At 68.7% G+C, this 55,869-nt stretch carries 59 protein-coding genes and 2 tRNA genes (1 of these 61 only partly in view); 44 read left to right on the top strand and 17 right to left on the bottom strand.

The genetic code is table 11. The features are described from left to right. The first annotated feature begins 137 nt into the window (after positions 1–137). The 9 genes from C463_RS00415 (at position 138) to C463_RS00450 (ending at position 6,353) form a co-directional block, all read left to right on the top strand. On the top strand, positions 138–347 hold the full coding sequence (locus C463_RS00415; RefSeq protein ID WP_008440085.1) for a hypothetical protein: 210 nt from the start codon (positions 138–140) through the stop codon (positions 345–347). After that, complete coding sequence (locus C463_RS18295; RefSeq protein WP_008440086.1) at positions 347–571, top strand: hypothetical protein; 225 nt, start codon at positions 347–349, stop codon at positions 569–571. Before C463_RS00415 ends, C463_RS18295 begins: the two co-directional genes overlap by 1 nt. A 121-nt stretch (positions 572–692) precedes the next feature. Beyond that, positions 693–917, top strand: a complete 225-nt coding sequence (locus tag C463_RS17330; protein WP_080510747.1) for a hypothetical protein — start codon at positions 693–695, stop codon at positions 915–917. Positions 918–969: 52 nt separating this feature from the next. Continuing rightward, entirely contained in the window at positions 970–1,431 is a 462-nt protein-coding gene (locus tag C463_RS00420) for a hypothetical protein (RefSeq protein WP_008440087.1), read from the top strand. A 53-nt stretch (positions 1,432–1,484) separates the two neighbouring features. After that, positions 1,485–1,940, top strand: a complete 456-nt coding sequence (locus C463_RS00425; RefSeq protein ID WP_008440088.1) for a hypothetical protein — start codon at positions 1,485–1,487, stop codon at positions 1,938–1,940. A gap of 4 nt (positions 1,941–1,944) precedes the next feature. Beyond that, positions 1,945–3,036 carry a tyrosine-type recombinase/integrase gene (locus C463_RS00430; protein WP_008440089.1) on the top strand — a complete coding sequence of 364 codons (1,092 nt, stop codon included), beginning with the start codon at positions 1,945–1,947 and terminating at the stop codon, positions 3,034–3,036. Between the two features lie 300 nt (positions 3,037–3,336). Further along, positions 3,337–4,632: a hypothetical protein gene (locus C463_RS18300; protein ID WP_137695634.1), complete on the top strand. Its 1,296-nt coding sequence runs from the start codon at positions 3,337–3,339 to the stop codon at positions 4,630–4,632. Positions 4,633–4,843: 211 nt separating this feature from the next. Beyond that, positions 4,844–5,722 carry an NOP5/NOP56 family protein gene (locus tag C463_RS00445; protein WP_049905351.1) on the top strand — a complete coding sequence of 293 codons (879 nt, stop codon included), beginning with the start codon at positions 4,844–4,846 and terminating at the stop codon, positions 5,720–5,722. After that, a complete protein-coding gene (locus C463_RS00450) occupies positions 5,715–6,353 on the top strand; it encodes a fibrillarin-like rRNA/tRNA 2'-O-methyltransferase (RefSeq protein WP_008440094.1) in 639 nt (212 codons plus the stop codon). The genes C463_RS00445 and C463_RS00450 overlap by 8 nt, the downstream gene beginning before the upstream one ends. Before the next feature lie 38 nt (positions 6,354–6,391). On the opposite strand, the gene C463_RS00455 is transcribed toward C463_RS00450, so the two are convergent. From C463_RS00455 to C463_RS00465, 3 genes are all read right to left on the bottom strand, one after another. Continuing rightward, positions 6,392–6,586, bottom strand: a complete 195-nt coding sequence (locus C463_RS00455) for a helix-turn-helix transcriptional regulator (protein WP_008440095.1) — start codon at positions 6,584–6,586, stop codon at positions 6,392–6,394. Continuing rightward, complete coding sequence (locus tag C463_RS00460) at positions 6,583–6,999, bottom strand: DUF2178 domain-containing protein (protein ID WP_008440098.1); 417 nt, start codon at positions 6,997–6,999, stop codon at positions 6,583–6,585. Before C463_RS00460 ends, C463_RS00455 begins: the two co-directional genes overlap by 4 nt. A gap of 142 nt (positions 7,000–7,141) precedes the next feature. Continuing rightward, complete coding sequence (locus C463_RS00465; protein WP_008440104.1) at positions 7,142–7,450, bottom strand: transcription initiation factor TFB; 309 nt, start codon at positions 7,448–7,450, stop codon at positions 7,142–7,144. 123 nt (positions 7,451–7,573) lie between these two features. On the opposite strand from C463_RS00465, the gene C463_RS00470 reads away from it, so the two are divergent. The 3 genes from C463_RS00470 to C463_RS00485 all read left to right on the top strand — a co-directional run bounded on the left by C463_RS00470 (position 7,574) and on the right by C463_RS00485 (position 10,240). After that, positions 7,574–8,275: an endonuclease III domain-containing protein gene (locus C463_RS00470; protein WP_008440105.1), complete on the top strand. Its 702-nt coding sequence runs from the start codon at positions 7,574–7,576 to the stop codon at positions 8,273–8,275. A 286-nt stretch (positions 8,276–8,561) separates the two neighbouring features. Next, positions 8,562–8,646: transfer RNA gene (locus C463_RS00480), tRNA-Leu, on the top strand. 307 nt (positions 8,647–8,953) lie between these two features. Next, entirely contained in the window at positions 8,954–10,240 is a 1,287-nt protein-coding gene (locus C463_RS00485) for a sulfatase-like hydrolase/transferase (protein WP_008440107.1), read from the top strand. Between the two features lie 9 nt (positions 10,241–10,249). Here C463_RS00485 and C463_RS00490 read toward each other — a convergent pair whose 3' ends face one another. The 4 genes from C463_RS00490 to C463_RS00505 form a co-directional block, all read right to left on the bottom strand. Beyond that, positions 10,250–10,732 carry a metal-dependent hydrolase gene (locus tag C463_RS00490; protein ID WP_008440108.1) on the bottom strand — a complete coding sequence of 161 codons (483 nt, stop codon included), beginning with the start codon at positions 10,730–10,732 and terminating at the stop codon, positions 10,250–10,252. A 157-nt stretch (positions 10,733–10,889) separates the two neighbouring features. Beyond that, positions 10,890–11,912, bottom strand: coding sequence for an NADP-dependent oxidoreductase (locus tag C463_RS00495; protein ID WP_008440109.1), 1,023 nt, complete (start codon positions 11,910–11,912; stop codon positions 10,890–10,892). Between the two features lie 176 nt (positions 11,913–12,088). Next, positions 12,089–13,231 (bottom strand): CapA family protein, encoded by a 1,143-nt coding sequence (locus C463_RS00500; protein WP_008440110.1) that lies wholly within the window; start codon positions 13,229–13,231, stop codon positions 12,089–12,091. A gap of 77 nt (positions 13,232–13,308) precedes the next feature. Next, the gene (locus tag C463_RS00505) at positions 13,309–13,509 is read right to left on the bottom strand and encodes a VNG_1110C family protein (protein WP_008440117.1); all 201 of its coding nucleotides are present in this window, start codon (positions 13,507–13,509) and stop codon (positions 13,309–13,311) included. Between the two features lie 179 nt (positions 13,510–13,688). Here C463_RS00505 and C463_RS00510 point away from each other — a divergent pair, with 179 nt between their 5' ends. Then, positions 13,689–14,798 carry an OBG GTPase family GTP-binding protein gene (locus C463_RS00510; RefSeq protein WP_008440118.1) on the top strand — a complete coding sequence of 370 codons (1,110 nt, stop codon included), beginning with the start codon at positions 13,689–13,691 and terminating at the stop codon, positions 14,796–14,798. A gap of 785 nt (positions 14,799–15,583) precedes the next feature. Next, complete coding sequence (locus tag C463_RS20045) at positions 15,584–15,949, top strand: hypothetical protein (protein WP_343122399.1); 366 nt, start codon at positions 15,584–15,586, stop codon at positions 15,947–15,949. A gap of 67 nt (positions 15,950–16,016) precedes the next feature. Here C463_RS20045 and C463_RS19090 read toward each other — a convergent pair whose 3' ends face one another. Beyond that, positions 16,017–16,232, bottom strand: a complete 216-nt coding sequence (locus C463_RS19090; protein ID WP_167539441.1) for a hypothetical protein — start codon at positions 16,230–16,232, stop codon at positions 16,017–16,019. 322 nt (positions 16,233–16,554) lie between these two features. On the opposite strand from C463_RS19090, the gene C463_RS00520 reads away from it, so the two are divergent. Next, positions 16,555–17,742 (top strand): redox-regulated ATPase YchF, encoded by a 1,188-nt coding sequence (locus tag C463_RS00520; RefSeq protein WP_008440119.1) that lies wholly within the window; start codon positions 16,555–16,557, stop codon positions 17,740–17,742. Positions 17,743–17,785: 43 nt separating this feature from the next. Here the strand turns inward: C463_RS00520 and C463_RS00525 are convergent, their stop codons facing one another. Next, positions 17,786–18,253, bottom strand: coding sequence for a GNAT family N-acetyltransferase (locus tag C463_RS00525; protein ID WP_049905367.1), 468 nt, complete (start codon positions 18,251–18,253; stop codon positions 17,786–17,788). A 170-nt stretch (positions 18,254–18,423) separates the two neighbouring features. Between C463_RS00525 and C463_RS00530 the strand changes: the two genes are divergently transcribed. The 10 genes from C463_RS00530 to C463_RS19095 all read left to right on the top strand — a co-directional run bounded on the left by C463_RS00530 (position 18,424) and on the right by C463_RS19095 (position 26,377). Further along, the gene (locus C463_RS00530) at positions 18,424–19,254 is read left to right on the top strand and encodes an amidohydrolase family protein (RefSeq protein WP_008440121.1); all 831 of its coding nucleotides are present in this window, start codon (positions 18,424–18,426) and stop codon (positions 19,252–19,254) included. Positions 19,255–19,311: 57 nt separating this feature from the next. Next, positions 19,312–19,773 (top strand): DUF371 domain-containing protein, encoded by a 462-nt coding sequence (locus tag C463_RS00535; protein WP_008440122.1) that lies wholly within the window; start codon positions 19,312–19,314, stop codon positions 19,771–19,773. 79 nt (positions 19,774–19,852) lie between these two features. After that, entirely contained in the window at positions 19,853–20,110 is a 258-nt protein-coding gene (locus tag C463_RS00540; RefSeq protein WP_008440123.1) for an MTH865 family protein, read from the top strand. Between the two features lie 105 nt (positions 20,111–20,215). Further along, a complete protein-coding gene (locus C463_RS00545; protein WP_008440125.1) occupies positions 20,216–20,983 on the top strand; it encodes a J domain-containing protein in 768 nt (255 codons plus the stop codon). Then, the gene (locus tag C463_RS00550; protein WP_008440127.1) at positions 20,980–21,771 is read left to right on the top strand and encodes a metallophosphoesterase; all 792 of its coding nucleotides are present in this window, start codon (positions 20,980–20,982) and stop codon (positions 21,769–21,771) included. Before C463_RS00545 ends, C463_RS00550 begins: the two co-directional genes overlap by 4 nt. Before the next feature lie 89 nt (positions 21,772–21,860). After that, complete coding sequence (locus C463_RS00555; protein ID WP_008440129.1) at positions 21,861–22,901, top strand: NAD(P)-dependent alcohol dehydrogenase; 1,041 nt, start codon at positions 21,861–21,863, stop codon at positions 22,899–22,901. Between the two features lie 71 nt (positions 22,902–22,972). Further along, positions 22,973–24,373 (top strand): hypothetical protein, encoded by a 1,401-nt coding sequence (locus C463_RS00560; RefSeq protein ID WP_008440136.1) that lies wholly within the window; start codon positions 22,973–22,975, stop codon positions 24,371–24,373. Between the two features lie 54 nt (positions 24,374–24,427). Beyond that, positions 24,428–24,910: a hypothetical protein gene (locus tag C463_RS00565; RefSeq protein WP_008440138.1), complete on the top strand. Its 483-nt coding sequence runs from the start codon at positions 24,428–24,430 to the stop codon at positions 24,908–24,910. A gap of 21 nt (positions 24,911–24,931) precedes the next feature. Then, complete coding sequence (locus tag C463_RS00570; RefSeq protein ID WP_008440140.1) at positions 24,932–26,116, top strand: thiamine pyrophosphate-dependent dehydrogenase E1 component subunit alpha; 1,185 nt, start codon at positions 24,932–24,934, stop codon at positions 26,114–26,116. A gap of 99 nt (positions 26,117–26,215) precedes the next feature. Beyond that, on the top strand, positions 26,216–26,377 hold the full coding sequence (locus C463_RS19095) for a hypothetical protein (protein WP_167539442.1): 162 nt from the start codon (positions 26,216–26,218) through the stop codon (positions 26,375–26,377). A gap of 46 nt (positions 26,378–26,423) precedes the next feature. On the opposite strand, the gene C463_RS00575 is transcribed toward C463_RS19095, so the two are convergent. After that, a complete protein-coding gene (locus tag C463_RS00575) occupies positions 26,424–27,746 on the bottom strand; it encodes an NAD(P)/FAD-dependent oxidoreductase (protein WP_008440142.1) in 1,323 nt (440 codons plus the stop codon). A gap of 323 nt (positions 27,747–28,069) precedes the next feature. Here C463_RS00575 and C463_RS00580 point away from each other — a divergent pair, with 323 nt between their 5' ends. Beyond that, positions 28,070–29,317, top strand: coding sequence for a pyridoxal-phosphate dependent enzyme (locus tag C463_RS00580; RefSeq protein ID WP_008440144.1), 1,248 nt, complete (start codon positions 28,070–28,072; stop codon positions 29,315–29,317). Between the two features lie 31 nt (positions 29,318–29,348). On the opposite strand, the gene C463_RS00585 is transcribed toward C463_RS00580, so the two are convergent. Next, positions 29,349–30,569 (bottom strand): PGF-CTERM-anchored ABC transporter substrate-binding protein, encoded by a 1,221-nt coding sequence (locus tag C463_RS00585; protein WP_008440145.1) that lies wholly within the window; start codon positions 30,567–30,569, stop codon positions 29,349–29,351. A 62-nt stretch (positions 30,570–30,631) separates the two neighbouring features. Between C463_RS00585 and btuC the strand changes: the two genes are divergently transcribed. The 7 genes from btuC to C463_RS18310 all read left to right on the top strand — a co-directional run bounded on the left by btuC (position 30,632) and on the right by C463_RS18310 (position 35,877). After that, complete coding sequence (btuC, locus tag C463_RS00590) at positions 30,632–31,798, top strand: vitamin B12 ABC transporter permease BtuC (RefSeq protein ID WP_008440146.1); 1,167 nt, start codon at positions 30,632–30,634, stop codon at positions 31,796–31,798. Between the two features lie 161 nt (positions 31,799–31,959). Then, complete coding sequence (locus C463_RS00595) at positions 31,960–33,180, top strand: ATP-binding cassette domain-containing protein (RefSeq protein WP_394295258.1); 1,221 nt, start codon at positions 31,960–31,962, stop codon at positions 33,178–33,180. Between the two features lie 64 nt (positions 33,181–33,244). Further along, a complete protein-coding gene (locus C463_RS00600) occupies positions 33,245–34,249 on the top strand; it encodes a class I SAM-dependent methyltransferase (protein ID WP_008440148.1) in 1,005 nt (334 codons plus the stop codon). A gap of 81 nt (positions 34,250–34,330) precedes the next feature. Further along, the gene (locus C463_RS00605) at positions 34,331–34,552 is read left to right on the top strand and encodes a hypothetical protein (RefSeq protein ID WP_008440149.1); all 222 of its coding nucleotides are present in this window, start codon (positions 34,331–34,333) and stop codon (positions 34,550–34,552) included. Further along, complete coding sequence (locus C463_RS00610; protein ID WP_008440150.1) at positions 34,539–34,928, top strand: hypothetical protein; 390 nt, start codon at positions 34,539–34,541, stop codon at positions 34,926–34,928. The genes C463_RS00605 and C463_RS00610 overlap by 14 nt, the downstream gene beginning before the upstream one ends. Before the next feature lie 574 nt (positions 34,929–35,502). Further along, positions 35,503–35,575, top strand: a tRNA-Thr gene (locus C463_RS00615). A 170-nt stretch (positions 35,576–35,745) separates the two neighbouring features. Continuing rightward, positions 35,746–35,877, top strand: coding sequence for a rubrerythrin-like domain-containing protein (locus C463_RS18310; protein WP_137695632.1), 132 nt, complete (start codon positions 35,746–35,748; stop codon positions 35,875–35,877). A 42-nt stretch (positions 35,878–35,919) separates the two neighbouring features. Here the strand turns inward: C463_RS18310 and C463_RS00620 are convergent, their stop codons facing one another. From C463_RS00620 to proS, 3 genes are all read right to left on the bottom strand, one after another. Then, positions 35,920–37,143 (bottom strand): helix-turn-helix transcriptional regulator, encoded by a 1,224-nt coding sequence (locus C463_RS00620; RefSeq protein ID WP_008440151.1) that lies wholly within the window; start codon positions 37,141–37,143, stop codon positions 35,920–35,922. 106 nt (positions 37,144–37,249) lie between these two features. Continuing rightward, complete coding sequence (locus tag C463_RS00625; protein WP_008440153.1) at positions 37,250–38,521, bottom strand: hypothetical protein; 1,272 nt, start codon at positions 38,519–38,521, stop codon at positions 37,250–37,252. A 151-nt stretch (positions 38,522–38,672) separates the two neighbouring features. Then, positions 38,673–40,148 (bottom strand): proline--tRNA ligase, encoded by a 1,476-nt coding sequence (gene proS / locus C463_RS00630; RefSeq protein WP_008440154.1) that lies wholly within the window; start codon positions 40,146–40,148, stop codon positions 38,673–38,675. A 157-nt stretch (positions 40,149–40,305) separates the two neighbouring features. Here proS and C463_RS00635 point away from each other — a divergent pair, with 157 nt between their 5' ends. Together C463_RS00635 and C463_RS00640 are read left to right on the top strand one after the other, a co-directional pair. After that, the gene (locus C463_RS00635; protein WP_008440155.1) at positions 40,306–40,905 is read left to right on the top strand and encodes an NUDIX hydrolase; all 600 of its coding nucleotides are present in this window, start codon (positions 40,306–40,308) and stop codon (positions 40,903–40,905) included. 589 nt (positions 40,906–41,494) lie between these two features. Beyond that, a complete protein-coding gene (locus C463_RS00640) occupies positions 41,495–42,553 on the top strand; it encodes a M42 family metallopeptidase (protein WP_008440156.1) in 1,059 nt (352 codons plus the stop codon). Positions 42,554–42,580: 27 nt separating this feature from the next. Here the strand turns inward: C463_RS00640 and C463_RS00645 are convergent, their stop codons facing one another. Further along, positions 42,581–43,882, bottom strand: a complete 1,302-nt coding sequence (locus tag C463_RS00645) for an MFS transporter (RefSeq protein ID WP_008440157.1) — start codon at positions 43,880–43,882, stop codon at positions 42,581–42,583. A gap of 276 nt (positions 43,883–44,158) precedes the next feature. Between C463_RS00645 and C463_RS00650 the strand changes: the two genes are divergently transcribed. Next, positions 44,159–45,088: a substrate-binding domain-containing protein gene (locus tag C463_RS00650; RefSeq protein ID WP_008440158.1), complete on the top strand. Its 930-nt coding sequence runs from the start codon at positions 44,159–44,161 to the stop codon at positions 45,086–45,088. Here C463_RS00650 and purH read toward each other — a convergent pair. Next, positions 45,057–46,661 carry a bifunctional phosphoribosylaminoimidazolecarboxamide formyltransferase/IMP cyclohydrolase gene (gene purH / locus C463_RS00655; protein WP_008440160.1) on the bottom strand — a complete coding sequence of 535 codons (1,605 nt, stop codon included), beginning with the start codon at positions 46,659–46,661 and terminating at the stop codon, positions 45,057–45,059. The genes C463_RS00650 and purH overlap by 32 nt on opposite strands. Before the next feature lie 167 nt (positions 46,662–46,828). Between purH and purB the strand changes: the two genes are divergently transcribed. The 6 genes from purB (at position 46,829) to C463_RS00685 (ending at position 52,822) form a co-directional block, all read left to right on the top strand. Next, positions 46,829–48,295: an adenylosuccinate lyase gene (purB, locus tag C463_RS00660; protein WP_008440162.1), complete on the top strand. Its 1,467-nt coding sequence runs from the start codon at positions 46,829–46,831 to the stop codon at positions 48,293–48,295. A 92-nt stretch (positions 48,296–48,387) separates the two neighbouring features. After that, positions 48,388–48,711 carry a zinc ribbon domain-containing protein gene (locus tag C463_RS00665; RefSeq protein ID WP_008440164.1) on the top strand — a complete coding sequence of 108 codons (324 nt, stop codon included), beginning with the start codon at positions 48,388–48,390 and terminating at the stop codon, positions 48,709–48,711. Positions 48,712–48,793: 82 nt separating this feature from the next. Next, positions 48,794–49,732, top strand: coding sequence for a sensor domain-containing protein (locus tag C463_RS00670; RefSeq protein ID WP_008440166.1), 939 nt, complete (start codon positions 48,794–48,796; stop codon positions 49,730–49,732). 42 nt (positions 49,733–49,774) lie between these two features. Further along, positions 49,775–50,455 (top strand): hypothetical protein, encoded by a 681-nt coding sequence (locus tag C463_RS00675; protein ID WP_008440168.1) that lies wholly within the window; start codon positions 49,775–49,777, stop codon positions 50,453–50,455. Beyond that, positions 50,456–51,133 carry a metal-dependent hydrolase gene (locus tag C463_RS00680; RefSeq protein ID WP_008440169.1) on the top strand — a complete coding sequence of 226 codons (678 nt, stop codon included), beginning with the start codon at positions 50,456–50,458 and terminating at the stop codon, positions 51,131–51,133. Positions 51,134–51,217: 84 nt separating this feature from the next. Then, complete coding sequence (locus C463_RS00685) at positions 51,218–52,822, top strand: phytoene desaturase family protein (RefSeq protein WP_008440170.1); 1,605 nt, start codon at positions 51,218–51,220, stop codon at positions 52,820–52,822. A 24-nt stretch (positions 52,823–52,846) separates the two neighbouring features. Here the strand turns inward: C463_RS00685 and C463_RS00690 are convergent, their stop codons facing one another. Further along, entirely contained in the window at positions 52,847–53,392 is a 546-nt protein-coding gene (locus C463_RS00690) for a PAS domain-containing protein (protein WP_049905357.1), read from the bottom strand. Between the two features lie 250 nt (positions 53,393–53,642). On the opposite strand from C463_RS00690, the gene C463_RS00695 reads away from it, so the two are divergent. Next, the gene (locus C463_RS00695) at positions 53,643–55,403 is read left to right on the top strand and encodes an L-lactate permease (protein WP_008440172.1); all 1,761 of its coding nucleotides are present in this window, start codon (positions 53,643–53,645) and stop codon (positions 55,401–55,403) included. A gap of 141 nt (positions 55,404–55,544) precedes the next feature. Then, positions 55,545–55,869: the start of a Matrixin gene (locus tag C463_RS00700; RefSeq protein ID WP_008440173.1), read on the top strand. The gene runs 1,220 nt beyond the window's last position; only the first 325 of its 1,545 coding nucleotides appear in the window; it begins with the start codon at positions 55,545–55,547; the stop codon falls past the right edge of the window.

A 55,869-nucleotide genomic window follows, 5' to 3' on the forward strand; every position in this document is an offset into this window, starting at 1 on the left:
TCGATCCACGCAGTACGTTCGCTGAGGCGGTCGAATTCTGTCATAGACACTCAGAAATCGTCCGCCTCATCCTCTAACTTTACGCGACCCACCAATTCGCACTAATCTATATATACACTACTGACCAGACGGCGAACGTGGAAACATCATCGACGAAGGCGTTTGCCACCCGCATCACCGCCTCAGAAGCAGCACAGATCGAAGACGCACTTGAGGAAACAGACTGGACAAAGTCGGATTTCGTTCGACGAACGGTTCGGTATTACGTCGAACAGAACCCCGACGAAATTCGAGCGTTCCACGCCGAGGATTCGCTGGAGCAGTTCGTTACGGAGTTGGTCGAATAATGGCGACAAACGTGATTCCAGCAATTGTCCGTGAGGAGCCGGAAGGTCGAACAGCACGTATCGCACGCGACGCGAAGGGCGATCCCATCGGGGTCGCAGTATTCCTCACGTCAGAAGAAATCGAATCGTTGGGAGTCAACACAGCTGCAGCGGATGCAGTAGAGCTCCAAATCAGGGACGATGAAGCTCACTTCTTCCCGATCAGCTGGAAAGACGATGAGTAGCGGGAAAGGCAGTTCCAGGCCAATATGGGGAACCATATGTGGTAACATAACCGCATGCGGTTATTTTATCACAGGAGAACCACATACGGTAAGGTACATGGCGATAACTGACTTCCCACTAATGGCAGACGAACGCAGGGGCCTGTTGACTACACGGGAGCGTGAGATTCTCTCAGGCGATGCGGACGTGAACGACGAGTACTACTACTCAGTCGTGAGTCGGGTCCGGCGAAAAATCGATAATCTCGCTCAGGATGCAGCACTTCTTCAAGAGCACCATCCGGACCTCGGTGAGGAACTGCGAGAGGCTGTCTCGGGCGACAACAGTGAGGAAGACGATGATTAGCTTCTCCAGAACCACCATCGCGCACCTGCTTCAGCTACACCACGGATAGACGATGGGAGACGACTACAAACAGGCTGCGACCTACCCATCTGAGGAGCAATACGACCGATGGGAAGGTCAGTGCGAAGAACTCGGGATGCGATCAATGTCGGAATTCATGGAGGCGATGGTAGAAGCCGGGCTGAAGAAGTTCGACACCAGCAACGTAGAACCAGACGAAACAAATCGGGAACTACGTCAGCAACGGAACGAACTGAAGGCCGAACTGGACCGAGCCCGTGAGAGGATTGGCGATTTGGAGGAGGCAGTCTACAACAGCGAGCGGAGAGAAGTCAAGGAATACGTTGCTGAGAATCCGGGAGCGACCTACGACGAAATTATCCAACCCCTCGTCGAGACAGTCCCCGCCCGAGTTACGACCCACTTGGATGAGATGGAGGGTGATGACCTCCGCGTAGAAGACGAACAGTACTATCTCCGGGAGGAGATCGCCCAAGACTTCGGGGAAGTATAGTCATGGCTACACCGAAAAATCGTCCCCGACTTTCGAACGACGTACGCCAGCGTATGGGCGTCTACAAGGATATTGATAGCGTCCCAACAAAATATCGTCTCCAAAACCACGAACCTGCCTATGCAGATCGGGAGGTGTGGGCGGACTACTACGAGGAGAAGACTGCGGTATTCGACACCAAATCGACTCGAGACCGCTACGAGAAAGCGGGTCGGTACCTCCAGAACTTCATGCAAGAGGCTGGCCGGCATCACGCGTTGGCCGCTCCTGACCATATTGAAGGGTATTTGACTGGTCTACGGGATGGCGACGTTGGGAGGCGTAACCAGCCTCGGAAGCTCCAGACGGTGTATTTCGAGTACTTCCAGCCGCTGGAAGAGTTCTACACTTGGCTCCAGTGGCATACCGACCACCCGCATGTGTACCATCCCGTGTTGATGGCTGTCGTAGCTGGCGGGTTCGCTCGTAAGGGGTGGAATCGAAAGTTAGAGCAAAACGATAAGCGTTGAATCCATGTCCGAAAACGACCGCCAAGCACTAGCAGACGCCTTCGACCGAGAGATTGACCCATTAGCAGACCACGCTTCGACGTTCGATCACGTCGATGTCGACGTGTTCGGCCTGTTCATTGAGGACGTACTAAGACCGAAGGATCCCGCAGAGGGTACGATAGTCTCCTATGAGCGAACGATCGAGGAATGGAGCGAGTTCATGCAAAAGGAGGGACGCCACCCTGCCTGTCCCCATGAGGACCACGTGAAGCGATTCGTTCGTCGGGAACTGGATGAGAAGGGGAACACTCGACGGACGGCGAAGAAGAAGCTCTGGGAGCTGAACAAGATCTACAAGTACTGGCAGAATGGGGCGGAGTTTCCGCACCCCGTGGACTACAACCCGTTCATGATCGCGAAGAAGAAAATGTCTCTCTCAACTCGGCGGGTGAAGGAACCGCCCCGAGTTCCGGTTGAGAAACTACGGGACGTAGTCCGAGACGTGAAGCACATTCGGGACCGCGCGTTCATTGTAACGCAGCTCAAACTGGGTCTGCGCGCCAGCGAGATGGCGAACATCAAGATTAGCGAGCTGAACATCACCAACAGCGAGGTGACCAATCATTACCCGGAGATGGGAACCTCACCACATGTCTCTCGTTTTGAGAACGCTGTCTACATCCCTCACGATCGCGAGGGGAACAAATCGAAGCGTCCGCGAATTCTCCCCGTCGATGAGGAACTCCGCCGGCTCTGGATGAACTATCTACTAATCCGGCCGGATAATGAGGAACCGTGGCTGTTCCTCTCTCGAACGAGTCACTCACAGGTAGACGATGAGGCCATTAACCTCGCTTGGAAGCGTCACTTCCAGCCGGAGTACGAGGAGACACAACAGCACAGAGCAGTTACATCGCATTATGGTCGCCACCGGTTCACTACGTTCTGGCGTGTGGAGCAGGACCTGAATCGGGAATTAATTAAGTACATGCGAGGGGATACCTCAGCTGGTGGAGCTACTGACCCCGCTGGTGGGATTGACCACTACATCCATAGCTACTACGAAGACATCGAGCCGATCTACCGAGAACAGATATACAAACTCGGGATATAGCTGTAGTAAGCGTCATCGAACTCTATCAGTAGGATCCATATTTGAGAATCTATTCTATTAGATCATAAATCATCTTGTCAATCACTTCTTTCCCGACCAATTACTGTGTCAGCAGGAGTTCTACACAAAATCCGAATAGATTCTGGAGAAAATAAACTCAGAAATAGAATGGGGTAAGTACTCTGAAAGTATTCGGCTCCGAGATCATAGAGCCAGAGAAGATCAGCAGTGTAAATTGAAAACTAGTGACCTAACTGGACATCACGACTGGGTTAATATACCCAAAATACGATGTTATGAGTGATGCTCTTCCGGTCTCCATCACGCAAACCGGCGTCAGAGTATACCCCGATACCTTCAGATCAGATGATTATTCGCCGATATCGATCAATCAGCAAACCTCGGGATCTACAAACCTACTTTACTCAAGGCTTGTTCTTCAATCATCTTTCACAGTTCGATGATAACAATGAAGGTATTCTTCGACATCCGAGCGATTATTCAGGAATTCGAGGTGGCCTATCTGCATCGTCCCTCACAAAACGCCGCCGAATGGAAGATCCGCCTGAGACCGCTTCAGAAGAAGAATTCGAGGAAGCACTCGGTCAATTCCATGAAGATGCCAGACACCAGCATTTTGCCAACTGCTGGCGGATTGGCACCGTAGAAAAAGACGATATTTGGGAATATTACACACGTAGTCCTGAACTGGCCGAGGGTTGTGCCGTCGAAACCACTGTTGGTCAATTGCTCCGAGCCCTTCCTTACCAACCGAGCGTTCCCAGCAAAGTTGAGGACCCTACGTTCAATGACGGACCGTCTGAAACGCCAGTCTGGAACCTGTCATTCACTACAGACGGCTGCAACATCCAGTTTGGTGCCTGTAAGTATCAACAAGATGTTGATCCAGTAAGAGGCCAACCGGCTGGCTGGACCTCGGCTATTGCCTTCTTTAAAAGCGAAGATTTCGATGACGAGATTGAGTTTCGCATCCTGATCAATCCCTACTTCGACAACTTATCTATCGAACCCGCACCTGATGGAACCCCCCGAACAGTTCGTCCCGACCCAGGAGAGAAGAAGTACCGAAAATTGCCCGCTGGTACAAAATGGATGACTAATCGGGTCGTGCTCGCGCCAAACGCCACAGAAGACGAACGAGATACCGTCGAAAACTGGCTAAAGGACTTCGATCTTAATATCAAAAAACCTATAAAAAGAGATATTGAGGTTATCGAGTCTACTGACAGTGGTTCAACGCTGAAAGATAACTATGAGTACGCCGCTGAAATTACAGGCTTAGCAAACTATGAAGCGTCGGCAGAATCTCTTGAGGAAGCTATGGAGGGATTCCTCACAAAACGCGACTGGGAAGAGTGGCCCGTAGTTGATTTGGTTGAGATCAATTCAGACAATGCTGGTACGTTTATTGAAGCGTACTGGCACCGGTCGGAAGATCCGATTTTCGACATGTCTGCTTATGGCCACGATGACTTCCAGCGAGTTTGGGTTCGGCGATTTAACCACCCCACTGAGGAGCCGACAATGTGGAAAAATCAACTTGCAAAGGAATTTGAAGAACAAGACGAAAAGTAATAATCGAATTTCGAAATAGAGTTTTATATCTCTCAGGCCGTGCTTGAATGGTCGAGAGTAATTCGACGAACAGATCAAAATTACATCGCCTACCATGCCAATCTACTTCGAAATCCGATAGCCGTGGGGGATCTCAAGGAGTCGTTTTCCATAGAGTTTGAGGATTGCCACACCGGGATACATATACGAATTCGAGTTTACCATCCTGTATATGACAGACGCCGGTGCTGACTCAGGTTGGTTTGAATTGGTCCCACCTGACGACCTTGGAGCCGCACGGAAGGTTATCGAAAACGGAAGCGCAGAAACGCCAAAAGATTGGCCGACAAAGGCTGTCAAGGCTGGATTCGCGGAAGACAAAGAGGAGTACTACGATCGGCTCCACGAAGCAGCCACTTACGCCACCCGCGAGGTCGTCAAAGAGCGAGAAAGGGCAGATGACCAACAATTAAAGCATAGTATTCGTGCTATGGACGACGCGGAGCGCGTCGCCAACGAACTCGCCGAGCGCGCCGTCGAGTGGGCGGGAAGCCTCTTCGACGACGTCGACTCCGGGGTCGAGGGCGCTCGCGCCGTCGCGGCGCGCGACCCCGAAAGCGAGGCCGAGCGCCGCGCGGTCTCCCTCGCGGCGCGCGCCGCCGACCTCGACGACGAGCGGGCCGAACTCGCGGAGACGATCGGTCGGATCGCGCCCGCCGTCGCCCCCAACCTCGCCGAGATGGCCGGCCCGGAACTCGCCGCGCGGCTGATCGCGGTCGCGGGCGGGTTGGAGCCGCTCGCGAAGAAGCCGTCGGGGACGGTCCAAGTACTCGGCGCCGAGGACGCGCTGTTCGCACACCTCTCGGGCCGCGCGCCCTCGCCGAAACACGGGATCATCTACACCCACGAGTTCGTCCGCGGCACGCGGCCCGAGGACCGCGGCTCCGCGGCGCGCGCGCTCGCCGGCAAGCTGGCGCTCGCGGCCCGCGCCGACCACTACGCCGGCGAGCGCCGGGCGCAGCTCCACGACGACCTCCGCGAGCGGATGGCGACGATCCGCGCGCGGACGGACGACGATGAGTCGGATACCACGGGGGCCGACGATGAGTGAATCCGCCCTCCCTAACGGCGTCGAGCGGCGCGAGATAGACGGTGAGAGGCGGCTGGCGACCCGCGGCGAGCCGGTGTACGGCGAGCCGACCGCCGACGGCTGGCGCGCGTGGGATCCGGAGCGGTCGAAGCTCGGCGGGATGCTCGAACTCGGGTTCGAGACCGGCCTGTCGGGCGGCGAGACCGTCCTCTACCTCGGCGCCGCGAGCGGCACGACCGTCAGCCACGTCGCCGACTTCGCGGGCCCCACCTACGCGGTCGAGTTCGCGCCGCGACCGGCGCGCGACCTGCTCGGCGCCGCGGAGATCCGCGACCGGCTGTTCCCGCTCCTCAAGGACGCGCGGAAACCGGAGACGTACGCGCACGTCGTCGAGAGCAACGTCGACGCGATCGTTCAGGACGTTGCGACGCGCGGGCAGGCCGAGGTGGCCGTCCGCAACGCGCGGTTCTTGGCCGACGACGGGCGGCTGCTGCTGGCGATCAAGGCGCGCAGCGAGGACGTGACCGCGGACCCGGAGACGGTGTTCGAGGGCGCGCTCGATCGCCTCCGCGAGGCGTACGAGATACTTGAGACGCGGCGGCTCGACCGGTTCCACGAGGACCACCTCGGCGTCGTCGCGACGCCGCGGTAGCGCTCGTCGACGGCTGGCTGGCGACGCGGACGCGGCGATCAGTCCTCGGGGTCGAACAGGTCCTCGATCCGGCAGTCGAAGTGGTCGGCCAAGTCGAAGGCGAGTTCCAGCGAGGGGTCGTAGCGCTCGCGTTCGATGGCGTTGATCGTCTGGCGGGTGACGCCGACGGCGGCCGCGAGGTCTGCCTGACTCTCGTCGGTCTCGGCGCGTCTGCCGGGGATGTCGTTTCTCATGTCCGGTACTTGTGGTAGAGGACGGACGCCCCGAACACGACGAAGACCGCGAACAGCGTCCACGTCGCGCCGTAGAACTCGCCCGGGAGCGTGAGGAGGCCGCTCGCCTGTAACGCCAACCCGCCGGGCGTTCCGAGGACGAAGAGGTACGCGAAGACGTTCATCGTGTTCTGGCTGGCCTTTCGCTCGATAGTGGTGTCACGCTCGTCGTACAGCTCGACCGGACTGAACCGCTGGACGAGTCCCATGCCGAGGCCGCCGGCCCAGTAACAGGCCACGCCGAGGACGAACCGGTCGACGGCGATGCCGATCCACAGCGCGGCGATGCCGGCGGCGAGCAGGCCGTACGCGATCCGTTTGTACCGTTTCCGTGTGGAGGGCCGAGTCGTCGCGGAGGTCGTGTGTTCGCTCATGGTGGAGGGTAAAGCGAGCGCGGGTTTGGTGTAAAGCTCGCTTTACAGTAAAGAATGTTTTACGTTCGTTGATAAACCTGTCGCTGAGCAGCGAATCGAGGGTACATCGCTGGAGAAAGCATTTACCCCGCGTTCCGGGGCTTCACCACGAGGGCGGCGAGAAGCCCGCGTCTTCGAGGATGGGCTTCCAGCGCTTCTGGACCGAGAGCCGCGAGACATCCATCGCGTCGGCGACCGCGGACTGCGACCGCTCCTCGCCGCGGATCAGTCCGGCGGCGTAGAGGCTGGCGGCGGCCGCGACGCGCTTCCCGCGGTCGTCGTCGGGCGCGCGGGAGAGGAAGAGGTCGACCGCGGTCGAGCGCGTCTCCTCGTCGAGGTCGAGCGAGGCGCACGCCTCCTCGACCTGTTCGATCCACGCCTCGTTGTCGACTCGGTCGCTCGCCCGGTACACGGGCCGGGGTAGTCGGGGGAGGCATATAAACGGCCCGCGGTCGCGGTTCCGGCTCGGGCCTTCCAGCATCCGGAAGGCGAGCGCGGTCGTCGCCCTGAAGTCGCCCGCGAACGTAGCGCGCGTATGTCGACACAGCAGTGGGACGAGACGCGGGTTCGGGCGCTTCACGACGACCTCGTGTCGCTGTACGAGCCGGTCGACCGAGTCGCCGAACACGGCGCGGACCCGACCGCCGAGCCGGGCGAGGGCGTCCGCCAGCTGGTGACGACGATCCTCTCGCAGAACGTCGCCGACGAGAACACGCGGCGCGCCTCGGAGGCGCTGTTCGACCGCTACGACGACTTCGCGGCGGTCGAGGCCGCCGACCACGAGGAGCTGAAGGAGACGATCCGCGTGGCGGGGCTCGCCGACCAGAAGGCCGCGCGCATCCAGCGCGCGCTGACCGCGATCCGCGAGGAGACGGGCGGCGCGTACTCGCTGGCGTTCCTCGACGCGATGCCGACCGACGAGGCGAAAGGCTGGCTCACCGAGATCAAGGGGGTCGGCCCGAAGACGGCCAGCGTCGTGTTGAACTTCCACTTCGGGAAGCCGACGATGGCGGTCGACACCCACGTCGAGCGCGTCTCGAAGCGGTTCGGACTGGTGCCGGAGTCGGCGTCGAACGAGCGCGCACACGAGGTGCTGGACGGGCGGATTCCGGACGAGCTGACCTACCCGCTCCACGTCCTCCTGATCCGCCACGGTCGGGAACGCTGCTCGGCCCGTGGCGCCGACTGCGACAACCCGGTCTGCGACGCGTACTGCGACTGCGAGTTCTGCGGGTGAGCGCGGCCTCTATGGTCGTCGGGTCGATACGATCGGGCACGCATGTTACCGCTTCTCGGGGAGATCCTGAACGCCGTCCAGTGGGTCGACCAGGCCGCCGTCGAGTTCGTCAACGCGATCCGCACGTCGCTTCTGACCGTGATGATGACCTCGATGACCGGCGATACAAGCAAACCCACGGGATACGAAATGGCTATAAGCGAGCGTCAAAAACGCGCACACAGCGGGTACGCGTCCTGTGATTGCCGTTGCGGCGATCGAGGGCTTTGACCGCAAGATCGAGCAAGCGCGGGTTGCCGAGCCAGGCCAAAGGCGTAGCGCTTAGGACGCTATCCCGTAGGGGTCCGCCGGTTCGAATCCGGTCCCGCGCATGTGTCTCCGAGCAGTTCGCGAGGAGACACATCGTTGCGAGGATTCGAACCCTGGAAGTCGCGCGCAGCGAGCGAAGCGAGCACGTCTTCCACCGGTTCGAATCCGGTCCCGCGCATGAGCGAACGAAGTGAGCGAAGAGCAGGAGCGGATTTGTAGCCCAGAGGACGAGCGAAGCGGAGTGACTGAGGTTCGAATCCGGTCCCGCGCATTTTGCGGCAAACATTTTGTGAGCCGCAAATGCGTGCTGAGAATTCGAACCCAGAGACGACAACAGATATAAGCTCAGTCACGACGTACTGCGGGCAGATGGCACGCCCGCCGAACGTCTTTCTCCTGTCCGCCGACGCGCTCAGGGCGGATCACGCGACCGAACTCGTCGAGGCGGTCGCCGAACGGACGGGCGGGACTCGATTCTCCAATGCGGTCGCTCCGGCCTCGCACACGGCCAGTTCGATCCCGGCCCTCGCGACCGGGCGGTTCATCGACGAGGCGGGGGCGGTCGAGGAGTCGCTGCGCCCGTCGTCGCTCTCGGCCGACGGCTACCGCACGCAACTGCTGACCGACAACCCCATCGCCGCCGACGCGCTGACCGAGCGGTCCGCCGGGGAGGCCGGCGGGCTGAGCAATCTGCTGGACGACCTGTTGCCCCGCGGGGTGACCCGTCCCGTCGAGCGGGCGTACTTCCGGCGCCTCTGGCCGGCGATGCGCCGCCTCGGGCTCGCCGACCCATACTACCGGCCGGCGGCGCGGCTACACGAGCGCGCGCTGGAGGGGCTGTCGGGGGAGACAGACCCGATATTCTGCTGGCTCCACTACATGGACACCCACAGCCCCTACTACGTCCCGAACGACGGCGAGGCTACCGAGGGGTTCGACCCGGACCGGACGGCCGCGATGAGTCGGAGCCTCACGCTGGGAGACGCCGCGGACGTGGACCGGACCGAGGCCGAGACGGTCGCGCGGCTGTACCGGCGGGCCTGCGACCACCTCGGCGGGTCGGTCGTCGAGTTCGTGGACGAACTCCGAGAACGGGGGCTGTACAGGGCCGACCGGGACGTGCTCGCGGTGACGGCCGACCACGGGGAGTGTCTCGACCCCGAGCGAGGGGTGTTCGGCCACCTGCCGCCGGCCTCGTGGGAGTCGCTCGTCCACGTTCCGCTCGTCGTCGCGCGCCCCGACTGGCCGGCGTCGACCGTGGACGAGCAGGTGTCGCTCGTCGCCCTGCCCGACATGCTCCGGCCCGACCCGGGAACGGCCGCGCCGCCGACGGATTTCGGCCGGGAGTACGTCGAGACGGTCGCGGGGACGCTCACGGCCGCGGGAGTCGTCCGCGGGGTACGCCGGGCGGACGGAGAGAAACTGTTCGGGCGGCGGACGGCGGACGGTACCGACGTGGTCCACACCCGCTACGAGGTCGGCGATCCGGCCGCGGAGACCGTCGTCGAGGAACCGTACGGCGAGGGAGAGGCGGCGACGGGCGTCCCAGAGGGGTTGCTCGAACGGGCCGCCGACGCGGGCGGTCTCGTCGGCGACGAGCAGTACCTGTCGGGCGTCGACGAGTCGCACCTGCGGGCGCTCGGCTACGTCGAGTAGGCGGACGCGTCACGTGCCGATTTCCGGCTTTCCGTCGCGCAACAGGAGGAAGCCGGCGAAGAGCCAGATCGCGACCTCGACGTAGAACGACGGCGTCCAGAGGTACTGGAGCGCGAACGCCCCGGGACCGGCGCCGATAGAATTCCAGCTTCGGACGAGCGGCCAGAGGAGGAACACCGTGTTCTCCGGGCGGCCGTTGATGCTGATGTGGACGGCGTCCGCGACGAGGTGCGTCGACCAGCCGACCCCGACCGCCGGGAGGGCCCCGAGAACCGCCGCGGCCGCGTACCGACGGGCCGCCAGCCAGCCGGCGCCGAGGACGACCGCGAACAGCGCGGAGTGGGCGACGGAGTGGTAGGTGGGGACGAGCCCGGCCATCGCCAGCGGCTTGTCGACGACGTCCGGCAGCGCCGCGCCCGCGACGACCCACAGCACCGGGAAGCGGTTCCGCGCGACGAGCGCGCCGATGAGGAGGTGGGTCGCGAAAAGCACGGTCGTGCTACACGCTACCGAAGCATCTGCGTTACGCTCCGATCGGCGCGCGCCTCACCGCCGAGGGGAGGGGGAGAGAGAAATGGAGAGGAGGGAGAGAAGAGCGGAAGAAGAGGGAAGCAGAGAAGAGAGTGGACGGAACGCCGAATCGGAGCCGCTACTCCTCGTCCGGCGACGACACCCGCACGACCTGCTTGCCGATGTTGTCGCCGGAGAACAGGCCGAGGAAGGCGTCGGGAGCGTTCTCCAGTCCCTCGACGACCGTCTCTCGGTGTTTCAGGTCGCCGCTGGCGACCCACCCACCCAAGCGCTCGCTCGCCTCGCCGAAGCGGGTCGCGAAGTCGCCGACGAGAAGCCCTTGAATCGTCGCTCGCACCGGGATCAGCTGCGGCAGCTTCCGCGGACCGGTCGGGGCCTCCTCGTCGTTGTAGTGGGCGATCTGGCCGCAGACCGCGACGCGCGCGTCGAGGTTCAGGTGTGTGAACACGGCGTCCGTGATGGGGCCGCCGACGTTGTCGAAGTACACGTCGACGCCGTCGGGCGCGGCCTCGTCGAGCGCGGCGCGGTAGTCGTCGGTCGTCTTGTAGTTGATCGCGGCGTCGAAGCCGAGGTCGTCGGTGAGCCAGTCGGTCTTCTCGTCGCTGCCGGCGAAGCCGACCACGCGGCAACCGTTGCGCTTCGCGATCTGGCCGACGACGGAGCCGACCGCACCCGCGGCGCCGGAGACGACGACCGTGTCGCCGGGTTTCGGCTCGCCGACTTCGAGGAGCCCGAAGTAGGCGGTCCGCCCGGGCATGCCGAGGACGCCGAGGTACGCCTCGGGATCGGCGATCGTCGGGTCGACCGGCGCGACGTCGTCGGCGTCGAGCGTCGCGTAGTCGGCCCAGCGACCCTCGCCGGTCACGAGGTCGCCCGCGTCGTACGCATCGCTCTCGCTCTCGACCACTTCGCCGACGACGCCGCCCTTGAGCGCGTCGCCAACGTCCCACGGCTCGGCGTACGACTCGGCGTCGCGCATCCGGCCGCGCATGTACGGGTCGACCGAGAGGAACCGGGTGCGGACGAGGAGTTCGCCCGGGGCAGGGTCGGGGACGTCCGTCTCGCGCAGTTCGAAGCTGTCCTGATCGGGCTCGCCGGTCGGCCGCTCGGCGAGAAGCCACTCGCGGTTGGTGTTCGTCACGGTCCCCGTTGGCGGATGGAATAGAATAGGGTTTGGGCCCCAGCAGCCGTCGTGGGGATCCGGAACCCGCGCTGTTGCGGGGATCCGGAAATCGCGCCGTTGCGGGGAGTCGGAAATCGCGGCCGTTTCGAGGAGCCGGAACCCGCGGCCGCCGCGGGGTCTGGTCCCGTCGCGTACTACTCGCGGCCCAGCGGGATTCGCAGCCGACCGCCGTCGCGCTCGCCGTCGACGCCGTCGACCTCCGTTCCGAACGCCGCGGAGCGCTCGGCGACGGTCTCTCGGACCCACTCGGCGACCTCGCCCTCGGCCAGCGTCGCGGTCTCGTCGCCGATTTCGGTCGGGAGGACGTCGAGGGCGGCGGGGTCGCCGTCGCGGACGACGAGTTCGAACAGCGCGCTCCGCTTGTTGCGGACGCCCTCGCGGTCGCGGTAGCTGACGTAGTCGTCCACGAAGTCGCCCGCGTCGTAGATTATCGGCCGACCCTCGTACACCTCGACGCCCTGGAGGACGTGGGCGCTGTGGCCGTGGACGACGTCGACGCCGCACTCGACGAGCCAGCGGCCGAAGCGCTCGTGGACCGCGCGGGGTTCGGTCGCCCAGTTCGGTCCCCAGTGGAGCGAGGCGACGACGAGGTCCGGATCGCGGCCGGCGACGCGGTCGAGGATATCCCCGACGAGGGCGCGGGTCTCGCGCACGGCGGGGTCGAGGCGCGCGAACGCGGTGCCGGGCTTCGAGGCCGTCGCTGCGAACGCCGTCGACTGGTCCGTGAGTCCGAACGCGCCGACGGTGAGGTCGCCGGCCTCGAACGTCGCGGGTTCGAGCGCCGCGTCGGCGTTCGCGCCGGCGCCGGCGCGGGCGATGCCGGCGTCCGCGAGGTGCGTTCGGGTGTCGCGGAGGGCGGTCTCTTGATAATCGAGGACGTGGTTGTTTGCGAGCGAGACGAAGGAGCCGCCAGCCGCCTCCAGCGCAGGAATAGCGAACGAGGGCGGCGACCGGAAGTAGTACACCTTGTCCGGCCAGCGCTCGCCGCGGTCGGAGACGCAGCACTCCAGGTTGCCGACGAGCGCGTCGCAGTCGCGGAGCCGCGGGAGCGTCGTTCCCCAAACCGCCGTCGGGTCGTCGTGGTCGGCCCAGCGGTCGGCGACGCTGCGCCCGAGCATCAGGTCGCCGACGAAGCCGATTCTGGCGGTGTCGTCGGCCCCGTCACGGCTGCCCGGGGTATCGTCGCTCGCGTCCAGACTAGGCGGAGCGGCGGCACAGCCGGCGGTCCCACCGAGACCGGCGACGCTCGCGGCGAGCAGCGACCGACGAGTGACCATCGTCACGTGGGCTCGACGAGCGGCGACTTCAAGGCTCCGAACGGGGGCGCAAGAGCGGTATCAGCGAGGGGCGCAGGTCACGCCACGGCGACGCCGTTGCGGGTGAGGTAGTCGCTCGCGGCCTTGATCTCCACCGGGCTGCCGATGATCCGGTACTGTTCGTCCGTCTCGACGACGGTGACGGTGAACCGGCTTTCGAGGCACTCCCGGTGGCCGTCGAGCGCGCGGCGCGGGAGGACGATCTGCGTACTGTCGCGAAGGCTCGACGGATCTGGCATTCGGCGTGGGTGGAAATTATTCGGCGCCGATATAACCGTGTCGAAGTATCGGCGTTCCAACCACTCCTACGGCGACGATTCGGCGGTTCGCGGGCGGTTGTCGGCTGATTCGGTTCGCGGTGTCGGCCCGGCGATTCGAAGGAACACCTTTAACGAGCCGACCGGCCGAGAGACGTGTAATGGGACTGGAGGAGGAGATCGAGGACCTCCGCGAGGAGATCGCCGAGACGCCCTACAACAAGTCCACCGAGGCACACATCGGGCGCCTGAAGGCGAAGCTCGCGGAGAAGAAGGAGAAGCTGGAGAACCAGTCCTCCGCCGGCGGCGGCCACGGCTACGCGGTCGAGAAGCACGGCGACGCCACGGTCGCGCTGGTCGGGTTCCCGAGCGTCGGCAAGTCCACCCTCATCAACGCCCTCACCAACGCCGACAGCGAGGTCGGCTCCTACGAGTTCACGACCCTCGACGTCAACCCGGGCATGCTGAAGTACCGCGGCGCGAACATCCAGATCCTCGACGTGCCGGGCCTGATCGAGGGCGCCGCGGGCGGCCGCGGCGGCGGGAAGGAAGTCCTCTCCGTCGTCCGGACCGCGGATCTGGTCGTGTTCATGCTCTCCGTCTTCGAGATCGAGCAGTACGACCGCCTGCGCGAGGAGCTGTACGCCACCAACATCCGCCTCGACACCGAGCCGCCGAACATCAACATCCGGAAGACGCACAAGGACGGGCTCGGCGTGACGATGAGCGACGACGTGAGCCTCGACGAGGAGACGATAAAGCAGGTCCTCCGCGAGTACGGCTACGTCAACGCGAAGGTCACCATCCCCCACGACCTCACCATCGACGAACTCGTCGACGCCGTGATGGACAACCGCGAGTACCTCCCCTCGATGGTCTCCGTCAACAAGGCGGACCTCATCGACAAGAGCTACCTCCCGACCGTGAAGGAGGAGCTCCGCGACCGCGACCTCGACCCCGAAGACGTGCTCTTCATCTCCGCCGAGAAGGGACTCGGTCTCGACGGACTCAAAGAGCGCCTCTGGGAGGAACTCGGGGTTATTCGGATTTACATGGACAAGCCGGGCCGCGGCGTCGACTACGAGGAGCCGCTGATCCTCTTCGAGGGCGACACCGTCGGCGACGCCTGTACGAAGATCGGCGGCGAGTTCGACGAGCGATTTAAATTTGCACGCGTCTCGGGCGAGAGCGCGAAACACGACGACCAGCAGGTCGGGAAGGGCCACGAACTCGCCGACGAGGACGTGCTGCGGATCGTGGCTCGGAAGTAGAGAGATTGATTGTTCACGGCTGTAGAGCGGTTGTGGCCTCTTTTAGCTCGGTTGTCGCTCGTCTGTGTCAGGTGGGCTCTGTCGAAATCCGATTTTTAGACACGTCATCGTCTGGAATAGCCAGTCAGTCAAGAGTGCGTGTTGGCCGCCGAGAATTCTACCACCTCAGAGTTATGTTCCGATAGCCGTGCGAGATACAGGGCGCGAATGTGGCACAGATTGTAGATCTATGGGGAAACTGTCAGTATAGCGTGAGGATTTAGTATATAGAGCGCAATTTGATCTTAGGGTATGAGCCTCAACGAGTTTTTTACACAGAGTGAACAAGCAGATGTGTCACTCGGGGTCGTTGGAGGCGATGTGCCAGAGCAGTTACACGAGTTGTTGACCCAGATATTTGATCGACAGTCAGTAGAAGTCAAACAATCCGTCACGGTCCCTGAACCCGGATCCGCCTCGGAAGATAGGGTTTATTTGTTGAACGACGGAGAGGTTATTGCGGAATCACCGCTTGCGGAAGTTGCAAACTCGATTCTGTTAGTCAATTCTGACTTATATACAACCGGGGCGCGAAGCGTTCAGGAGGTGGATCTCCCGGATGTGATTACAGCACTCGACGAGACCCACTTCCGGTTGCGTGGGTATCCTGAGTCGAACAAAGAGAAACTGCTGCTGATCACCATCTCACGATACATCGAACGGACAGCGCTTGAGTACGGCACGGGAAAACNGGGTATCCTGAGTCGAACAAAGAGAAACTGCTGCTGATCACCATCTCACGATACATCGAACGGACAGCGCTTGAGTACGGCACGGGAAAACACCGTGCGTCCTTCCAATACCTCTCACGTATCAACGACGAGCGGGGTACGAGAGAGGTCTACGAACGACTTGGTGACAGTAGCGTTGACGTCCACGTGTACGGGATCCCGGACTGGACGCCACCCCCCGAGTACGAATTGACAATCCACGGCGGGTGGGGCCAAGAGTTTCGAGACTCGTGGTTTGTCGTCTTTGTGCCCGATACTCCGTCGGCACCGCACACTGCGCTTCTCGCGATAGAAGATGAGCCAAACACATGGGACGCGTTCTGGACGTACGACCCAGACACTGTCCGAGAGATCAACCGATACATCGAACGGGAATTGTAGATCCAATATCAAAGAGAGGGTAACGCTCTTCGTTTAACGTAACATAAAAGCAGTCGTCGTGCTGAACTCATTCTCTATATTTTCCACGAGACTTCTGATGAATTCCTGATAAGCAGTACACTTCATCGGTCACTGCCTTTCCTGTACTGACCGCATCGGAGTGGTACCTATTTTTCTCGATGAGTTCAACGAAGTCAACGGATAAACGACGAAACGGAGGCAAACGATTCCAAAGCCCCAGCCGCGAGGACTCGATGGGCTCGCTGTGGTCCTCGTCGCTCACCTCGTTCGCTCCTGCGGTCCTTGCGTCGCCCGTCTTCGTCCTCGCGGCTGCCCCTTTGAGTCCCGCCCGTCCGGAAGACGTTCCTGCTCGCTTCGCTGCGCGGGCTGCGACTTCCGTGCTCCCGCTCGCTTCGCTCGCGGGAACGCACAGNGGCGACTGACTCCCTCGCGCGTGCTGACTCGCGGCCGCCGAGGGCGGCCGCTCGCAGGCACGCGCCACCGCACAGACGCAGTTCGGACGTTGTTGTGTCTCGGTTTGTCTTCGAATCGGCTTCGCGTCGCCCGACCGAAAGGCGCTTTTCGCGGGGCCGCGACCGTCGGGTATGCTCACGGTCGCGCTCGCGGGCAAGCCGAACGCCGGCAAGTCCACCTTCTACACCGCCGCCACGATGGCCGACGTCGACGTCGCGAACTACCCGTTCACGACCATCGACGCCAACCGCGGGGTGACCCACGTCCGGACGCGCTGCCCGTGTCTCGACCGCGACGAGCGCTGCGGGAACGAGAACTGCCACAACGGGAAACGCTACGTCCCGGTCGAACTGCTCGACGTGGCGGGGCTCGTGCCGGGCGCCCACGAGGGGAAGGGGCTCGGCAACCAGTTCCTCGACGAACTGACGAACGCGGACGTCGTCCTGAACGTCGTCGACGCCTCGGGCGCGACGAACGCCGAGGGCGAGCCCGTCGAGGTCGGGAGCCACGACCCCCTCGACGACGTGGACTTCATCGAGGAGGAGATGGACCTGTGGCTCGCCGGCATCGTCGACCGCAACTGGGAGAGCGTCGAGCGGAAGTCGCGCTCGCCGGATTTCGACCTCGACGCCGCGCTCTCGGACATGCTCACCGGGTTCGGCGCGACCGAGTACGACGTGACCGCGGTCCTGCGCGGGCTGGAGTACCCCGACGACCCGAAGGCGTGGACCGACGCCGACCGCGAGGCGCTCGCGCGGGCGGTCCGCCGGCGCACCAAGCCCATCGTCGTCGTCGCGAACAAGGTGGACGCGGCGCCCGACGGCGCGGTCGAGCGCATCCGCGAGGGGACGGACAAGCCCGTGATCCCCGCGACCGCCGACGGCGAACTCGCCCTCCGTCGGGCCGCGGCGGCGGGCGTCGTCGACTACGACCCGGGCGACGAGTCGTTCGATACCGTCGGTGACGTCTCCGACGACCAGCGCGCCGGCCTCGACGCCCTCCATGAGTCGATGGCGGCCCACGAGGGGACGGGCGTTCAGTCGGCGCTGAACGCCGCGATCTACGACCTGCTCGACCGGATCACGGCCTACCCGGTCCAAGACGCCGGCAAGTGGACGGACGGGACCGGGAACGTCCTCCCGGACGCGTTCCTCCTGCCCACTGGGTCGACCCCCCGCGACCTCGCGTACGCGGTCCACTCCGACATCGGCGAGGGGTACCTCCACGCGGTCGACGCGCGCGCCTCGCGGCGGATCGGCGAGGACCACGAACTAACCGAGGGCGACGTGGTGAAGATCGTCTCGACCGCCGGGCCGTGAGCGGGACCGCGGCGGGCGTCGCCGAGCGTGGCGGCCCCGCGGCTCACTCCAGCGACCGCGCGTACGTCACCTGCTTCGGCTCGAAGCCCGCGTCGCGGTAGAACCGACGCGCGCCCTCGTTGTTCCACTCGCAGGAGACGGTGAGGTAGTCGCGGTCCGCCTCGCGGGCCATCGCTGCCACGCGTTCGAGGACCGCCGTGCCGTACCCCCCGTTCCGGTGTTCCGCGTCGATTTCGAGGTTCACGATATCGAGGAATCGACCCCGCTTTCGGGAGGGACGGGTCCCGGTTTCGATGGTGACGAACCCGACCGTCTCGCCGTCGGCGACGACGAGGTAGTCGGTCACCGACGGATCGTCGGGGTGCGCGCGGAAGCCGTCGTCCGAGACCGACGACGCGTCCGCGTAGCGTATCTCGTTCAGCGACGAGTGCGACTCCACCGCGGTCGCGAGGTCATACCACCGCTCGACGAGCGCGTCGAGGTCGCTCTCGTCGGCTTCGACGAGTTCTATGTCGGATCGGGACGACTGAGGGGACTTCAGCGTTCGTGCGGTGTGGGTCGGCGTCGCGTTCGGGGCACTTCGGCGTCGCGTGTCCCGGTCGCCGACGACCCAATCGACCCGCCGCCGTGCGACCGACAGGCACATCCGGGTCCGCCGAGACAGGCCGGTAGAGAGCGGCCATGCTCGGGCTCGAACACGACTTCCGGATCGTCGACACCCGCGCGACCCTCGACCCCGACGAGTCGTCGGTCGCCACCCACGGGCGAGACATCTCGCCGGAGCGGCTGGAACGCGAGATGCTTCAGGCGGGCATCGTCCGCGCGGTCGCGAGCCCCGGCCAGCGCGCCACAGGGCGGAGCTACCTCCGCGCGAACAACGCGGTCGCCCGGCTGTCGGTCGACCGGCCGTTCGTCGCGTTCGCCCGCCTCAACGGCCCCCGCGACTCGGGCACCGGCCCCGTCTCGGCCGTCCGCAACCTCCGCGCCGAGCGCGACGACCACCACACCCGGCCGGACGACGTGGAGCAGTACTCCTACGACGACCGCTTCCACGGGTTCACGCTGGCGCCCCACGTCGACGGACTCCCGAACGAGGACGTGCTGGCCCGGCTGGAGGAGGCCGACCTCCCCCTCTTCGTCCACGCGGGCCGAGAGTTCCCGCCGGAGGCGGTCGAGACGGAACTGCTCGGCTACGACTTCCCGGTCGTGTTGGGCAGCTTCGGCGGCTACCCGCTGGACGCCGACCTGATGAACGAGACGCTGGACCTGCTCGACGACTACGACCGCCTGTACGTCGACACGAGTGCGGTCCGGTACCGCGAGGTGCTCGAACGCGGCGTGCTGGAACACCCCGACCGCGTTCTCTTCGGCTCTGGCGCGCCCGACATCCACCCGAACGTCGGCGTGATGGAGATACTCACGCTCGACGTCTCCGAGGACCTGATGGCCCGCGTGCTGGCGAAGAATCCCGCCCGCCTCGTGCCCGCGCTCGCCGAGGGCGCCGACGTCTGAGGCGCCGCTCGAACCGGAAGCGACGGCCACTTGTCGCGCCGCGGCCGACCGACGACAATGAGCGACGAGACCGACGACCCGCACGTGGAGGTCGTCCGCGCGGTCGGCCACGAGAACATCACCGCCGAACACGCGAGCACCGTCGAACTCACGACCGACGACTGGCTCACCCCCGCCGGCGACTGTATCGTCGGCGTCGAGGCCGACCGGACACCGAGAGACTTCTCCCCGGAGTTCCGCGAGGCGTGTCGAGACGCGGACGCGACCGTCGAGGCGACGTTCCTCGTCGACGCCGGCGACGAGGCGTTCGAGCAGACGATCACAGGCCGCGGCGACCCCGACCTGACCCTGCTCGACGACCGCTCGATGGTCGGCCGGACCAGCGACTACACCGACGACGAGCGCACGATGTTCGTCGACGGCGACGGCGCCGCCGCCGACCTCGACCGCGACCTCGTCGACGCGCTGGCCGACGGTGCGGACCTCACGCTTCGACTTGCCGTCGAACCCGGCGAGTGAGGCCGCCGAGCGCGTGAACGCTAAATAAGTTTATCGTTGTTCCGCAACCCTTTTGCGGGGCTCGCGGGATGGACTGAGTATGAGCGACGTGAAAGCGGAACTCCGCGAACAGTTCTTAGACGCCTTCGGCGGCGCAGATTTCCCCGTCGAGAACCAGATGGACCTCGTCCCCGCGCTGCCGGACGGCCCGGCGACGAAGTTCGAGGCCGGCGACGTGAGCTTCACCGCGATGGAGATGGCGGCGAAACTCGGCAGCGAACAGGAGTTTCCCTACGACACCGCCGAGGCGCTCGTCGACGACATCCTCGACGGGCTCGAAGCGAAGGGCATGATCTGAGGCGGCCGACCGACTCGGAACGTTTCTGCCGACGGCTCGGAGTCCGGAGGTCCGTCGCCGCCGCTCCGGCGGGAGGTTGATTACCGCGGAGCCGCTACGGCGGGTGTGTTCGCCGATCTCACGAGCCTCGTACCGCGGTGGGTCCTCTGGGGGATCGGTCTCGGGGCCGTCGCCACCGCCTTGGTCGCGCTCGCCTTCTACCTCGGAGACCGGTTCGCCCCGCCCCCCACCGCGGAGGCGGGGCGCCGCGGCGCCGCCGGCGACGAGCGCCGCCGCCGCGAGATCCGGACCTATCTGACCGCGGCCGGCGAGCGGTTCGCCGAGGACCACGCGTTCGACGGCGTCTCGGTCCCCTTCTACCTCCCCGAGCGCGGCGTCGCCATCACCTTCGACGCGCACGACTACTTCGGGCTGGAGGGCGAGGGCGTCTACACCGTCCTCTGTGAACACGAGATGCCGGGCCACGGGCTCGGTCGTCGGCTCCCCTTCGACGTCGACGAGCCCGACTGGGCGACCGACGAGTCGGGTTCGGGCGACGGTCGGTCCGGCGCCGGCGGGCGATTCGGGACCGACCGCTCCGCTACCGGCCCGTCGCGGCCTCGCGGCCCAGCCGGCCGCGGCGACCCCGTTGGCGACGCCTTCGACGAACTCGGCCTCGACCGCGACGCCGACGTCGACGCGGTGAAGGGGGCCTACCGCGAGCGCGTCAAGGAGACGCATCCGGACCAGGGCGGCGACGAGGAGTCGTTCCGGCGCGTCCGCGAGGCGTACGCGACCGCCCGGAACCACGCCGACGGCGGACCCAGCCCGGGCGGCGGCGCCGACCGCGACGCGGGCCGCCGCCGCGAGCGCTCGACCGGGTACGGTCGGTGACGGGACCGGACGCCGGGGGCGGAGCCGGAGACGCGTTCGCAGACGTCGCGTACGCTGAGCGCGCGGTGTACCTCTCGGACGCCGACGCGCTCGTCGTCGCCGACCTCCACGTCGGCCGCGGCGAGGCCTCCGCCGTCTCCCTCCCGATGGGCGAGCGCGCGGACCTCGCGGACCGGCTCGACACGCTGCTCGACCGGTTCGACCCCGCGACGGTGGTCGTCGCCGGCGACGTCGTCCACACCTTCGACCGGATCACCGACCGGAGCCGCGGAACCCTGAACGCGCTCCGCGACGCCTGCGAGGCGCGCGGCGCCGCCCTCGAAGTCGTCGCCGGCAACCACGACACCGCGCTCGCGGACGCGTGGGACGGGCCGGTTCGGGAGGAGGTGGTCCTCGACGGCGAGGACCGCGCCGCGGGCGCGCCCCGAACCGTCGTCTGTCACGGCCACGATGCGCCCTCGACCGCCGCCGACCGCTACGTGATCGGCCACGTCCACCCGACGATCGAGATCGAGGGCGACCGCCGGCCCTGCGTCCTCCGCGCCGAGGGGACGTACCGCGGCGCCGACCTCCTCGTGGTGCCCGCGTTCACGCGACTCGCCGCCGGCGTGGCCGTCAACGACATGGGGACCGATGCGTTCGACTCCCCGCTCGTCACCGACGCGGACCGACTGGCGCCGGTCGTGGTCGACTCTCCCGCGGAGGGCTCGGACGGGGGCCCCGACGCGAGCGGTGCGAGAGAGGCGCTCCGGTTCCCGCCGCTCGGCGAGTTCCGCCGGCTGTTGTGAACGCTTCCGTCCTCCCGTGCGTATCGTCCGTCTCGGCAGGTAGGACTGTAACGAACGTTTATGATTCACGCGGTGCGAACCGTTCGCACATGGAAGCAGCCAGACTCCACGAGTACACGGACGACATGAGCGAGGGACTCACCATCGGCGAGGTCGACCGACCGGCGGTAACGGGCGCGGACGACGTCATCGTCGAGGTCGAGGGCGCGGGCTGGTGCCAGACGGACAACCACATCATCGAGGGGATGTGGACGGAGTACGTCCCCCAGGAACTGCCGCTGACACTGGGCCACGAGAACGCGGGGACGGTCGTCGAGACGGGCGAGGACGTCGATATCGTCTCCGCCGGCGATCCGGTGATCTGCCACCCGGTCCAGACCTGCGGGACCTGTCGCCCCTGCCGGCTCGGCGAGACGATGCACTGCGAGAACAGCGCGTTCAACGGGCTGACCCACGACGGCGGCTTCGCCGAGTATCTCCACACCAGCGAGCGGGCGGTCATCCCGCTGCCGGGCGGGGTCGAACCGATCGACATCGCGCCGCACGCGGACGCCGGCATCACCGCGTACCACGCGGCCAAGAAGGCGGTCGGGAAGCTGAACCCCGGCGACCACGCCGTCGTCATCGGCGTCGGCGGCCTCGGCCACATCGGGCTCCAGTGTCTGAACGCGATGAGCGCGGCCCGGATCACCGCCGTCGACCTGAAGGAGTCGGCGCTGAACCTGGCGGACAGCTACGGTGCCGACCACCTCGTGAACCCGACCGACGACGACGTCGCGGCCGAGATCGAGGGGATCACCGACGGGACGGGCGCGGCGCAGGTGCTCGACTTCGTCGGCGCGGACGTGACGACCGGCTACGCGCCCGACATCACCGCCGGCGGCGGCGACCACCACATCATCGGCTACGGGGGCCACGTCCACGAACCGTCGCAGGCGCTGGTGAACGGCGAGTTCTCCTTCGTCGGTAACATCGTCGGGCGGTACGCGGAGCTACAGGAGCTCGTCGCGCTCGTCGAGCAGGGCGACGTCGACCTCCACACCAGCCGGTACGACCTCGGCGAGATCAACACGGTCGCCGAGAAGCTCGAACACGGCGAGATCGACGGGCGCGCCGTCATCACGCCCTGAGGCGCCCCTCGACCGACGAACCGCGCCCCGACTCGCGGAAGGTTTTTGTCGTTCGTTGCGAACGCGCGGGTATGGACCGCAGAGCCCTCCTCTCCGCGATCGGCGGGTCCGCCGCCGCGCTCTCCGGGTGCGTCGGCGAGACCGACACAGACCCGGCGACGAACGGGACCGACGACGAGACGAACGGAAGCGGCGACGGGCGATCGGACGACGGAGACGGGTCGGCCGCGTCGCTCGGCGTCGAACTGGAACGGGTTCCGCACGTCGTCACCGCATACGAGCCGTCGCCGAGCCGCGGGATCGACCCGGCCCACGTCGTCCCCGAGTCCGGGATTCCGGACGCGCTGCGCGAGCCACTCGCCGCTGCGCGCGACGGCGGGTTCGAGACCGACGACCCGAGCGACGCGTTGCTGGCCGCGGTCGACGAGTTCCGCGTCTACGACCGCGGGGAGCTGAAGCCGTACGTCGAGCTGGACGGGATGCGCTACGCGTTCGACCCGACGCTTCCGACGTTCACTGCGGAGCTCGCGGACGAGGAGGCCGAGGGGTACGACGAGGACCGCGTCCTCCGCGAGGCGGGGCAGCGAGACGACCTCGACTCGGCGGCGGTCGAGACGTTCGTCGACGCGCTGACGGCGTGCGGTCCGAACGTGGCCCGCGGGGAGTACCGCCGGTGCGTCCGCCCGGACGCAGTCGCCGCGTTCCTCGACGAGTACGACTACTTGGAGGACGGGCGCGGCGTCACCCGGATCCGCACGGACGTCGAGAACGCGGACCCGCCGTACGGGATCGCGGCGAGCGAACTGACCGAGGGCGACGCGTGGGGTCGCCCGGTTGTCGACGAGTCCGAACTCGACGCCGACCTCGTGACCTTCTTCGAGCGCGCGCTGGCGTCGGAACACCGAGCGCCCGCGCTGCCGGGCGACGACCGCAGCCAGCTCTACGCCGCCGACGTCCCGGACGCCTACGAGGCGGTCGCCGCGGGGCGCGACCAGCCGGTCTACTACCGTATCGACGGGACCGTCTACGCCATTCTCGTCGGCGAGTCGCGGTACGACCGGCTCCCGGTGTCGGTCTCGGTCGAGCCGAGCGAGGACGCGTCCCGTCGGTTCACGCTCACGGTCGCGCCGGCCCCCGAAAGCGCCGACGGCGACGCCGAGGGGCCGTACACGTTCACGAGCCGCGGCGCGCTGCCGAGCGCCCTCTGGACCTTCCGCGAGGGCGAGCGGCGCACGCTGGATATCGTCGAGACCGAGGGCGTCGAGGGCCCGCGGCCGACCCGCAGCGACGGGCAGGCGCTGGAGTCGCTCGACGCGGGCGACGAGATGACCGCGACCTACGCGGTCCCGTCGGACCTGCCCGCGGGGACGTACGCGAGCCGCGGGCTGTTCGGCGTCTCCTGGAACGTCCCCGGACAGACGCCGAGCGAACACGGGATGTACCCGTTCGAACTCGCGCTGACGGTCGGGTGAACCGCGTCCGGACCGATGGGAAGACACTTATTCCGGCGCGTTCGGCAGTCGGACATGGATTCTGCCCTCCACGAAAACTCTCGCCTCACCGCCCCTCGGCGGTGGTCGCTGTACGCCGGCGTGTACGCGTTCGGTTGCGCCGCCCTCACCGCGTTGCTGCTCTCCGACGTGCTCGGCCTGTTCGCCGACGTGGTCGGCCTCCCGCCCGCGGTCGGGATGCCGCTCCTCGCGACCCCGGCGCTCGTCGTCGGGGCGCTCGTCTGGTGGGCCGTCGTCGAGCGGCCGGACGCGCCCACGTATCTCCGCGGGGCCGCGTTCGGGCTGCTCACCGCGCTCCTCACCGGCGCGCTCTGGACGGCGTGGTTCGTGGTCGTCTGGGGACTCGAAATGCTCGCCGCCGGGCCTGTGCGGCTGCTGGTCGGATTCGTACTCGGCGCGGTCGCCGTCGCGGGCGTCCTCGTCGGGCTCCCGATCACGTACGTCCGGCGGCGGAACCGGCGGGCGTCGGACGCCGCCGCGACCGCTAACTCCTTGTGATCGGCGGGCACACCGATCCCCATGACCGAAAACGGCGCTGACGGAGGCGACGACGGGAGCGCCGCCGACGCCGCGACCGACCCCCTCGCCGACGAGGACCTCTATCGCGTGCTCGGGCCGGACGGGAGTCCCCTGCCGGACGCGACGGTTCCGGACCTGTCGGACGAGCGGTTCCGCGCCATCTACCGCGACCTCGTGGTCACGCGCCGGTTCGACGAGCGCGCGGTGAGCCTCCAGCGACAGGGGCGTCTCGGGACGTACGCGCCCTGCGCCGGCCAAGAGGGGTCGGCGGTCGGATCGGCGCACGCGCTCGCGGACGACGACCTGATCTCCTACCAGTACCGCGAACACGGCGCGGTCGTCGTCCGCGACCTGCTCGACGCGTACCTCCCCTACTGGATGGGTCACGAGTCCGGGACGGAGGCGATCGCCGAGGGCGACGTCTTTCCCCTCAATATCGGCATCGCGGCCCACCTCCCGCACGCCGTCGGCGCCGCGTGGGCGTTCGACTACCGGGACGAGGACCGCGTCGTCGCCTGTCACTTCGGCGACGGGGCGACCAGCGAGGGCGACTTCCACGAGGCGATGAACTTCGCCGGCGTCTTCGACACGCCGACGATCTTCTGCTGTCACAACAACGGCTGGGCCATCTCGGTTCCGAGGGAGCGACAGACCGCCAGCGACACCTTCGCGCAGAAGGCGACCGCCTACGGCTTCGACGGCGTCCGCGTCGACGGGATGGACCCGCTCGCGAGCTACGCGGTCACGCGGGCGGCGGCCGAGCAAGCGCGTGGTGACGGGGGAGACGACTCCGCCGCGGGCGACTCCCTCGACGACGACCCCCGGCCAACCCTCATCGAGTTCGTCGAGTATCGCTTCGGCGCGCACACGACCGCGGACGACCCGAGCGCCTACCGCGACCCCGACGACGTGGACCCGTGGCGCGCGCTCGACCCGCTCGACCGGATGGAGGCGTTCCTCCGCGAGACCGGGCGGATCGACGACGCGGGCGTCGCGGCGATCCACGACGAGGCGGACGAGGTCGTCGCCGACGCGATAGACTTCGCCGAGTCCGTCGCGGCCGAGCCGAGCGACATGTTCGAGGACGCCTACGCCGAACTCCCGGCCGAGGTCCGCCACCAGCGCGACGAACTGCTCGCAGCCGTCGAGGAGCACGGCGAGGACGCGTTCCTCCGGGAGGAGTGAGCCGGTCGGCGGCTCCGTCTTCTCGCCGAGGAACGCGCGGCCGGTCGTTCCGGTCCCGCGATCGCCACCGCTATTTGGCCCGACTTCGCGCGTGTCGATATGGACGACGCGACCCTCCGGCGCCGCCTCGACACCGTCCTCCTCCTGTTGGCGGCGAACGCGCTACTGTTGCTCGGAATCGGATTTCGGTTCGCCACCGAGTGGACGATCGGTGTGGCCGTGCTCGCGGTGATCGTCGGTCTCGGGCACGCGCGCGGGTGACGGCGGCCGCGACGGCTCGTAGTCCATCTCTGCGGGGTCCGCCGACCTACAGGTACTCCGCCGCCGCGCTCGCGGCCGTCCGCCCGCTTTCGAGCGCCCCCTGAATCGACGACCACTCGGTGTAATCGCCGGCGAGGACGACCGGCCCCTCCGGGTCGTCCGGGTCCGGGAGGTCGGCGTGGACGCCCGGCGGCTGCGCGAACTGCGCGAACCGGATCCGGTGGACGTCGAGGGTCTCCAGTCCGTCGAACTCGCGCTCGGGGAACCACGCCGCCAGCGCATCGCGGACGTCCTCGCGGAGCGCGTCGGCGCCGCGGTCGAGCGACTCCTCACCGAGGAACGTCGCCGCGAGGAGCGCGCGGTCGTCGGGCGCGTACTCGGGCGCGACCTCCGACATCGGCACCACCGCGTTGGGGGACTCGCTCGCGGCGTTGAGCAGGATGCGCCCGCCGGTCTCGAAGGACTCCCCCGCGGGGAGCGCGTACCAGCCGGTGACGTTCGGGACGCCCTCGGTCGGCACCGACTCGACGCCGGTGAGCCGCCGGGCCTCGGGCGGCGAGGCCGCGACGACGACCGCGTCCGCCTCGCGAGTCGAGCCGTCCGCGAGTTCGACGGTGGCGCCGTCGGCGTCGGCCGAACCGGTTCGGAAGGGGATCCGGCCCTGCCCCGCGGTCCGGACCGCCTCCGCGTCCTCGCCGGTCCGGACCTCGACGCCGGCCTCGCGGGCGCGGTCCGCGAGCGCGGCGGGGAGCGCGGCCATCCCCGCGGCGGGCACGCCGATCGACCCGCGGCCCATCGCGCGGAACGTGTACTCGAAGACGTGCTTCGAGGTCGAGAGAGTCCGGTCGAGGGTGATCCCGCCGTAGAACGGCTCGACGAAGTTCGTCACGTAGTCGTCGGCGAACCCCCAGTCGCGGAGGTACTCGCGGATGGGTTCGTCCGGGCCGGCGAAGAACGCCTCCTCGTCGCGGTTCGCGAGGTCGTACCGGAGCGCCAGCGTCCGGAGCTTATCGGAGGTGGAGACCTCGTCGTTCAACAGGGAGGGGAGCGCGGCGCGCGGGTCGCGGAGGGGGTCGCCGAGGGTCGACCGCGACCCCGGTCGGCAGATCGTCGCCCCGGGCGCGAACGTCTGGAGGTCGAGGTCGTCGAGCCCGTCGGCGCCCAGTTCGCGCTCGACCGCGGGGTAGCTGGAGAAGAGGACCTGAAAGCCGCGGTCGAGGGTGAAGCCGTCGACCGTCTCCGTCCGCACGCGTCCCCCGACCTCGGGCCGTCGCTCGTACAGCGTCACGTCCGCGCCCGCCTCCGCGAGCCGCGTCGCCGCGACGAGCCCCGCGAGCCCGCCGCCGACGACGATTGCGTCTCCGTTCATACGTGACGTTTCGTGGCGCGGGTTTATAAGCGGCGGCGGGTCGATACGAGTCGATTCCCGCGGCGTCCGTTGGTATATATAAACCGACGATCGACGGCGAACACGCCCAAATCCCCAGCCCGCACAGCACCACCGGAAGACGGTCCTGCTCGTTCACTGCGTTCGCTGCGCGGGCTGCGACTTCCGTGCTCCCGCTCCCTTCGGTCGCTCGCCGGACCGCAGCCTCACGCCTCCCCAGCCTCGCGGCTCGTTCGGAGTCTCGTCTGGACGACCCACTGTTCTCAAGTGCGAAGCGATTAGTCGCCGCCGCCGCAACGTCGGGTATGGAGATTTCCGAGACCACGCCGGCGTTTCGCGGGCTGGAGAGTCGGGCGTCCGGGCGCGTCCACGAGACCGCCGACGCGGCGGCAGTCGACGACGACGAGCGGGCGCGCGGCCTCGACCCCGTCTACGACTACGACGCGGTCGACCCCGACGACCTCTTCGACCCGGCAGCCCGCGGCGCGAGCGGAGACGCCCGGAGCGCGCCCGCGACCGCCCGCGGCCACTGGCGCTTCGACGCGCTGCTCCCCTTCCCGGCGGCGGACGCGCTCACCGCGGGCGAGGGCGCCACGCCGCTCGTCGCCACCGATCGGCTCGCCGACGAACTCGACGTCGACGCGGTGTACGTCAAAGACGAGGGGCGGAACCCCACCGGTACCGTCCTCGACCGCGGCCTCTCGCTCGCCGTGACCGCGGTGGCGAAGCGGGCGGCCGACGGCGCGGACGTGGAGCCGCTCGTCTGCGCGAGCCCGGGGAACGCCGGGCAGTCGATGGCGGCGTACGCGGGCCGGGCAGACCTGCGGTCGTACGCGTTCGTCCCCTCGCGGTGCGCCTTCTCGAACAAGTCGATGACGAACGTCCACGGCGGCGAGATGCGCGTGGTCGGCGGGCGCTTCCCGGACGCGGCCGACGCGGTCGACGAGCAGTTGGAGACCGACTACACCGACCTCGGCGAGTTCGCCACGCCGTACCGCCACGAGGGCGCGAAGACGGTCGCGTTCGAACTCGTCGCCGACCTCGGCGACGCCCCCGACGTGGTCGTCGTCCCGACCGGCTCGGGCGAGGTCGTCGCCGGCGTGTACAAGGGGTTCGTCGAACTCGACCGCGTCGGCGCGATCGACGGGACGCCGAAGGTCGTCGCCGCCCAGGCCTCGGGCTGCGCCCCGATCGCGGCCGCCGGCGAGCGCGGCCTCGACGAGCCCGAGCCGTGGGAGACGCCCGACACCATCTGCGGCGAACTCGAGATCCCGGACCCCGCGGGCGGCGCCGCGGCCGTCGAGGCGGTCACGGAGAGCGGGGGGACCGCGGTCGGCGTCGACGACGACGACATCCTCGCGAGCGCGGTCGCCGTGGCGCAGAACGAGGTCGTCGAGATGGGCGCGACGGGCGGCGCGGCCCCCGCCGGGGCGTGGGCGCTCGCCGAGGAAGGGTTCTTCGACGGCGACGAGACCGTCGTGTTGCTCAACAGCGACGCCGGAATGAAGACCCCGGACATCCTGCGGAGCCACCTGATGGGCCAGGGTATTTAGAAAAGACGCGTCAGTCGGAAACAGCGCCGAGTCAGTCGCGCCGCGCGAGCAGCCCGGTCGCGAGCAGCGCGAGCGCGGCCGCGACGACGCCGAACCCGGGCGACTCGGCGCCGGTGTCCCCGGCGGTGCTATCCTCGTCCGTCTCGTTCCCGTCCGTGCCGCCGGCCGACGAGCCGTCGGACGTGTCACTGTCACCCGACGAACTCCCGTCACCCGACGAGTCGCCGTCGGTCGAGCCGTCGTCCGCGCCGTCGGTCGACTCACTGCCCTCGCTCTGGAGTTCGACCACCGCGTTCGACAGCGTCGTCGTCGACTCGATCACGCTGCGCGGCGCCGGCTGGTTGAGGTAGTTCACGTTCATCACGACGTAGCTGTCCTCGGCGCCCGCGGTCGTGCTGGCGTACGGCTCCTGTTCGAGGATGGGGGCCTCGGAGTCGGTGACCAAGATCAGTTCGGGGTTCGATTCGAGGATGACTTCGTCGGAGAGCTGCGGGTACGCCTCGTAGTCGGCGGCGACGTTGTCGATCCCGCCGGCGTTCATGATCGCGTCGATGAACGTGTTGCTCGCCGCGACGTACCCACCGCCGAGCGGGTAGAGCGCGGCGGGGCGGTCGACGTCGGCCGTCCGCTCCTCGGCGGCGTCGACCGCGTCGTACATCTCCTCGTTGGTCGCGTTCGCGGCGTCGCACGCGCCGACGAGCCGGCCGATCGTCTCCGTCTTCTCCGCGATATCGTCGATGGAGGTCGCCGCCGGGAAGTGGTACACCGTCAGCCCCTGCTCGCGGAGCGGCCCGACGTCCGCGGCCGAGGAGTTCGGCGCCAGCACGAGGTCGGGCTCGGTGTCGACGACGCGCTCGACGCTCGCACCGAACTCGGCGGAGACGTTCGCGCGCTCCTCGGCGCCGTCGAGGTAGAAGGCGAACTGGCTCACGCCGACGACCCGGTCCTGCTCGCCGAGTTCCCACAGCGTCTGCGCGGCCGACGGGTTGATCGTCGTGATCCGTTCGGGACGCTCGTCGAGCGTTATCGTCTCGCCGGTGGCGTCGGTCACGTTGACCGGGAATCCGCAAGCCCCGTCGGTCTGTGCGGGACCGGTTCCCGTCGCGCCCGCCGCTCCGACCGCCGGCTGCGCGCCCGCAGTCGGCCCGTCGGTCGATATCGTCGGCTGTGCGCCCGCGGCCGTCCCGGCGACGCCGCCGATCAGGGCGGTCGTCACCAGCAGGGCCATCGCAATCGCGGAGCTGTTTCGCATCGGATCGACGACCGAACCCGTCCAATAAGTATTTACCTACTACAAGTTGTGTTGGAGAACGTATGCGACCGTGGGTCCGCTCGGCGGCGTGGTCGGCGGCGATAGCCGCGCTGCTCGCGGTCGTCGTCGTCGGCAGCGCCGCGATCGGACCGGTTCGGATCCCGCCGGAGACCGTGCTGAAGTCGGTGTTGAACGCGCTCGCGGTGCCGGCCGGAATCGAGACGAGCGCCGGGGGCGTCGGTCCGCTGCCGATACCCGGCGTCGGGCCCCTCACGCTCCCGGGGGTCGACCTCGCGTTCGCGTCGCCGTTCGCGTTCCCCGTCGACTCCGTCCACCAACAGATCGTCGTGGGCGTGCGGCTCCCGCGGATCCTGCTCGCCGCGCTCGTCGGCTTCGCGCTCGCGGCCGCCGGCACGGTGATGCAGGGGTTCTTCCGCAACCCGATGGCGGACCCGTCGATCATCGGCGTCTCCTCCGGGGCGGCGGTCGGCGCGGTCGCGTTCATCGTCTTCCCCGTCGCGCTCTCGACGACCGTCGCTCTCCCGCTCGTCGGCAGCGTCGAGGTTTCGCTCTCGCGCGGCGCGGGGACCAGCCTCTTCGCGTTCGTCGGCGCGCTCGTCGCCGCCTTCGGCGTGTACGCCATCGCGACGCGGAACGGCCGGACCCCGGTCGCCACCCTCCTCCTCGCCGGCGTCGCGGTCCAGACGTTCCTCGGCGCGGTGGTTTCGTACCTCCAGCTACAGGCGGGCGAGTCGCTCCGCCAGATCGTCGCGTGGCTGATGGGCCACCTGTCGGGCGCGGCGTGGAGCGAGGTCGCCGTCACCGCCGCCGTCGTGCCGCCGCTGTTCCTCCTGCTGCTCGCGTACGCCCGCGACCTCAACGTCCTTCTGCTCGGCGAGGAGGAGGCGCGCGGGCTGGGCATCGCGGTGGAGCGCACCAAGCGCGTGCTGCTCGCGGCGTCCGCGCTCGTCACGGCCGCCGGCGTCGCGTTCGCCGGCGTGATCGGGTTCGTCGGCCTCATCGTCCCGCACATGCTCCGGCTCGTCGTCGGGCCGGACCACCGGGTGCTGCTCCCGTCAGCTGCGCTCGCCGGCGGCACCTTCCTCGTCGCGGCCGACACGGTCGCGCGCTCGGCGGCCGCGGAGTACCCGGTCGGGGTCATCACCGCCGCGGTCGGCGCGCCCTTCTTCGTCTACCTGCTCGTGACCCGGGAGGTGACGGAGCTGTGAGCGCCGACCGCTCCGCGGACCCCGACGCGAAGGACACCGAGGCGGCGGACGCCGAGGCGACGGAGGTCGGGGCGAAGGAGGCCGGGGAGGCGGCCGTCGCGCGCGACCACGACGACCGCGCGCCCCTCCCAGACACGGCGCTCTCGTTCGGCGACGCGCCGCTGCTGTCGGCCGCGGACGTGGCCGTCTCGTTCGGCGACCTCGACGTCGTCTCCGGCGTCGACCTCCGGGTCGAACCCGGCTCGCTCGTCGGCCTCGTGGGCCCGAACGGCGCCGGGAAGACCACCGTGTTGCGCGCGGTGACCGGCGCGGTCGAACCGGACGCTGGATCCGTCGAAATCGGCGGCGACCCGGCCTCGTCGCTGTCGGCGAAAGCGGTCGGTCGGCGCGTCGCGAGCGTCCCGCAGGCGACGAACTTGGCGTTCGACTTCCGCGTGCGCCACGTCGTCGAGATGGGGCGGACGCCGCACCTCGGGCGCTTCGACGCGCACGGCGTCGAGGACGACGAAGCCGTCGACGCCGCGATGGCCGCGGCCGACGTCGAGCGCTTCGCGGACCGGTCGATCACCGCGGTCTCGGGCGGCGAGCGCCAGCGCGTGCTGCTCGCGCGAGCCCTCGCGCAGGCGGCGCCCCTCCTCCTCCTGGACGAGCCGACCGCGAGCCTCGACGTGAACCACGCTGTCGAGACGCTCGAACTGGTCCGCGAGTTCGTCGAGGACGGCGACCGGGGAGCGATCGCCGCGATCCACGACCTCGACGCTGCCGCCCGCTACTGCGATGAGGTCGTCGTCCTCGCGAACGGCGGGGTTCAGGCGGCCGGTCCGCCCGAATCCGTGCTGTCCGCCTCGACCGTCGGCGCCGCCTTCGACGCGGAGGCGTTCGTCGGCCGCGACTCGGCGACCGGGACGCCCGCGGTGACGGCGTTCCCGCACAGCGACGTCGAGAGCCGACGCGTCCACGTGATCGGCTCGGGGCGGCCGGCCGCGCGCGTCGTCGCCCGGCTGGCTGCCGCGGGTCACGAGCCCTCCGTCGGCGTGGTCCCCGCGGGCGACGCGGCCGCCGGCGCTACCGCGGACGCGGGCGCGACCGCCGTGACGGCGCCGCCCTTCGAGGAGCCCTCCCCCGAGACGCTCGCGGCGGCCCGCGGACTCGCGGCCGACGCGGACGCGACGCTCGCGGTCGGGACCGCCGAGGGCGACCTCGCGAACACGGACGGCCACACGAACGGTGACGGCCACGTGACCGCGGACGGCCCCGTGACCGCGGACGGCCCGAACGCCGAGGTGGCCGCGGCGGCGGACCGCGTCGTTCCGGTCGCCCCCGACGTGAGCGGCCCGGAACTGCTCGACGCGGTCGCGACCGCGACCGCGGACGGGGAGTGAGTCCCGCCCGCCGCGCCGCCCGCGAAGCGTCACCGTTTATTCGCTCGCCCGCCTCGCATCGACGATGAGCGTCCCATGCGTCGCCGTCGACCGCGAGCGCGGCGAGCGCGTCCGGAGCCGCCTCGCCGACGCCGACGCCCTCGACGGCGACCACGAGATCGCGGTCGAGGACGACACGATCTACATCCCCGTCTCGGGCCGCGATCGGGTGCCAGCCGACCTCGCGGACCGGATCGTCGAGCGCGCCGCGGCGGCGCGGGACCGTCCGACGACGCCGGCCGAGATCCTCGGCTACGAGCCTTCGCTGGAGCGGCTGGGTGACATCGTCATCGTCGACGAGGACGACGACGAGCGCGCCCGCGAGATCGCGGAGGCCGTCATGGCCTCCGACGTCCCCTGCGGCACCGTCCTCAACCGCGCGTCGCCGATCGAAGGCGAACTGCGGGTCCGCCGGTGGGACGTGCTGGCCGGGGACGGCACCGAAACGGTCCACCGCGAGTACGGCCACGAGTTCGCGCTCGACGTCGCCGCGGTGTACTTCTCGCCGCGGCTCGCGACCGAGCGCCACCGAGTGGTCGAGCAGGTCGAGCCCGGGGAGTCGGCGATCGACATGTTCGCCGGCGTGGGACCGTACGCGGTCCCCATGGGGACCCGCGGGGCCGACGTGGTCGCGTGCGACCTCAACGAGCGCGCGGTCGAGTTCCTCCGCGAGAACGCCGAGCGAAACGGGGTCGCGGACGCGGTGACCGCGGTCGCGGGCGACGTGCGGGACCTCGCGACCGGCCCCGGTTCGCACGCGGACACGGCCGACCGCTTGGTGATGAACCTCCCGCACTCCGCGGACGAGTTCTTGGACACGGCCGTCGCGCTCGCCGGCGACGACTGCGTGGTTCACTACTACGACATCCAACACGAGGACGACCCGTTCGGCCCCGGGCGGCGCGCGATCGAGACCGCGGCGGGCGACGCCTACGCGGTCGAGGTCGAGACCGAGCGCGTCGTCCGGTCGTACGCACCCCACGAGTACAACGTCTGTCTCGACGTCCGCCTGACGCGCGTCGACGGCTGAGCGCGTCGCCGCGCCCCATTATAAAGGTACAGACTCGTCAGGGGGTTCACTTATGACTGATACTGACTGACATAGGATCGCATGAGCGACGCCGAAAACTCCGAGGAACGCATCGACGAGACGACTACGTGGCCGGACTTGGCGATCGGGCTGTACGACCGACTGACGGGCCGCAACGCCGAGATACACTATCAGTTCGAGGACATGACCGTCGAAGTGCCGAGCGGCACGGGCGACGACGTCGAGCACGCCGAGTGGCGCGTCGACGGCGGCGTCCGTGTCACCACACGTGAACGGGACTGAGCCGGAGCGGCGGCTCTCGGTCGAGACCGACGACCTGACGCTGTCGGTCGACGGGGTCGACGCCGAGGTCCACGCGACGGACCGACGCCTCTTCGTCGAGGTGGAGAGCGTCGGCGACGCGCTCCGGATGGCGCGTCGGCTGCCGGACGACTCGGTGTCGAACCGCGCAATCGCGGGACTGATACGAGAGGGCCTCACGGCGGAGGTCAGGGTCCGCAGGCGGACGGTCGCGGTCGTCGGCGCCGAGGCGCGTCCCGGGCCGCTCTCGTACCGCCTCGGCGTCGCGCCCGCGGAGGTCCGGCTCGCCGGAGTCGCCGGCGCCGGCTACGGCGGACTCTCCGCGGCGGTCCGCCGGGCGCGGCGGCTGTTTTCGTAGGCCAGTCGGTCGCGCGACGCGGACCGGTCGCGCCGCTCGCGAGGAGCCGTCGAGACAGCGAGAACGCCGCGCCGCCCCGAGGGGGGTCGGGGACTGCGCGGCCGGGGCCCGTCACATGACAAGCGGTCGCGGCGGCGGTCTCGGACCAGAGGCGATTCTGCGCTTGGCGCGTCGGAGACGCGTTTTACATGGTAGCCGCGACGGAACGCTGATTGGGATGACGGCCGCGCCGAGTCGCCGTGGGGGTGACGACCGGCGAGACTATCGCCGCCCGGTACGGGCTTCGACCGGGCACGCACCGCCGGGGGATTCGATCCCCGCCGTCTCGGCGCGCGGGCGGTGTCATCACGCTTGGATTGAAGCCCGAACACATATTTAGTCTTTTTCCTTATACACTTGTATTGTGTACCGTTTTCCTGTGTGTCTCAAGATAGAATTCGAGTGTATTCGAGACGTTTGTTCGGTTACTAACGGAATAATTCGCCGGTTTCGTCGCACAGCCCGGCGGGTCGGATCGCCGCTCCGTCCCCGTTTCGGAACCCTTATTTTTCCGTCCGGGAATTGAAGCATGCGTGCCGGGGTAGCTCAGCTGGCAGAGCGATTCCTTCGTAAGGAATAGGTCGAGGGTTCAAATCCCTCCTCCGGCTCTTTTGACGGAACAACGCCGAACCGACGAGCTTCGCCTCCGCTCCGTCACCACTCCTGACCCGTGTTCGACTATTTCCGATCGTTCGGTCACCGATGGGCGCGTATCAATTTATATTATCCAAACAATATTAGGTGTGTGGTTATCTGTCACGGGCACGTACCGTCGTATATGCGACCAAAGTACGACTGTGACGGCGAAGAAGTGTACGAGTGTTTCGAATGCGGTCGGCGGACGGACTCGTCCGGCGAGTGCGAGTGCGGGGGTGAACTGCGTCACATCGGCCGCTCGCGGGACCTGTGACCCGGCTCGAACCGAGTCGGGCGCGGGCCCCGGTCGGTCCGGTCAGTCGCCGCCGGTAGCGGCGCCCTCGTCGCTCTCGGTCTCCTCGTCGTCGTCGCTCCCGTCGCCGTCTTCTCCGCTCGCGTCCGCCTCCGGGTCGTAGTCGGGCAGCGAGAGGACGTTCTCGCGCCCCAGTCGGAAGCCGTCGAGGTCGCCCTCGTCGCGCAGGCCCGTCACCACTTGGCTCGTCTTCGCGGCGGTCCACTCCAGCTCGTCGGCCACTCGCTTCTGTTTCATTCGGCCGCGCTCCGACTCGATCAACCGAAGCACCTGCTCCTCGTTGCTCAGCAGGTCGCTGTCGACGGGCGACGCCTCCTCCGACCCGCTCTCCGGTTCGCCGGCGGCGTCGGCGTCGGCGCCGTCGGACTCCGACGCGCCGCTCGCGGCCGCGCCGGCGGTCGTCGCGCCCGCCGCCTCCTCCGCAGTCGCCTCGCTCTCGGTCGCGGTGTCTCGGCCACCGGCCGGGACGGGTCCCGCGCCCCCTGCGTCGCCGGCGCCCCGCCGACGATAGGCGACGCCGCCGCCGGCGACGACGAGGACGGCGAGGAGCGCGACGATTCCGGCGGTCGGGAGCCCGGAAAGCGGGCCCGCGGGCGCGACCGTGATCCGTGGCTGCCCCGCCGAGAAGTCGACCGGCCCGTTCCAGACGACGGACCCCTCGCGCACCTCGCTCGGCTCCGGCGTCGTCTCGCCGAGGCGGTACTCCTCCGGCCACGAGACGATGAGCGACGAGGAGTCGTCGAGGAACAGCCCGTCGACCGCGTCGCCGACGCGCAGCCGCTCCCCGTCGACGGCGGCGAAGTTCGTCCACTCGAACCGGTAGGTCAACACGCCGTACGCCTGCGGGAGTTCGCGTCGTTCGGCGGTGACGGTCGCGTTCGACACGGTCATGTTGCGGCCGGTCGTCGACTCTGCGGTCGCCGCGGTCGAGGCCATGCGGTCGCGGAACCGGGTCGTGTACGCCTCCGTGTCGTTCTCGACGTCCGCGCGGAGCTGTTCGAACGCCTGCTCCTCCTCGTCGGTCGCGAGGCGGATCCGGTACTCGACGGTCCACTCTGCGTCGCCGTCGGGCTGGACGGCGACCGCCATCGACACGTCGTCCGGTTCGACGTCCATCTGGGCGAAGCCGCCCTCGAACGGAACTGCCCCGGCCCCGCCGGCGCCGAGGACGAGACCGGTGACTCCGAGGAGGGCCACGACGACGAAGAAGACGGACGCTCGCTGCACAGCCCGATTCACACAGAGAACCGGTAAATTCCTTCCCATCCGAGACGAGGCCGACCCTCGGTCGCGGGTCGGGCTGGCTCCCGGTTCCGGCTCGCCTTACGGTGCTTCACGCGTCGAGGCGCGAGGGGCTGCCGGCGGCGGGCGAGAACGTGACCGTCGCTTCGACGGACGGGGGCCCCGCACCGCCGCTCGAACTGTCTCCGCCGGGGCTGCCGTCCGGCGCGCCTCCGCCGCCCGTCCCGGTTCCGGGGCCGGCCGAGGCGTTACCGGCGCCTTCGCCGGAGCCGCTCCCGTTCCCCGACGGACCGGACGGTCCCGATCCGTCAGCGGTGTCGCTCCCCGCTCCGGCCCCGGGCGCTCCGGCCGACTTGTTACCCGAACCGGCCCCGGGAGATCCAACCGATCCGTTACTCGAACCGCCCCCGGGAGTTCCCACCGATCCGTTACTCGAACCGCCCCCGGGAGATCCAACCGATCCGTTACTCGAACCGCCCCCGGGAGATCCAACCGATCCGTTACTCGAACCNCCGCCCCCGGGAGATCCAACCGATCCGTTACTCGAACCGCCCCCGGGAGATCCAACCGATCCGTTACTCGAACCGCCCCCGGGAGTTCCCATCGATCCGTTTCCCGGACCCGCTCCCGGCGGGCCGGCCGATCCGTTTCCCGAATCGCCTCCGTGCGGTCCCTCGCCGGGCGGTCCGGCGTCGCTCGGCGGCCCGCGATCGGTCCCGTTCCCGGGCGGCCCGCGGCGCTCCGGACCGACCGGCCCGCCGACGCCCTCGCCGGCGACGCCGCGGGCGATGGCGGCGACCTCGGGGCCGCTGAGCTCGTTCGCGCGCTCGCGGAGCGTCGCCAGCCGCTCGTCGTCGACGCCCGTCTCGTTGCGGACGGCGGCCGGGAGTTCGGCGGCCGCGCTCGCGCTCCGGTTCAGCCCCCGCGAGAGCGTCTCGATCCGCGCCGTCGTCGTCGCCATCCGCGCGGCGTACGCGCCCTGACTCAGCTCGCCGGCCGCGCGGCGCTCGCGGAGCTCCCGCTGTTGCTCCTCCAGTTCCGCGAGCCGCGCTTCGGTCCGGTTCAGGCGCTCCGCGACGATGCCGGCGCGGCTCTCGTTGGTCTCCGACTCCCGGAGCGCGACCTCAAAGGCGCGCGACTCGACCTCGCCCTCGATCTCCGCGCCCTGGACCCCGACAACCCCGGAGAGACGCTCTCCGGGGCTGAGGTCGGCCGTCGCGTTTTCAGCGCCCGAGCCTGCGCCGCTCCCGTTCCCCGGGTCGGTCTGTGCGGTCACCACGCCCGCCGGCGCGGCGGCCGCGGCCCCGCCGATCAGGACCGCGGCGACGGCCGCGACGACGAGACTCGTACTCCAGCGGTTCATTGCCAGTGCGTACACGCTCCGTCCCTATATACCCGAAACTCCGTTAAGCCGGATCAACGCGGTTTAATCGCAGGACGTGGCGGGGACGGCTCGCTCTCCGGAGAACGGGTGGCGTCCGCGGGCCGCACTCGCGGCGGACGGGCCACGCGGCTCAGTACGTCTTCGCGAAGTACGCCGTCCGCTCGGCGGCCTCGTCGCACATCGCGCAGGTCTCGTCGTGGTCGCCGTCGGCGAGGGGGTCCTCGTCCTCGAAGGGGACCATCACGATCTCGGCGGCCAGCGGCTCCTTGATCGGCTCTTCGCAGGCCTCGTCCCCGCACCACGGCGCCTTCACGTAGCCGCCGTGCTGGCCGAGCGTGCCGAGGATATCGGCTCGGTCGTCGGCCTCGCGCACGCCCTCGTCGAGGGTCTCCTCGGCGGTCGCGTACAGCTTGGCGTATATCTCGTCGAACTCCTCGCGAACGGTCTCGGCGACCCCGTCGCGGTCGACCTCGACGCTCTCCCCGTCGGGCCGGTGGACGAGCGTCAACTCCTCGTCGTCGACCTCGTGGGGGCCGATCTCGATCCGGAGCGGGACGCCGTTCAGCTCGTGTTCGTTGAACTTGAAGCCGGGGTTGCGCTCGTCGCGGTCGTCGAGTTCGACGCGGATCCCGGCGTCGTCGAGGTCGTCGGCCACGCCCTCGGCGTAGTCGAGCACGTCGTCCTTCGTGTCCTCCTGCCAGATGGGGACGACGACGACCTGCGTGGGCGCGACCGTGTGCGGGAGGACGAGCCCCTGCTCGTCGGAGTGGGTCATGATCAGCGCGCCCAGCGCGCGCCACGAGAGCCCCCACGAGGTGGTGTGGGCGGTCCGCTCCTCCTCGTCCTCGTCCGAGTAGGTGATGTCGAACGCCTCGGCGAACGACTGCCCGAGGTGGTGGGAGGTGCCCGCCTGGACCGACTTCCCGTCGGGCATCAGCGCCTCGACGGTCGTCGTCGTGTCCGCGCCCGGGAACTTGTCGTGGTCCGGCTTCTGGCCTTTTAGAACGGGCATCGCCAGCAGGTCGTCGTAGACGGACTCGTACTGGTCGAGGCGCGTCAGCGTCTCTTCCCACGCGTCCTCGCGCGTCGCGTGCGCCGTGTGGCCCTCCTGCCAGAGGAACTCCTTCGTGCGGAAGAACGGCTTCGTCTCGGTCGCCTCCCACCGGACGACGGAACACCACTGGTTCACGCGCAGCGGGAGGTCGCGGTGGCTGCGGACCCACTGGCTAATGTACGGCGTGATGATCGACTCGGAGGTGGGCCGGACCGCGAGCCGCTCTTCGAGCTCTTTGTTGCCCGCCTCGTCGACCCACGCCACCTCGGGGTCGAACCCCTCGACGATGTCCTTCTCCCGTTCGAGGTACGACTCGGGGATGAACATCGGGAAGTAGGCGTTCTGGACGCCGGTGTCCTTGAACTTCGCGTCGAGGAACCCTTGGAGTCGCTCCCAGACGGCGTACGCCCGCGGACGGGTGACGATGAACCCGCTCATCCCCTCCGGCCCGTAGTCGGCGAGGCCGGCCTTCCGTACGACCTCGGCGTACCACTCGCCGGTGTTGTGCGTCTTGGACTCGGTGATCCCGAGCTCCTGGTCGTCGTCGCTCATTACTCTCGAAAGCGGGTGTCCCGGGCTTAAAAGGTCCGAACCCGACCGCCGCGACGCGGTCGCCGGCCCGCTCCGCGCAGATTCACGCCGATAGATCACATTCCGCACGGACGGAACCCGCGGAAACGTTAACCGCCTCGCGTCGCCTATCTCGCGTATGGACCTGTCGGGGCTGCGTCGACACGCGCCGCAGTCGCTCGCCGGACGCCGGGAGGCCGCGGTGCTCGCGCCGGTGCTCGCGCGCGACGGCGAGGCCCACCTCCTCTTCACGAAGCGCGCCGCGCACCTCGGCGAACACCCCGGACAGATGAGCTTCCCCGGCGGCGGCCGCGAACCGATCGACCGGACGCTGACGGACACCGCGCTCCGCGAGGCCGACGAGGAGGTCGGGATGCGGTCGACGGAGGTCGACGTGATCGGCCGACTCGACGACACGCGCACCTCGTCGCAGTACGCGGTGCGCCCGTTCGTCGGCGTCGCGCCCGACCGCGAGTACGTCCCCGACGAGTCGGAGGTCGCGGAAGTGGCCATCCTCTCCGTCGACGCGCTCACCGACCCCGCGAACTACGAGTCGGAGCGCCGCGTCGACCACCCGGAGTACGGCGACCACCGCGTCCACTACTTCCACGTCGACGGCTACACGGTCTGGGGCGTGACGGGCCGGATGGTCGTCCAGCTGTTGGAGCGGACGACCGACTGGGCCGCGCCCCCGGAGCCGGACCGGGTGGTCGGCGCGGACGCCGAACTACCGATTTAAGTATTCGTGGGCGCCGGCGTCATCGCGCCGATCGCTCGTTCGTTCATGAGTCGAGGTTTCACCGAGGAGCGGCTCCGAGCCTGAGGCGATCCGATATAAATAACCGACAGTGGATCGGTGGAGAACACCTCCAAAGCCCCAGCCGCGAGGACTCGCGCGGCTTGCTGCGCGCCTCGCTCGGTCGCTCGCGTTGCTCGCTCCTTCGCTGCGGTGCTTGCTACGCCGTGCTTNCGGCTTGCTGCGCGCCTCGCTCGGTCGCTCGCGTTGCTCGCTCCTTCGCTGCGGTGCTTGCTACGCCGTGCTTCGCCCTCGCGGCTGCCCCTTTGAGCCCCGCCCCACCCGCACCGCAACCTCACGCCTCCCCAGCCTCGCCACTCGCTCCCTCCGGTCGCTCGCGGCGTCCCTCGCGCGTGCTGTCTCGCGGCCTCCGCTTCGCTCCGGCCGCTCGCAGGCACGCGCCACCGCATCTGTAACTGATTCCCGTCGGCGTTCGCGGCTATTTGAACCTCTGGTCGATCGCGGTTCGGCGAAGGCCGACGGTCGTGCCGGATCCTGCGGAACTTTGTCGCTGGCGCGGTCACTCCGCGGTATGCCGCGCGATTTCGACTTCGACTTCGACCTGCTCCGAGAGCTGACCGAAGCCCGCGGCGTCCCCGGCTACGAGGACGACGTCCGCGATATCGTCCGCCGCGAGTTCGCCGAGAGCGTCGACCGCGTCCGGAGCGACGCGATGGGCAACGTCGTCGGGACGATCGAGGGCGACTCCGACTACGCCGTCGCCGTCGCGGCCCACATGGACGAGATCGGGTTCATGGTCCGCCACGTCACCGACGAGGGGTTCGTCCAGGTCGACCCGCTCGGCGGCTTCGACGCGCGAGTGCTGCGCGCGCAGCGCGTCACCGTCCACGGCGACGAGGACCTGACGGGCGTCATCGGCTCCGTCCCGCCGCACACCCTCACGGACGAGCAGCAGGAGAAGGACGGCGAGGTGAAAGACGTGTTCATCGACCTCGGTCGCGACGCCGAGGCGGTCGAAGAGCTGGTGAGCGTCGGCGACCTCGTCACCCTCGACCAGACCACGGCGCGGATGGGCGACCGCGTCACCGGGAAGGCGCTCGACGACCGGATCTGCGTGTTCGCGATGCTGGAGGCGGCTCGCCGCATCGACGACCCCGACGTGACGATCCACTTCGCGGCGACGGTTCAGGAGGAGGTCGGCCTGCGGGGCGCGAAGGCGCTCGGCGTCGACGTCGACCCCGACCTCGCCGTCGCCCTCGACGTCACCGTGGCCAACGACGTGCCGCAGGTCGGTGACCCGGCCGACGCCGTCACCGACCTCGGCGCGGGAACGGCGGTGAAGCTGAAGGACTCATCGGTGATCACCAGCCCGAAGGTCCACAGCCGGCTCACCGAGGTCGCCGAGGACGAGGGGATCGACCACCAGCACGAGGTGCTGCCCGCGGGCGGCACCGACACCGCCGGGTTCCAGAACACGGCGGGCGCGAAGCCCGTCGGAGCCATCTCGATTCCGACGCGGTACCTCTACACCGTCACGGAGACCGCCGACGGCGGCGACGTCGAGGCGACGATCGATCTGCTGACCGCCTTCTTGGTGTCCGAGACGGGTGAGCACGACTACACGCTGTAGTCGGGAGCGGACTTCCCCGCTGATCGATCAGTCGTCGCCGGCCGGGACCGCTCCGGGGTCCCGACGCGCGCAGTGGGCCGCGCGCGCCTGCCACGCGAAGCCGGTGGTCGCGAACGCGATGAACGCGGCCGCCAGCAGGAACCCGGTCTCGGTGGTCGTCCAGTCCATCGTGGTCCCGACCAGCACGGGTCCGACGACCTGTCCGACCTTCCACGAGACGGAGCGCAGGCTCATCGCGCTCGCGACGGAGTCGTACGCCTCGCCCTCGCTGACGAACAGCGACATGCTCGCCGGCAGTCGGATCGAGTCGGCGATCCCGAGCAGCGAGTAGGCGGCGAACAGCGCGAAGAACGCCCCGCCGAGCGTCTGGGAGTCGCCGAGGTACGAGACGGTGACCGGCGCGACGGTCCCGTCGAAGTACGCCGCGAGGGGGATGATCGCCGTCCCGATTCCGTACAGGAGCGCGCCGACCGCGACGAACAGGTAGGTGCGCTCGTAGCGGTCGGTGAGGTCGCCGACAAACCCCTGCGTCAGCGCCTTCGTCGCCTTCCCGCCCGCCATGATCCAGCCGATGGCGAACGCGGAGATGCCGAACGTCGTTCGCGCGTAGATTGGGAGGAAGATGATCACCGCCATCTTCCCGACGCTGAACGTGAACCGGAAGAACACCAAGGCGCGCAACATTGGGAGGCCGAGCAGCGACCGGAACGTCTCGATCCCGCCCGCGTCCTCCGGGTCCTTCCGGCCGCCGGGGTTGTCGCGGAGGAACGCGAAGACGAGCGCGAACGCGGCGAGCGTGACGAGCGTCAAGACGAGGTACGTCTCGGTGAACCCGTAGGCGTACAGGAGGTAGCCGCCGACGAGGTCGCCCGCGAGCGACGAGACGGAGGCGAACTGGTTGTACGAGCCGAGCCAGCGCCCCTGCTCGTCGTCCGGGCTGATCTCGCCGATCACCGTCGCGCCCGTGATCCAGAGGACGCTCGCGCCGAGCCCTTGGACCATCCGCACGAGGATGATGTGGACGGAGCTGTCGACCAGCGCGAAGCCGACGAAGACGGCGACGTTGATCAGGAAGCCGCCGAGCAGCCACCGCTTCGCGTTGCCGGTGTCGACCTTCCGTCCCAGCGGGAGGACGATGACCAACTGAACGATCGCGAAGGCGGTGCCGAAGAGTCCCTCGATAAACCCGGTGGTGCCGAAGAGGTCGGCGTACAGCGCGAGGGCGATGAGGATCGTCGAGTACGCCTGACTGCGGGCGAACGCGGTTCCCGCGAGCGCCGCGAACTCCCGGTCTCCGAGCAGCCGTACCGAGTTGCCGAACTGCGCCACGGTCGACTCTGTTCGAGGCAATGACGGCCCGAGAAAAAAGCGCCGTCGATCCGGCGGTCCGGGTGGGGTTGTCGCGAAGGGTGGGGTCGTCGCTCAGGGTGGAGTCGTCGCTCAGGGCGGGGTCGTCGCTCAGGGTAGGGTCGTCACTCGGGGCGGGATCGTCGCTCGGCGCTGGGTCGTCGCTCCGGCCGAGGTCCGAGCCGCCCGAGGGCGCCCCATATAACCGATGTAAGTTACTATATGGTTCTAAGTGCCTGTATTCAGTCACCTACACGTATGCGCCGTCGACAGTACCTGCGGGCGCTCGGGCTCGGCGGGGCCGCCTTGGTGGCCGGCTGTACGGGTCGAGCCGAAGAGACCGGCTCCCGCGCCCCCCGTCCCGGATCGCTGACGCTCGCCACCGCCACGACGGCGTACGACAGCGGACTGTTGCCCGTCCTCAACCGCGGATACGCCGAACGGTTCGGGACGGAGGTGGAAGCGGTCGTGCGCGGGACCGGCGCCTCGCTCCGTATCGCCCGGGACGGCGACTGCGACATCGTCCTCGTCCACGCCCGGCCGCTGGAAGACGAGTTCCTCAGGGAGGGCGAGGGGATCAACCGTCGCAGGCTGATGGTCAACGACTTCCTCGTCGTCGGCCCGCCGGACGACCCCGCGGGCGTCGCGGGAGACGACCCGACGTCGGCATTCCGGGCGATCGCGGAGGCGGAGGCGACGTTCCTGTCGCGGGGCGACCGGTCGGGAACGCACATCCGGGAACTCCGGATTTGGGACGAGGCGGGCATCGACCCCGGCGGCGACTGGTACCTCGAAACCGGGCAGGGGATGGGCGACACGCTCACCACGGCGCAGCAGTCGAACGCCTACACCCTCGTCGACCGCGGCACCTTCCTCGCCGTCGCCGCCGACGGCGGCCTCGCCCGCCACGTCGACGTCGGAATCGACGACCCGCCGCCGCTCCTCCGGAACGAGTACGCGGTCATCCCCGTCAACCCGGCTCGTCACGACGTGTCGTACGCGCGAGCCATGTCCTACGTCGGCTACCTCACCGGTCCCGGACAGTCCCTGATCGAGGAGTTCCGGGTCGACGGGGAGCGAGCGTTCCGCCCGATCGGGCGGTCGGCCGATCCCGAGTTCGAGCAGTACGTCCCGAGCGACTGGGACGGGTACGAGCCTAATCGTGCCGGAAGCAGCGCGACCCGGTGAACGCCATCGCCATGTCGCGCTCGTCGGCCGCGGCGATCACGTCCTCGTCGTTGACGGAGCCGCCGGGCTGGATCACTGCCTCGATACCCGCGTCGGCCGCCTCCTCGACCGCGTCCGGGAACGGGAAGAAGGCGTCCGAGGCCATCACGGCGCCATCGGCGGACTTCCCCTCCGCGTCCTTCTCGGCTTTCATCGCCGCGAGCGTCACGGCGTCGACCCGCGACACCTGTCCCATGCCGACGCCGACCGTCTCGGTGCCGGTCGCGAAGAGGATGCCGTTCGACTTGACGTGTTTCAGCGTCTTCCACGCGAACAGCATCGTCTCGATCTGCTCGTCGGTCGGCTCGCGCTCGGTGACGACCTCCAAGTCGTCGGCGGTCGGCGACTGTCGGTCGCGCTCCTGGACGAGGCGGCCGCCGACGATGGGCTTCTCGGTGAACCGCTCGGAGAAGCGGTCGTCGCCCGCGCCGAGCGGGCCCACGTCGAGCACGCGGAGGTTCTTCTTCTCCGTGAGCACGTCGAGCGCGCTCTCGGTGTAGCCGGGCGCGACGACGACCTCCTTGAACGAGTCGGCGACCGCCGTGGCGGTGTCGGCGTCGCACTCGCGGTTCAGCGCGACGATGCCGCCGAACGCCGACTTCGCGTCCGTTCGCAGCGCGCGGTCGTACGCGTCCGCGAGGTCGGAGCCGACCGCGCAGCCCGCGGGGTTCGTGTGTTTGATCACCGCGGCCGCGGGCTCGTCGAACTCCTTGACGAGGTCGAGCGCGGCGTCGGCGTCGTTGTAGTTGTTGTACCCCATCCCCTTCGCGCCGGGGTTCAGTTGGGCGGCGTCGACGACGCTCGCCTCCTCGCAGCCGTCGTCGACGTACAGGGCGGCGTCCTGATGCGGGTTCTCGCCGTATCGCAGCGTGGCGGTGCGCTCCTCGGAGACGAAGCGTCGCTCCGGGAAGTCGCCGCCCACGTCGCCCTCGACCGCGACGCGCTCCGGGTTCCCCTCGTCGTCCCGCTCGACGCTCACGCGGTCCTCGGCGAACCAGCGGACCGCCCGCGGGTACGCGGTGAACTCTGCCTCGCGGAGGACGCGCGCAGTCAGCGAGTCGGCGTCGTCGTCCTCGTACACCGGGATCGGCTCCTGGGTGACGACCGGGCCGGCGTCGACCTCCTCGGTGACGACGTGGACCGTACAGCCGGTCGTCCGGACGCCCGCGTCCAGCACCTGCTCGTGGGCGTCGGTGCCGGGGAACGACGGGAGCAGCGAGGGGTGGACGTTCAGCGTCGTCGGGACGGCGTCGAGGAACTCGTCGGTCAGCACGCGCATGTAGCCGTCGAGGCAGACGAGGTCGACGTCGTAGTCGGAGAGGCGCTCGACGATCCGGCGCTCGTGCGACTCGCGCGACTCGCCCTCGTCGCGCTCGACGACCTCGGTCGGGATCCGGCGCTCGGTCGCGGCCCCCAACACGGGCGCCTGCTCGCGGTTCGTCAGGACGACCGACAGCTCCGCCCCGCCGGGCGCGGCGTCGGCGATGTGTCTGAGGTTCCGTCCCCGGTTGCTCGCGAGTCCCGCGATCTTCATACCCGACGGTCCGACCGATCGGGTATATCGATTGCGGTCCGCGTCGCGTTTGTGTACACGATCGGGGATCGGAAAGCGGTTTTTGGGCGATTCGAGGCGTGTTCAGATCCACGTCCGTGCGTCACCCTATCGACACGCTTTTGCTGGCTCCGGGGGCAGTCGCGGACATGACCGACGACTCCGAACCGACGGCGGACGACGCCATCGCCGGGCTGTCCCGGTCGGCCCCGCTCGCGGCCGTCTCACCGCTCGACGGCCGCTACGCCGGCCGGACGGCGCCGCTGTCCCCGTACGCCAGCGAGGCAGCGCTGATGCGCGCACGGACCCGCGTCGAGGTCGAGTACCTGCTCGCGTTGGGCGACCTCTCCGCGACGCCGATCGGCTTCGACGAGGCGAGCGAAGCGGCGCTCCGCCGGATCTACGAGGAGTTCGACGCCGAGGACGCGCGCCTGATCAAGGAGCTCGAGACCGAGGGCGCCGCGGGGTACGACGCCACCAACCACGACGTGAAGGCCGTCGAGTACTTCCTCCGCGTCCGACTGGCGGAGCTGGTCGAAACTGCCGACTCGCCGCTCGCCGACGCCGAGTCGCTGTACCCGTGGATCCACTTCGGACTCACCAGCGAGGACGTGAACAACCTCGCGCAGCGGCTCCTCGTCAAACCCGCGGTGAGCGCGGTGATCGTCCCCGCGGTCCGCGAGGTGCGCGACGCGCTGGTCGACTTGGCCCACGAGTACCGCGACACGCCGATGTTGGCCCGAACGCACGGCCAGCCCGCGACGCCGACCACGTTCGGCAAGGAGATGGCGGTGTACGCCGCGCGCCTCGGCCGGGCGCTGGGTCGGGTCGTGGTCGCGAACGAGGACCTCTCCGGGAAGCTCGCGGGGGCCTCGGGCACCTACGCGGCCCACCGGGCCGCCTACCCCGACGTCGACTGGCGGTCGTTCTCCGAAGCGTTCGTGCGCGACCTCGACTTGGAACACACCGCGCTCGCGACGCAGGTGAACCCCTGCGACGACCTCGCGGCGCTGTTCGACGCACTGCGGGGCGTCAACAACGTCCTCCTCGATCTGGACCTCGACGCGTGGCTGTACGTCTCCGACCGCTACCTCGGGCAGGAGGCCGTCGAGGGCGAGACGGGGTCGTCGACGATGCCACACAAAGTGAACCCGATCGACTTCGAGAACAGCGAGGGGAACCTCTCGAAGGCGAACAGCGACCTGACGTTCCTCGCCGACTACGTGACGACCTCCCGGCTCCAGCGCGACCTCTCGGACTCGACGGTCAAGCGCAACGTCGGCGCCGCGCTGGCGCACTGCCTCATCGGCTACTCGAAGGCCGCGGACGGCCTCGGCAAGGTCGTCCCGAACGAGGCGGTCATGCGCGAGGAACTGGACGCGACCCCGGAAGTGATCGGCGAGGCGGTCCAGACGGTCCTGCGCCGCGAGGGCGACACCGAGGCCTACGAGCGCGTGAAGGCGCTCTCTCGCGGCCGGTCGGTGACGCTCGACGACTTCCGCGAGCTGTTCGACGACCTCGACGTCGACGAGGCGGTCCGCGCGGAGCTGAAGGCGCTGACCCCCGCCGGCTACACGGGCTTCGCGGACGAACTCGTTGACGATATCGACGAGTAACGCTCGCCCGAACGGAGGCCGGGCCGACGGCGGACCGCGCTCGAACCGAGCCGCCACAAGAGGTTTGTCGCTCGGCGCGGAAGCGAGGGACGATGCCCTCCGAAACCGACGACACGAAGTACTCCGTCTTCGACGACGAGGAAGCGGCCGAAACCGAGACCAGCGACCGCGGCGATCCCGACGCCCGGGCCGACGACAGACCACAATCCCTCGGCGGCGACGGCGACGACGGCTGCCCGAAGTGCGGCGGCACCGAAGCGGAGACCGACGAGATAGCCACCAGCGGGACCGGTCTGACGAAGCTGTTCGACGTCCAGAACCGGAAGTTCCTCGTCGTCTCCTGCGCGGAGTGCGGCTACTCAGAGCTGTACAAGGGCCAGTCGTCCGGGAACGCGATCGACTTCTTCCTCGGCTAAGTCCAGCGGGCCGGGCGGCGGCCGCCCAGCACCGCCGCCGGGAGGGCGAGCGATTTTTATCGGATGGCGAACCAGTCGCGGTATGGTCTCCCTCCGACCGCTCGCAGCCCTCCCCGTCGTCGGCGTCGTCGCCGACGGCCGCACGTATCGCCACCTGCTGTACCTGCTGATCGCGCTCCCGCTGGCGTTCATTTACTCGGGGTTCGTCACGTTCGCGCTCGTGTTCGGACTCGTCTTCTCGGTCGTCCTCGTCGGAATTGGCGTCCTGATCGTCGCGGTGATCGGCTCGCGACTCGTCGCCGGCCTCGAACGATGGCTGTCGAACCGCCTGCTCGGCACCGATCTGGTCGCGCCGGACGACCTCCCCGCCGCGGCGGACGACAGCTCTGCGGACGCGACCGCGAGCGTCCGTGCGTACCTCGCGGCTCCGTCGACGTGGCGGGGACTCGGGTACCTCTCGCTGAAGTTCTGGGTCGCGCTGCTGGCGTTCGCGCCCCTCTTCGTCCTCTCGAACGCGTTGACGCTCGTCGCCGCCCCCGTCCGGTACCCCTACACCACGCAGTTCGGGGAGGTTGACGGCGAACCGGTGCTGTGGACGGTCGACGCCGCGCCCGAAGCCGCGCTCGCGACGGCAATCGGCGTCGTCGGCGTCTTTGTCGGTCTCCACCTGACGAACCTGATCGCGGGCGGCGCCCGCCTGATGGCCGTCGGGCTGCTCGACGGCGACGCCGGTGCGGGTGCCAACGGATCGACCGATAGCGACGCGGTCGACGGCGGCGTTACCGTCGATCGCGACACGCCCGACGGCGGCACCGCTGACCGCGAGCCCGGGGCCGAAGAGCGTGCGGAGGCCGACGAGAGCCCGGGAGTCGACAAGAGCCCGGAGGCCGACGAGAACGCAGACCGGGACGGATCGGCCGCCGACGGCTTCGAGTTCGACGGCGATCCGACCCCCGCCGATTCGGACGAGCGCCTCGGGGACGCCGACGCCGACGACGCCCGCCGCGGCGACCGCGACTGATCCGCCCGGAGCGCTTATTCGACTCCGAGCGTCAGGACGGGTATGACACCGACGCTCGTGAGGGCGGCCGTGGGGGCGCTGCTCGCGGCCGCGCTGCTGGGAGGTGCGTTCGACCGGCGCGCGGTCGCGGTCGTCGTCGCGGCCGCGCTCGTCCCCTCCCTCGACGCGGCCGCGAGCCTCGCCGTGCCGGGCGCGACGAACGCCCTCCTCCACGCGGTCTGGGCGCCACTTCTCGTCGGCGGGCTGCTGTACTGGGACACGACGCTGCGCGCCGAATCGACCTTCCGAGACCGGTGGGGTCGCCGCGGGACGCGGGTCGCGTGGGTCGCGCTCGCGTCGTTCGTCGTCGCCGGAGTCGGTTCGGCGCTGTTCGCCGGCGAGGGCGCGGCGCTCCTGTACCCGCTGGAGGACGCGCGCTACGTCGTCCGCGGGCGGCTGGTGTTCTCGACGCGGGACGGCGTCGTCCAGACGTTCCTCGCGCTGGGTTCGGAGGGACCAGGAATCCTACCGCTGGAGCGCGTCGGCGGGGCGGTCGCCGACCCGGTCACCTCGTGGATCAACCCCGACGGGCGGCCCGGCCTCGACCCGGGCGCCGACCGCGAGTTCCGGGTCGTCGACGGCGGGTGGCAGGCGGTCGTCGTCGCCGCCGCGGCCGCGACGCTCGCCGTCCGGTTCCGGATGGGCGACGAAGACGCGGAGGTCGACGGCGGGGTGACCCACTGAATGCCCTCGACGATCGTTCACGCCGGGTTCGCGCTGCTGCTCGCCACGGGACTGCTCGGGGCGTACTACGACCGGCGGGCGCTCGCGGTCCTGCTCGTCGTCCTCGTACTCCCGGAGGCAGACAGCTTCCTCGGGGTGGTCATGGCGGGCGCGCACCGCACGGTCGGCCACAACTTCGTCCTCCCGGCGGTCGCCGCGCTGGCGCTGTACTACGACACCCGCGTCCGGGAGCGGTCGCTGGTCCGCGAACGTCTCTCGCCGCGGTGGGTCGCGGTCGCGTGGGTCGCTATCTTCGTCCACGGCTTCGCGCACGTCGCGCTCGACTGGACCCACCTCGACGGGGTGAACGCGTTCTGGCCGCTCCGCGACCGCTTCTTCCACTTGGACGGAGAGGTCTTCTACTCGACGGCCGACGGGTTCGTCCAGACGTTCGTCGACGTGCGGGTCGACCCGGAGACCGGGACGCGGACCGTCGACGCGGGGGCGGGCGGTACCAGCGAGTCGGTCCACGTCAGCAATCCCGTCCAGCCGCGCGACCCCGACGTCGACGTCGAGGAGCCGGTCGACCGGCGGTTCCCGGTCGCGAACAGCGGGTGGCGGCTCTACCTGATCGGACTGGGGTTGTTCGCGGCCGTCGCCCGGCGGTTCCAAGGCGACGGCGTCGGGGACGGCGACTAATACGGGGCTGAGATCGCGTGACTGCGCCGCCCGTAACATGGTATGACCGCAGGGTAAACGGCTCCGGGACCCTACTCGGACACGATGTCACCCCAACCGGATGCGGGCCTGTCGGACGCGGCCGAACCGCTCGCCGGGGAGTCGATCGCGGTCGTCGGCGCCGGCTTCGGTGGGCTCTCGGCGGCCTCGTACCTCGCCGACGCGGGGGCGGACGTGACGCTGTTCGAGCGGAACGAACACCCCGGCGGGTACGCGGGACGCATCGAGCGCGACGGCTTCCGCATCGACACCGGGCCGTCGTGGTACCTCATGCCGGAAGTGTTCGACCGCTTCTTCGAACAGTTCGGGCGGTCGACCGACGACTACTACGACCTGATCGAACTCGACCCGCTGTACGAGGTGATCTGGAAGGACGGCGACCGCGCGTCGATGCCGGCCGACCGCGCGGGGCAGCAGGCGCTGTTCGAGTCGTACGAGGAGGGTGCGGGCGACGTGCTCGACGAGTACCTCGCGGACGCCGCCGAGGCGTACGAGCTGGGGATGGACCGGTTCGTCTACCCCAGCCGGTCGCGGCTACGTGACATGGTCGATACCGACGTGCTCCGGTCCGGCCGCGCGCTCCCGAAGCTCCGCGAGATGGACGAGTACGTCGGCGACTACTTCGAGAGCGAGAAGCTCCGGCAGATCGCGGAGTACAAGCTCGTCTTCCTCGGCGGGTCGCCGTACAACACGCCGGCCATCTACACGCTGATGAGCCACGTCGACATGAACCTCGGCGTCTACCACCCGGTCGGCGGGATCGCGAGCGTCGTCGACGCGATGGCCGACCTCGCGCGAGAGCTCGGCGTCTCGATCCGGACGAGCGAGCCGGTGACCGCGATCGAGCCGTCGGTCCCGGCCGCGACGCCGACGTTCGTCGTCGAGACGGAGCGCCGCGGAGGGGACGGCGACATGGCCGCGACGGCGCCGCAGTCGAGTCGCTTCGACCGCGTCGTGGCGAACGCGCCCCCGCCGCACGTCGAGCGCGACCTCCTGCCCGCGGGGATCGTCGACCGCGAGTCGTACTGGGAGTCGCGGACGTACGCGCCCTCGGCGTACCTCTCGTACATCGGCGTCGAGGGCGACGTGGATCTGGACCACCACACGCTGGTGTTCCCGACCGACTGGCGGCCGCACTTCGACGACATCTTCGACGAGCCGGCGTGGCCGGACGACCCCGCGTACTACGTTCACGTCCCGTCGAAGACGGACCCGGAGGCGGCCCCCGACGGCCACGAGGCCGTCTTCCTCCTCGTCCCGCTGGCCGCCGGCTTGGACGACGACCCGGAGACGCGCGAGCGGTTCCGCGACGTAGTGTTCGACGACTTGGCGGAGCACGCCGGCGTCGACTTCCGCGACCGGATCGTCTTCGAGGAGACCGCCTGCGTCTCCGACTTCCGGCAGCGGTTCAATGCCCCCCGCGGCACCGCGCTGGCGCTGTCGCACACGCTCGAACAGACGGGGCCGCTGCGCCCCGCTCACCGAGCGCCCGGGGTCGAGGGGCTCTACTACGTCGGGGCGTACACCAACCCCGGCATCGGGATGCCGATGTGTCTGCTCAGCGGCGAGCACGCCGCCGAGGCGGTCGTCGAGGACGCGACCGGCGGCGGCGTGCTCCCGTCAGTCGTCTCGACGTCGACGCTGCGGTGAGCGATTCCCCGGGCGTCGCCCGCGTCACCGCGTCGAGTCTCCCCTCCCGTTCGCCGCGTCGAGCGGCTCAGGCTCCTGGACGGCGATCCAGTGCGTGACCGTGCCCGCGTCGCCGAACAGCGGTCGCAGCGAGACGCGGTTCGCGAACGGGGTGCCGTCTCGCCGCCGATTGCGGAATTCGACGGCGACCCGCGACCACGTCGAGAGCGCCTCGCGGACGTCGGCGCGGGCGTCCGCGTCGGCGTCGGGGCCCTGAAACAGCCGGGGGTTCCGACCGCGGAGCTCGTCGAGCGCGTAGCCGGTCCACTCGCGGAACCAGCGGTTGACGTAGACGATGGGCGTGTCGCGGTACGCCGGGCCGGTGAGCGTGAGTCCGAGGGGGAGGTCGTCGAGCGCGCGGACGCGGTCGACGAGCATCGCCTCGCGCTCGGTCCGGTCGGCGGGGTGCTCGGAGTCGGCCGGGTCCGAGTCGACATCGAGGTCGTGCTCGTCGGTCAGCGCCGAGACCCGCGTCCGGAAGGCGCCGCGGTCGGCGTCGATCGCCGCGAGGACGTCGCGTCGGAGCGTCACGCGCACGCTTGGTCGCGCGGCGACAAGCCGCTGTCGGTCGCCAGCGGCGGGGGACGGCGACGCGGGTCCGACCCGGATCGCGGACGCGGCGTCGGCACCCGATCCGCGGGAATCAGCCGTGGCGTTTATTACATAGATAATTCACATAGACCGACATGAGTCGACGGAGAAAGTCGGCGGACGGCGCTCGGTTGCTTCGGACCGCGGCGGCGAGGGAACGTCGCGGCCGCGACGCGAGGGGTGAACGACGATGACGCTCGGCGCGAGCGCGCCGCTGGCGCTGGTGCCGCTCGTCGTCGTCGCCGCGCTGCTCGTCGGCCTGCTGTGGCCGGCGTCGCGGGCGATGCCGGTCGCGTGGCTGGCCGCCGCGGCGGTGGCGTTCCTCGCGTGGGGGATGCCCGTCGAGTGGATCCTCGCGGCCTCGGTCAACGGCGCGATGGCGGCCGTCGAGATCCTCTGGATCGTGTTGGGCGCGCTGGTGCTGCTGTACACCCTGATGAACTCCGGCGCGGTCGACCGGATCAACGCCGGCTTCGCGTCGATAAGCGACGACCGGCGCGTCCAGGTCGTGCTGCTCGGGTTCTTCCTCGCGACGTTCATCGAGGGCGTCGCCGGCTTCGGCACGCCCGCGGCCGTCGTCGCGCCGCTGCTCTTGGCGCTCGGGTTCCCCGCGTTCGCCGCGGTCGTCGCCGCGCTGATCGGCCACGCGGTCGCGACCGTCTTCGGCGCGGTGGGCACGCCGATCATCGTCGGATTCGAACAGCCGCTCGACGCGGTCAGCGGGGCGATCACCGGCGGGGGCTTCGAGTCGGTGGGCGCGTACGCGACCGCGGCCGGCGGGTGGGCCGCCGTGTTCAACGGGCTTCTCGGGCTGTTCATCCCCTTCATCGCGGTGGCGATGGTCGTGTACTTCTTCGGCGCGGTCGACCCCGACGAGCGCTCGCTCGGGCCGGCGCTCGCGGTGGCGCCGCTGTGCCTGTTCGCCGGGGTCGCGTTCGCGGTGCCGTACGTCGCGGCGGCGTGGTTCGTCGGCCCGGAACTGCCGTCGCTGATCGCGTCGATGGTCGGCGGCGGCGCCGTCGTCGCGGTCCTGCGAGCCGGCTACCTGCTCCCCGACGAGGAGTGGACGTTCCCGCCCCGCGAGGCGTGGCCGGACCACTGGGTCGGGAGCATCGAACCCGGCAGCGAGATGGCCGGCGCCGCGGCCGCGACGGGCGGCGGGGGAACGGCCGGTGGGGAAACGGGCGGCGTCGACGACGCCGAGATGTCGCTGCTGCGCGCGTGGTCGCCGTACGTCGCGCTCGTCGTCCTGCTCATCGGGACCCGCGTTATCGACCCGATCGCGACGTTCCTCCAAGAGGGGCCGGGGATGACGATCGCCGTCTCCGGCGTCCTCGGCACGACCATCGACGGGGCGATCGGCTGGGCGTACGTGCCCGGGACGTGGCTGCTCGTCAGCGCGCTGATCGCGGTGCCGGTGTTCGGGATGTCGGCGGACGAGGTGACGAGCGCGTGGCGCGAGGCGGCCGGGAAGATCGTCTCGCCCGCGGTCTCGCTCGTCTTCGTCATCGCGATGGTCGAGGTGATGCTCCAGACCGCCGCCCACCCCGGCGCGACCGCGGACGGCAGCATGATCGTCGTCCTCGCGGACGCGACCGCCTCGACGTTCGGCGCCGCGTACCCGCTGTTCGCGCCCGTGGTCGGCACCCTCGGCGCGTTCATCGCGGGGTCGATCACCGTGAGCAACGTGACATTCGCGGCGTTCCAGTTCGAGATCGCCCGGGAACTCGGCCTCTCGACGCAGCTGCTCGTCGGCGCGCAGACGATCGGCGCGGCGATCGGTAACACGATCGCGATCCACAATGTGATCGCCGCGCTCGCGACGGTCGGGCTCGTCGGGAAGACCGGGCGGGTCATCCGGCTGAACCTGCTCCCGGTCGCCTACTACGTCGGGGTCGGCGGACTGCTGACGGCGGGGTTCGTCTACCTGCTGTTCCCGACGCTGTTCTGACGGCGCTCCGGAGGGAACTGCGGCGGTCCGGAGCGGGCCGGCGGCGGTCCGAGCGGATTCGGACTCGGCGCTCGGCCGCGGTACGTTGTCGCTGACTGAAACGAAGGTTATCCGTGTCCGGTCCAGAGGGGAGGACGACCGATGCGAGACAGCACCGCCCTCGTCGCCGTCGCCCTGCTCGTCGCGCTCGCCGGCTGCGGCGGGCTCGGCGGAGAGCTGTCCGGGCCCGTCGGAGCGCCGTCGCCGTCGATCGACACCGTCGACGCGCCCGAGTCGCTCGGCCACGACGACCGGGCGACGGTCGCGGCGACCGCGCGGTGGGAGGGGCTGGCGGACGAGGGCGCCGACTCCGCGGACGGGAGCGGCGACGCCGCGGGCGGGGGGCGTTCCAACGCCACGCTCGACCCGGTTCGGGTGACGGTCCGCGTCGGCGACGCGACGCTGCTCTCGGGGAACCGGTCCGTCC

The sequence above is a fragment of the Halorubrum californiense DSM 19288 genome (assembly GCF_000336875.1).
Classification (GTDB): Archaea; Halobacteriota; Halobacteria; order Halobacteriales; family Haloferacaceae; genus Halorubrum; species Halorubrum californiense.

Coding starts and splice junctions, on each gene's coding strand:
- C463_RS00570 (WP_008440140.1), top strand. CDS start 24,932: ATGACCGAAAACGGCGCTGACGGAGGCGACGACGGGAGCGCCGCCGAC.
- C463_RS19095 (WP_167539442.1), top strand. CDS start 26,216: ATGGACGACGCGACCCTCCGGCGCCGCCTCGACACCGTCCTCCTCCTG.
- C463_RS00580 (WP_008440144.1), top strand. CDS start 28,070: ATGGAGATTTCCGAGACCACGCCGGCGTTTCGCGGGCTGGAGAGTCGG.
- C463_RS17330 (WP_080510747.1), top strand. CDS start 693: ATGGCAGACGAACGCAGGGGCCTGTTGACTACACGGGAGCGTGAGATT.
- C463_RS00560 (WP_008440136.1), top strand. CDS start 22,973: ATGGACCGCAGAGCCCTCCTCTCCGCGATCGGCGGGTCCGCCGCCGCG.
- C463_RS00445 (WP_049905351.1), top strand. CDS start 4,844: ATGACAGACGCCGGTGCTGACTCAGGTTGGTTTGAATTGGTCCCACCT.
- C463_RS00585 (WP_008440145.1), bottom strand. CDS start 30,569: ATGCGAAACAGCTCCGCGATTGCGATGGCCCTGCTGGTGACGACCGCC.
- C463_RS00605 (WP_008440149.1), top strand. CDS start 34,331: ATGAGCGACGCCGAAAACTCCGAGGAACGCATCGACGAGACGACTACG.
- C463_RS00600 (WP_008440148.1), top strand. CDS start 33,245: ATGAGCGTCCCATGCGTCGCCGTCGACCGCGAGCGCGGCGAGCGCGTC.
- C463_RS00500 (WP_008440110.1), bottom strand. CDS start 13,231: ATGGTCACTCGTCGGTCGCTGCTCGCCGCGAGCGTCGCCGGTCTCGGT.
- C463_RS00695 (WP_008440172.1), top strand. CDS start 53,643: ATGACGCTCGGCGCGAGCGCGCCGCTGGCGCTGGTGCCGCTCGTCGTC.
- C463_RS00430 (WP_008440089.1), top strand. CDS start 1,945: ATGTCCGAAAACGACCGCCAAGCACTAGCAGACGCCTTCGACCGAGAG.
- C463_RS18310 (WP_137695632.1), top strand. CDS start 35,746: ATGCGACCAAAGTACGACTGTGACGGCGAAGAAGTGTACGAGTGTTTC.
- C463_RS00575 (WP_008440142.1), bottom strand. CDS start 27,746: ATGAACGGAGACGCAATCGTCGTCGGCGGCGGGCTCGCGGGGCTCGTC.
- C463_RS00520 (WP_008440119.1), top strand. CDS start 16,555: ATGCTCACGGTCGCGCTCGCGGGCAAGCCGAACGCCGGCAAGTCCACC.
- C463_RS00450 (WP_008440094.1), top strand. CDS start 5,715: ATGAGTGAATCCGCCCTCCCTAACGGCGTCGAGCGGCGCGAGATAGAC.
- btuC (WP_008440146.1), top strand. CDS start 30,632: ATGCGACCGTGGGTCCGCTCGGCGGCGTGGTCGGCGGCGATAGCCGCG.
- C463_RS00485 (WP_008440107.1), top strand. CDS start 8,954: ATGGCACGCCCGCCGAACGTCTTTCTCCTGTCCGCCGACGCGCTCAGG.
- purB (WP_008440162.1), top strand. CDS start 46,829: ATGACCGACGACTCCGAACCGACGGCGGACGACGCCATCGCCGGGCTG.
- C463_RS00530 (WP_008440121.1), top strand. CDS start 18,424: ATGCTCGGGCTCGAACACGACTTCCGGATCGTCGACACCCGCGCGACC.
- C463_RS00635 (WP_008440155.1), top strand. CDS start 40,306: ATGGACCTGTCGGGGCTGCGTCGACACGCGCCGCAGTCGCTCGCCGGA.
- C463_RS00665 (WP_008440164.1), top strand. CDS start 48,388: ATGCCCTCCGAAACCGACGACACGAAGTACTCCGTCTTCGACGACGAG.
- C463_RS00650 (WP_008440158.1), top strand. CDS start 44,159: ATGCGCCGTCGACAGTACCTGCGGGCGCTCGGGCTCGGCGGGGCCGCC.
- C463_RS18295 (WP_008440086.1), top strand. CDS start 347: ATGGCGACAAACGTGATTCCAGCAATTGTCCGTGAGGAGCCGGAAGGT.
- C463_RS00510 (WP_008440118.1), top strand. CDS start 13,689: ATGGGACTGGAGGAGGAGATCGAGGACCTCCGCGAGGAGATCGCCGAG.
- C463_RS00470 (WP_008440105.1), top strand. CDS start 7,574: ATGTCGACACAGCAGTGGGACGAGACGCGGGTTCGGGCGCTTCACGAC.
- C463_RS00420 (WP_008440087.1), top strand. CDS start 970: ATGGGAGACGACTACAAACAGGCTGCGACCTACCCATCTGAGGAGCAA.
- C463_RS00455 (WP_008440095.1), bottom strand. CDS start 6,586: ATGAGAAACGACATCCCCGGCAGACGCGCCGAGACCGACGAGAGTCAG.
- C463_RS00675 (WP_008440168.1), top strand. CDS start 49,775: ATGACACCGACGCTCGTGAGGGCGGCCGTGGGGGCGCTGCTCGCGGCC.
- C463_RS00460 (WP_008440098.1), bottom strand. CDS start 6,999: ATGAGCGAACACACGACCTCCGCGACGACTCGGCCCTCCACACGGAAA.
- C463_RS00680 (WP_008440169.1), top strand. CDS start 50,456: ATGCCCTCGACGATCGTTCACGCCGGGTTCGCGCTGCTGCTCGCCACG.
- C463_RS00685 (WP_008440170.1), top strand. CDS start 51,218: ATGTCACCCCAACCGGATGCGGGCCTGTCGGACGCGGCCGAACCGCTC.
- C463_RS00555 (WP_008440129.1), top strand. CDS start 21,861: ATGGAAGCAGCCAGACTCCACGAGTACACGGACGACATGAGCGAGGGA.
- proS (WP_008440154.1), bottom strand. CDS start 40,148: ATGAGCGACGACGACCAGGAGCTCGGGATCACCGAGTCCAAGACGCAC.
- C463_RS00535 (WP_008440122.1), top strand. CDS start 19,312: ATGAGCGACGAGACCGACGACCCGCACGTGGAGGTCGTCCGCGCGGTC.
- C463_RS00425 (WP_008440088.1), top strand. CDS start 1,485: ATGGGCGTCTACAAGGATATTGATAGCGTCCCAACAAAATATCGTCTC.
- C463_RS00670 (WP_008440166.1), top strand. CDS start 48,794: ATGGTCTCCCTCCGACCGCTCGCAGCCCTCCCCGTCGTCGGCGTCGTC.
- C463_RS00565 (WP_008440138.1), top strand. CDS start 24,428: ATGGATTCTGCCCTCCACGAAAACTCTCGCCTCACCGCCCCTCGGCGG.
- C463_RS00505 (WP_008440117.1), bottom strand. CDS start 13,509: ATGCCAGATCCGTCGAGCCTTCGCGACAGTACGCAGATCGTCCTCCCG.
- C463_RS00640 (WP_008440156.1), top strand. CDS start 41,495: ATGCCGCGCGATTTCGACTTCGACTTCGACCTGCTCCGAGAGCTGACC.
- purH (WP_008440160.1), bottom strand. CDS start 46,661: ATGAAGATCGCGGGACTCGCGAGCAACCGGGGACGGAACCTCAGACAC.
- C463_RS00540 (WP_008440123.1), top strand. CDS start 19,853: ATGAGCGACGTGAAAGCGGAACTCCGCGAACAGTTCTTAGACGCCTTC.